Source organism: Sphingobacterium athyrii, from assembly GCF_003071065.1.
GTDB classification, from domain to species: Bacteria; Bacteroidota; Bacteroidia; order Sphingobacteriales; family Sphingobacteriaceae; genus Sphingobacterium; species Sphingobacterium athyrii.
Window position 1 is genome coordinate 615,044 of the sequence record NZ_QCXX01000003.1, and the last position, 57,671, is coordinate 672,714.

Sequence of the window (57,671 nt, forward strand, 5' to 3'; positions counted from 1 at the left end):
GCTTTTATTTACAATGTGATCGGTATTCCGCTCGCAGCAGGCATACTCTTTCCGATCAATGGCTTCCTTTTAAATCCTATGATCGCCGGAGCGGCAATGGCCTTGAGCAGTGTTAGTGTAGTGAGTAATAGCTTACGTTTAAAATGGAAAAAATAGAATTAGTAATATTAAAATTAAATAACATGGAAAGCAAAAACATTCAATTCAAAACAAACCTCAACTGTGGAGGCTGTGTAGCCAAAGTTCGTGCTGATCTGGACAATGCCGAAGGGATCTGCGAATGGAATGTCGACACATCGAACAATGATAAGATTCTCACCGTGAAATCAAACGGTATATCCGAAGAAGAAGTTATGGAGATTATCAAAAAGAAAGGCTTTATTGCAGAACCGCATTCTGCATAATTAACTGCAATCATCAAGGAAAAGTCGCCCGTTTATACTGGACGGCTTTTCTTTGTTAGTTAAATGAGGTAGTTTTTTAAAGCCTATAGTTGGCATTTTGGTCAGGGGGTGCTTGCTATAGCGATTATTTTGAATGCTATAGCAAGCACTTTAAAGTAAATAAAATAGCTTCAGTCACTTGTGTGCTTGCACAATTAAGCTTATTTTAGCCATTGATGGGCTACATTAAATTTGATATTTTCAAAAACTACGGACAATACGTGATGACTTTACTAATGTTGGTCGTCGTATGGTTCACATCCTGCCCAATAAAGAGTGGAATCAAAAGTCTCATCGGGCTAACGATAAATACTTACCTATCTTTCTCCAATACCAGACATTGCGCATTTAGGATTATCTTTTTTTCAAAAGTTTGTGTCTTCTCAACAGAACGGCAGCAACTGTATTCACATTTTTATACAGCTGAAGGTTAGCAAGGTAAAAAAATTAAGGCAATAAATTTCGAATATAAACTATAGTAACTTACACATACAATGATGAATATAAGATTTAACAGTATAACCATGCGTATTGGGCTTTTTATTCTCGCGGCAGGTGTTTTGACTGCCTGCGGAAATCCAACTTCGAGTAACAAACCCGAAACAGAAAAAGAGCAGCCTATCCAGGAGATGCAAAAACCAAAAGTAGCGGACGTTTCTTTTAAAGATAAGTCTGGAAATGTCGTATCATTGAGTGCTTTAAAAGGGAAAGTTGTGTTTATCAACTTCTGGGCTACCTGGTGTCCTCCGTGTATACATGAGATGCCGTCCATAAATACCTTAAGACAAGGATTCAAGGGTAATAAAAATATTGAATTCCTGATGGTGGATGTAGATAATGATATCGATCAATCGGCAGCATTTATGGAAAAGAACAATTATGACTTGCCTTTATACACTCCCGCAGGAGAAATCCCACCTGAGTTTTTAGGTGGATCAATTCCTACCACAGTCATTCTGGACAAAAATGGACAGATAATCGAACGTTTAGAGGGGAGTAGAGACTATGCTGCTCCAGAGATAGTAAAAGCATTGACGGAACTTACAAAGGCAAATTAACACACGAACAAATAGTTCAAGTGAAATGTCTTAAGAGAGCTAAATGGATTTTAATCTATTTAGCTCTTTTTATAATACGATAATATTTTACGATACTACACTTACAGCCTCTTTGATCAATGCTGTAATTTCATTTGGATGGGTAGCCAGGGAAGCATGACTAGCTGCTAAATGAATGATTTTTTTTGCGTTGATCCGCTCAGCCATTTCTATTTGTGTTGCAGGTGGTATCATATGATCATTGTCTGATACCTGGTACCAGCTAGGTTTTGTTTTCCACGCCGGTTCATCAGCCTCAGCGGCGAAAATACTGCCATGAGTTGGTTTTTGAGCCAAAGACATCACGATTGCATCTTTTTCGCTTAAATCATGGGCAAAGCTTTCATGGAATTTATCGTGCTTGATCCAAAGAAATCCTTTTGCATCAGGAACAATACTTGCTGCGCCAGAAGACTTCTCTCTGCGACTGAATATCCCGCCTAAGCTTTCGCCCTTCTCCGGAGCAAAGGCAGCAATAAACACTAAACCCACAACTTTTTCATGATGCCCTGCTGCCGATATAACTGCTCCGCCATAAGAATGCCCAACTAACACAACTTTACCCGTCTGTAAGTCAATCAAATCCTTCGTTTTCTGAATATCATCTTCGATTGACGTCAATGGATTTTGTACGCTTCGAACAGTATATCCTTCCGCATGAAGATTTGCAATAACATGTCGCCAATGGGACCCGTCTCCCCAGGCTCCGTGGACTAAAATAATTGTTACATTTCGATTTCCCATATTCGTTGAAGTTTATAAACAAATATATGTTTAAGTTGCTATTGAACATATTAATTTAAGTTGACCTTTTAAAACCCGTCGACCGATTCTACTCAACCATGGCCGGTTGATCTTGAGATAGTTGGCAATATGTTTTTGGGCCCAAACCCTGGACTTTATTTATCTTGGGCGGGATCATTATCTAGAAAGAAAGCTCTTTTCGAATCGTGATGAAGAAGAGCGGGGAGACCGAAGCCTAATGCTAATTAGCGTGTTCGTATATAAAATAATGCTGTTCGTATAATTTTGTCAATCTGTATTTATTTTTCTTTTAGCTTTATGCCAAATAACAGCTACTTCTCAAAAAATAGTTTTTTTGTAAGCATTCTCCTGCTGTTGATTACGAACTTTGGCTGTATGTCAGCAGGTATTCCGTTGTGTTGAAAGAATTATCAGGAGAAACTCAAATAGTAAATAACATTGTATGCCAGACAACAAAAGGAAGAAAATCGTATTTGCCGTAACAGTAATTTTTGGACTACTGTCCATACACAAAGCTTTAGCACAATTCGGAATGGGCATTCGGGCAGGAGGCAATCTATCAAGTACAGATGGCTCAGCCTTTCGCTCAAATAAGAGAGTCGGTTTTCAGATCGGAGGGGATCTTACTTATCGTTTCAATAAAAACATCGCTTTACAAGCTGAACCAGTCTATAACTTGATACGAATCCGAAATAATGACCAGACAGCACAGCGTGAGCACGGTATTGGAGCCGGTACCAGAAAGTTAGCCTATATGAGTGTACCACTCTATTTAAAACTAAACTTTACCCGTACTATTGCAATTATGGGTGGTCTCGACTTTAATTTTCTACTCAATGATGACCGCTATAAATTGAACAATGGAGACAATGCATTCCGTAGTAGACCAAGAACAGGCTACAGTTTAGGTGCAGAATTGGGTGGAGTTTATTTTCGGTATCGAAAATTTAATAGAACAAATAATATTATTGACAATTGGACTGCGGATATTGAACAATATCAACTGGGATTCAAATTTGAATTATTTTAAATGAATTTCGGTGCAAAACCTGATTGTGGAAGACTTCGCTGAAAAGTTAGTTTTAATGCATAAAAATTGATATTGGCAATATTAACAGGAGGGAGCCATCCCGATGTAATCGGAATGGTTTTTTTATTATATGTTATCCTATGTTTCCGCCGATAACATTTCAATCTGCCACCTGATATGGTCTATTGTAATCGGATATTCAACATCATTAATAAGATTTTCATAGATAGCATTGAATAATAGATTATAATCTCCTTTATGCGGGCGAAGGTAAGATATATGCTTTTGATTTGAGCTATCGATGGTCACAAGTTTTCCTTCGCTGCCTTCCGGCTCCATGCCGTATATCGAATTGTTGGGAAGCATACCATCTATTAATTGTTGTTCCTGTACATCAGCCATCGTTTTAATAAAGCTCCCCTTTGTACCGTTTAAAACAAAAGCGGGTAAAGGTTCAGCAACAGCGAGACTTCCCGTTAAAAATACATTCAAGCCATCCGGATAATGCAAATGATAATGAAAGTAATCCGCGACTTGGGAATCCGGCCGGTTGATTGAAGTTGTTTTACTGAATTTTAATGGTTTACCAAAAAGTGCGATAGCCTGATCTATTATATGAGGCCCTAAGTCGTATGTGAGACCGCTGGAGATGTATTGATTATTTTCCTTGAAATATTTTTGACCCAATTCCAGTTTATAGCGGTCGAAGCGAAAAGATACTTCAACCAGTTTGCCAAGATCACCGCTTTCGACAACTTTCTTTACATCAAGGAAATGACTATCATAACGTCTGTTTTGATAAAAGAAAATCCGCTTCCCGCTTTTCTTGCTGACCTCAATAAGTTCGTCGAATTGAGCAATATTTTCCACTGCTGGCTTCTCGATAAGGACATGTTTTCCTGCTTTTAGCGCGTCGATAGCGAACTCAAAATGGGTATGGTTTGGTGTATTTACAATCACAAGCTCTATTGTATCGTCAGCCAATAATTGAGTTACACTGTCATAACTAATAATTTCTGGATAAAGTTCCTCCGCTGTTTTATTTGACCGCTCTACGACAGCGGTTAAGTTAAAATGTGGACTAATATGGATGAAAGGTGCGTGAAAGACACGCCCAGACATGCCAAAACTTAAAATTCCAGTGTTGATTTTGGTACTTGTCATTTATATCTAATCTTGTTGTAGCGATGTTGTCCGAAATTGAATATTCTTCCGAATATTCATGACATTGTCTAACCTAGGAAAGACCTAAACATAAATATAGAAATATCCCGCTTATTTTAATGAATCCCCTTCATTATTTTGATCGGATTTTCAGGAAATAACACATATGATCCGTGCCAACCTTACTTTATCCGATACATGTGTATCGAAGAATGCAATCAGAAGAAAGGTTTTGATTTATTTTGGAATAAGAAGTATATTTGGTTAATCGACAAAATCGGTTTTGCTTTTTTGTCAAACTATAACCAATTCATTTACGTCAACTAGCAAAATAAATTTGATGTGTATATGGGGATGAGCATTAGAGATCGTTTCGGTCGTAAGAAATTATTGCTGACAGGAGCAGTTGGAATGGTTTTCTTTTTATTGTTATCAGCTTATGGACTAAAGGGTGCCCACGCCGATTATCTCTTATTTTTAATTATCGGTTTTATTGCTGCCTTTGCGTTATCGCAGGGAGCGCTGGAGGAAATAAAATAGGCTTTATGAAGACATTTATTAGACTTTATATTATTATCCAATCTGTTATTTTACATGGATGCAGTACACAGCATGGAAAAAACTGGGTAATGGGTGGATTTGAACGGCCTACTGGCATTAACCCCGTTATTGCACCGGACAGTAGCACCAGCTTCTACGATCCTCTTAGCCAAACGACCATCCGCTGGGAGGATAATGACACGTTTAATCCGGCGGCCGCTGTCATTGGAGACAGTGTCTATGTCATTTATCGCGCCGAAGATAAAACAGGAGTAAAAATCGGGCATAGAACCTCCCGTCTAGGACTTGCCGCGAGCGGGGATGGACTGCATTTTGAACGAAGCAAAACACCAATATTCTTTCCGGATAAGGATAGTCAACAGGCCAACGAATGGCCGGGGGGAACTGAAGATCCACGGATTGCCCAGGCTCAAGACGGAACCTTTGTCATGTTCTACACACAATGGAATCGCAAGGTTCCCCGATTAGGTGTAGCCACCTCCAGCGATCTAAGAAACTGGACAAAGCATGGACCTATTTTCCAAAAATCCAACAAGTTGCCCAACCTTGTTAACATGGCGCATAAGTCCGCATCTATTCTCACAAAATTGGTAGGAGATAGGCAGGTTATCACTCAAGTAAATGGTAAGTACTGGTTATATTGGGGCGAATATGGGGTGTATGGTGCTACATCAGACAATCTGATCGACTGGGAACCTGTAGTGGATAAAGAGGGAAGGTTGCAGGCATTTATTTCGCCACGCGAGGGCTATTTTGATAGCTCTCTCACCGAATGTGGTCCACCCGCGATTTTGACAGCGAAAGGAATTCTACTCCTCTATAACGGCAAAAACCATGCATATAAAGGGGATCCAAGATTCAATAAAAACACCTATTCAGCAGGGCAGGTGCTCTTTGACAGGAAAGATCCCACCAAAGTATTAGCTCGTCTGGATACACCATTTCTACGTCCAATGGAAGCTTTTGAAAAGAGCGGACAATATGTCGATGGGACTGTATTTATCGAGGGCTTGGTATATTTTAAACAAAAATGGTTTCTATATTACGGCTGTGCTGATTCACGCGTCGGTGTAGCGGTTTTTGACCCGCAAAAGCCAGCTGTGCTAGATCCTTTACCTGATTGATGAAAATAGCATTTTTTTACTTCTATTAACATCAACAGACCAAGCCCTATGCATCCCGTTTCCACAAGTTTTGAAACTGATGGCCCGTTTCTCGGATCATACCGAAAGTTTGGGGGTTAAAGATAATTAAGCATACAATTTCATCACCCTATACAAGAAAAAAGTAGTATCTCTTACACCACGGAATACACTGCGAAAAGCCTTTAATTTAGCATTGAAAGACTCAGCTGAAGCATTTGTGCTCCTGTTGTCAAAGTAATGCAGGATTTCAGGGTGGTGTGCTGCAATAGACTTTGCTACACTCTCAAAAGATAGGATGCCCGCATTCTCCACTTGATTATGCCACAGACCCAATTTGGTAAAGGCAAGTGTTTTGTCTTTGCATTTGGTAAAAATAGCACCCAGAGCAATCCCTAAATCATATGCTTGTCTTAGCTTTGGGAAGCGAATAAACAATAACTCTGCACGATGTTTTTGACTTTCTGTCCACCGCCCAGGGTGCTTGAACAACAGATGTCTAGATCTAGCCAATAGTTGCCTGATGGTGTCTCCATTGGATAATACCTCTGGCTCATAAGGAAGACTTTGCTTTCTTGCATCCTTTATTTTTTGGCTTTCTATATCCAATACTTCCCAGCGATACTGGATCCGTAGTTCCTGAACAGCATCGTATGCTAGCTTTTGAACATGAAAACGATCTATTACCCGCCTGGCATTTCTGAAACATCTACGGATAGCCTTAGCCATATTAGGAGCCATATCCATGGTCACCTCTTTAACCTTGTTTCTTGTACCAAGAGGAATTCGCTCTAATACAGCGATAATATCTTCCGCTTTTGTTCCCTTGATTGTCGCTAGAATGGTTCCTTTCCTACCTTTTGCAGATTTACTACTTACAATGGTATAAAGTTCACCATTACTAAAACTGGTCTCATCAATACTTAAGTGTTCAGCTATATTCTGTGGAAATAGTGTCCAATTCTCTGCATGTGATTTTTGATCCCAATCATGGAAATCGCTCAGATGATTCTTATATTGATCTTGTAGCAGCTTGCCATCCATCTGAAAGAACAAACCTACTAACTGGGCACTTACAGGATGGTTATCCAAATATCTTCTTTAAAAAAAGCCCGAATTCTGTTGTCATTCGGGTACCCTCACGTACTAGATTCCAATCTCTTGTGATAATCTCTCCAGTGTCCAAAACAGTCCAACGACGACGACGGATATGCAGGGTAACTTTCTGCCCCCGAATGGGAAAATCGGAAATCTCCGTAGAAGGCATAAAACCTTTTGATTCTAGGTTACTATTTTCATAACCCGCTGGAGTAATATTAAGCTCATCTAAATAGATATGAAGTTGATCTTCTACCTGATCTACTTCTAAAATCTGAAAATATTCTAATAGCCCTTCGGGCATTAACAAGGATAATAATTTACGTTCGGCAGCTTCCAAGTGTTCTCTAGTTTTTAAAAACACTAAACTAAGTATTTTTTCAATTCCCCCAAGAATTATGCTTGATCCCATTTCTCACGCTACGAAATAAGGTGCAGGAATGAAAAAAGGCAAACCATTTTACTGATCTGCCTTTTGGGTAAGTAATCGGGCTCGAACCGACGACCCCTAGAACCACAATCTAGTGCTCTAACCAACTGAGCTATACCTACCGTGATTTTGATGATACAAAAGTACAATTAAACCCTATTCCCTCCAAATAATTAAATGAAAAAAAACAGCGATTAAAGGCAACTAGGTGAAGGATAGTTTATTAAATTTTAACAAAAAACGAATGCAATAGTCAGCGGATGGAGATTTGGTATTTTTACTCACGATAATGTCCGTTTTTTGCTGAATATTTGAATAAAAAAGCGATTACCCGAATAGAGTAATCGCTTTTTTCTATTTAGACTATAGTCTTATTAGATCATCTCAACGCTTCTTTTTACGAAAGACGTCAAGTCTGCACCTGATAAAAGACCTCTTGACAAGAGTGCTAAATCAAAAGCCTGTTTCGCCAATTTCGCACCTTCTTCATCAGAAGCGGATAAAATCCGTTTGATCAAAGGGTGATTACCATTAACCGTTACCTTGTAATTGTCAGGCAGTGAACCATAGAAGTTCATACCACCACCAGTTTTGGCCATATCTTTCATACGACGCATAAACTCATCGATAGTGACGGATACTGGCAAGTCAGCTTCACGGAGCGCATCCACCTCAACCTTCATATCTTGACGAGAAATCGCTTTTTCAAAAACCTCCAATGCTTTTTTGGATTCCTCTTCGGACAACGAAAGTTCTATTTTTTCGTCTTTTTGAATAAGCTTGTCGATTACATCTGCGTCTACACGTTTAAGCTGTACTTTTTCGCCACCCTTTTGCTCTAAATAAGAAGTAAAGTGCGTGTCAAGCGGGCCGTCGAGCACCAATACATCATAACCTTTGTTTAACGCTGTTTGGATAAAGCCATCTTGCTGAGCAGCATCGTGTGTATAGAGGTAAATGATATTACCATCTTTGTCGACTTGAATGTCTTTTACCTTTTCGTAATATTCTTTGATCGTAAAGCTTGCATTGCCTGTATTTTTCAAAAGACAGAAATCACTAGCTTTTTCTGCAAACTTCTCATCGCTTAACATACCGTACTTGATAAAAAGGCCGATATCGTTCCATTTTTCTTCAAAACCTTTGCGGTCAGTTTTGAATATTTCATTTAATTTATCAGCAACTTTTTTGGTGATGTAACTATTGATCTTTTTGACATTACTATCAGCCTGCAAGAATGAGCGGGAGACATTCAATGGGATATCAGGTGAATCAATTACACCGTGCAGTAACATTAGGAATTCTGGTACAATATCTTTCACTTCATCAGTGATGAATACTTGTCGCGAATAAAGCTTGATTTTGTTACGTTGGATTTCAAGCTCATTTTTCACCTTGGGGAAGTAAAGTATACCAGTCAAATTAAATGGATAGTCTACATTAAGGTGGATCCAAAACAATGGCTCGTCCATCGAATAAGGATATAGTTCGCGATAGAAAGCTAAATAATCCTCATCTTTTAATTCAGAAGGAGACTTTGTCCATGCTGGATTTGTATTGTTGATTATATTATCAACTTCTACAGATTTATATTTTGGCTTGCCTTCCTCATCTTCACCATCTGCCTCAGAACTTGTCTTGGTACCGAAACGGATTGGAATAGGAAGGAACTTCGCATATTTGTCCAAGATATCCTGCAGACGTGCTTGGCTCAAAAACTCGGTCGACTCGTCATTGATGTGCAAAATGACATCTGTACCACGTGTTGTTCTAGTCCCTGTTGAAATTTCGTAAGAGGTACTACCGTCACAGGTCCAGTGCGCCGGCTCAGCTCCATCTTGGTAGGATAATGATTGAATTTCTACTGTATCTGCCACCATAAATGCAGAATAGAATCCTAATCCAAAGCGACCAATAATCTCGTTTGCATCGTTCGCTTCTTTGAATTTCTCCATAAATTCCGTTGCTCCCGAAAACGCAATCTGATTAATATATTTTTTGATTTCTTCGGCTGTCATACCGATACCATTATCCGAAATCGTAATGGTCTTGGCCGCTTCATCAAACTTGACGTCTACGATTAACTCACCTGTTTCGCCATTGTATTGCCCCAAAGAAGCCAAACGTTTAATCTTTTGGGAAGCATCAACTGCATTAGATACCAGTTCTCGCAAGAAAATCTCATTATCTGAGTATAAGAATTTTTTGATTACGGGAAATATGTTCTCCGTGTGGATTGAAATACTACCTTTTTCTGGATTCATAATTTTGTATGTTGCTATTTAATGTTATGATTTTGGTGATCCATGCACAATCAATGTTCCAAATACTGATAGTAGGACAGGATGGCAGAAATTCATTCATTTTGTCATAACGTTCAATATGCCCTCGTAATCGAAATTAAAACCTATGTCAAGATAGCGTAGACAGAAGAATAGCTCAATTTAACTCTGGGCTCTGCGGAAAATTGGCAACATGCGCATATTTAGGACCTAACCCAATAATGGCGTCCTTCCAGAGCAACTCGCCGTTTCCTTCAAAAATAATTTGATGATGGTATTTATTTTGAACGGCCCAGCTATTCTCATTGATTTCCTTGTCCAATTGACCGGTCGACCAACCTGAATAGCCGATGAAAAATTTAATTTCATCAGTTTTAATCTCATGCTGTTGAATGGCGCTAATAAGCTTTTCTTCGTCACCGCCAAAGTAAAGATTGGGAGCAACTTCTTCACCGCTTAATAAAAGATCGAATCGGCTATGTACAAAAAACAAGCTTTCTTGTGCTACAGGCCCGCCAAGATAAATTGGAAAAGTGCATGTCGATATCGGCTCCAATAATTGACCAATCTGAACATTTGTCTTATTATTCAAGACAAAGCCCAAACTTCCTTCGCTGTTATGGTCACAGAGTAGTATAACGGACCTTAAGAACCGGGGATCCAGCATAAACGGTTCTGAGATCAATAAACTTCCTTTTTGTGGGTCTAATTCATTAAACATAGGACGTAAGATTAAGTATATGTCGAAATATATCCATTTTTATTTAACATATGCGAGATCTGTGCCAAAAAAAACGTTTTTGGCAATTTCTACTAAGTTTATAGAGAAAAAGCAATGATTTTAGTAAGTTTGTAAGAATATAGAAATAGGTTTATATGTCCATTCAACATAAAGATATTGCAGCGATCAGACAAGATTACGTTTTAGGTAACCTATCTGAATCGGATGTGGATTATGATCCCGTCCTTCAGTTCAAAAAATGGTTTGATGAGGCCATTCATAGTGAAGTCATTGAGCCCAATGCAATGGTACTGTCTACTGTATCATCGCAACATTTACCCTCCTCAAGGATTGTGTTGTTAAAAGATATTGCAGATGGGGGGTTGGTATTCTTCACAAATTACGAAAGCCGAAAAGGGGAAGATATGAAAGCCAATCCGCATGCAGCACTCTTATTTTTCTGGCCCGAACTACAACGACAAATTCGTGTTGAGGGTGTAATTGAATTTGCCAATGAATCCAATTCGGATGAGTATTTTCAATCGCGCCCCAAAGCAAGTCGTATAGGTGCTTTGGCATCGCCGCAGAGCCGCGAAATTCCAAATAGAGATTTTTTGGAAAGTAGAGTAGAAGAGCTTCAGAAGCAATATACCGACGATGTACCCGTACCTCGTCCGGCACATTGGGGCGGCTATATCTTAAAACCCATCTATTTTGAATTTTGGCAGGGGCGCGCAAGCCGTCTTCATGACCGTATTGTCTATAAAAAAGTATCAGATTCTTGGAAAATCACGCGTCTAGCCCCATAATATGACATTTGAAGAAATTAAATCAAAACTAGTTTCCGCATTGGGGGGCTCGATAATACTGAAAGAAGAGGTCACTGGATTACAACCAGCTTTGTTTATCGCCTCGGAAGATCTACTACCTGTCTGTTCTTTTCTACGAGATACGGAAGGACTTTATTTTGACTTTTTGAGCAATATAACGGCGGTAGATTACGAAGAGCACTTTACCATTGTTTACCATCTTAATTCCCTGCCTTATCAACATACACTTGTTTTGAAAGTGGAATTGGAGGCGAACCGGTCTTTGGACGAACTACCGGAGATTGCATCAATAACATCCGTTTGGCGTACAGCAGATTGGCATGAAAGAGAAGCATTTGATCTGATGGGAATTTATTTTTCAGGGCATCCTGACCTGCGACGAATCCTTTTACCCGATGATTGGGAGGGACATCCATTACGCAAAGATTATCAGGACGCTGAAAAATATCATGGTATTAACATTAATTGATCCCTATGGCGAATCCAAAATATAGAGAAGCATTAGCGCGTTATGAAAAACATTTAGCGGAGATCTCGACACAAGAAATGGTGTTGAATATGGGACCGCAACACCCGTCGACACACGGGGTATTACGCTTGCAACTGATTACCGACGGCGAAATTGTGAAAGAGGTCGTTCCACATTTGGGATATCTGCATCGATGTTTCGACAAACATGCTGAATCATTAAACTATGGTAAAACAATTCCTTTCACCGATCGCCTGGATTATCTTGCATCGATGAATAATAGTCATGCGTTCGTCATGGGTGTAGAACGTATGCTGGGTCTGGATAGTAAGATTCCCAAAAGGGTAGAATATATCCGTGTATTGGTATGTGAACTGAACCGCATTGCATCACACCTTATTGCTATCGGTACATACGGCATTGATATCGGTGCAACAACTCCTTTTCTATGGTGTTTTAGAGACCGTGAACATATCATGAACATGTTGGAATGGGTATCCGGTTCCCGCATGTTATATAACTATATATGGGTAGGCGGGCTTTTCTACGATTTACCCGTTGGCTTTGAAGCACGTTGTTCCGAATTTATAAGTTATTTTAAACCAAAACTGGTTGAGCTTGATGAGATATTAACGCAGAATCAGATATTTATATCCCGAACAGCTAATATAGGCGTCTTACCCGCTGACGTTGCGATCAATTATGGTGTTTCTGGCCCTATGCTGCGAGCCTCGGGTATTAAATGGGATTTGAGACGGATTGATGGGTATTCCGTTTATCCGGAAATAGACTTTGAGATCCCGGTGGGACAAGGAGCCATGGGCAGTATCGGAGATTGCTGGGACCGCTATAAGGTTAGGGTAGATGAAGTACGTGAATCTGTACGTATCATTGAACAATGCCTTGAACGGTTACGAAAAGATTTTAAGCGTACCGCAGATTTTGATCCGCGTGCTTTGGTGCCCAAAAAAGTAAATTTGAAAGCACAAGATTACTATGTGCGTGCAGAGAACCCGAAAGGAGAACTTGGTTTTTATTTTGTAACGAAAGAAAAATCCGATATTCCCTTAAGAGTGAAATCAAGAGGACCAAGTTTCAACAATCTTTCTGTCATTTCCGAATTGGGAAAAGGGGTTTTAATTGCCGACCTCATTGCAATACTCGGGTCAATTGATATTGTCCTGGGCGAAGTTGATCGATGAAATTGCAGTATTGTGCATATTATCAAATGTTTTTGACAAAAACTGAGACATTGTATTGAAAATGTTGCATAAAAACGCATTAAAATTTGCATATATAAGCAATATTCGCCATATTTGCAGTCTCATAATTTAAGTTTATAATTGGTTAATGAAAGCTCGTTACTCCCATAGTAACGGGCTTTTCTTTTTATCACTCAGCTATTTTATCGGCCAGATACTTTTATAGTTAAAAGCAGGCGACATCAAGCTACGTTCCTTCGAAATATCCTTTTTGTAAGGATTTCATCGAAATTCTTAGCAGAGAATTTAGCTTAAATTGTTACCTTTACTGGTCTTAAATAAAAGAAAGTGGCGGAGAGTTTAGTTATTATTCCAACATATAATGAAAAGGAAAATATTGAAAAAATCATTCGTAAAGTTTTTTCCTTATCACATGCATTTGATATTCTGATTGTTGATGACGGATCGCCTGATGGAACGGCAGATATCGTAAAGCGTTTACAATTAATTGAATTTCAGGACCGTTTATTTATAGAGGAACGGAAAGGGAAATTAGGTTTGGGAACTGCTTATATCCATGGATTTAAATGGGGGCTCGCAAGGGAACATTATCAGTACATCTTTGAAATGGATGCGGATTTTAGCCACAACCCTGAAGATTTAGTCCGATTGAGACAAGCCTGCGTGGATGGTGCCGATATGAGTATCGGCTCCCGCTATATTAAAGGTGTAAATGTTGTCAACTGGCCTATGAGCAGGGTATTGATGTCATATTTTGCATCAGTATATGTCCGTTTTATTACTGGAATTAAAGTTCAGGATGCTACAGCTGGTTTTGTCTGTTTCACGCGGGAGGTACTGAAGACTATTCCTTTGGACAAGATTAAATTTGTTGGCTATGCTTTCCAAATTGAGATGAAATTTACGGCCATTCAATATGGGTTTAATGTTGTGGAGGTGCCTATCATATTTACCGATAGGACCGAGGGCACATCTAAAATGAGTACAAGTATCTTCAAGGAAGCTTTTTTTGGTGTGATCCAGCTTAAACTGGGAAGTATCGGAAAAAGTTATAAGAGAAATTAATATTATTGGTCAATGAATGAGAATTTAGATCCAAACCCCGAACGTTTGAGCAATACCGATCGCGATATCGAACGGGCATTGCGCCCCCAGGCTTTTGAAGATTTTACGGGACAGGCAAAAATATTGGAGAATCTAAATATTTTTGTGAAAGCTGCGCGACTGCGCGGAGAAGCGTTGGATCATGTATTGTTGCATGGGCCTCCGGGACTAGGTAAAACAACACTATCCCACATCATCGCAAATGAAATGGGTGTAGGTATAAAAATCACCTCCGGCCCAGTCTTGGATAAGCCCGGAGACCTTGCCGGGCTGTTGACAAATCTGGAGGAGGGGGATGTGCTCTTTATCGATGAAATCCATCGTTTAAGCCCCTTGGTTGAGGAGTATCTCTATTCGGCAATGGAGGATTTCAAAATTGACATCATGCTGGAGACGGGACCAAATGCCCGCTCTGTTCAGATTTCATTGAATCCTTTTACCCTAATTGGTGCAACAACCCGTTCAGGCCTCCTGACAGCTCCGCTACGCGCACGGTTTGGCATCAATTCACGGCTTCAATATTATGATGCAAAATTATTGACCACGATCGTACTCCGTTCTGCACACATTCTGAATACGCCGATCTCTGACGAAGGAGCGTACGAAATTGCACGCAGGAGTAGGGGAACCCCACGGATTGCAAATGCTTTGTTGCGCCGGACACGAGACTTTGCCCAGATCAAAGGAAATGGAAGCATTGATCAGGAAATAGCGAAATATGCACTTCATGCGCTTAATGTCGATGAAAATGGTTTAGATGAAATGGACAATAAAATCTTGACCACAATTATTGATAAATTCAAAGGTGGTCCCGTTGGTCTTAAAACTGTTGCCACTGCAGTAGGAGAAGATGAAGGTACAATAGAAGAGGTATATGAACCTTTTCTGATCCAGGAAGGTTACATCATGCGCACCTCCAGAGGACGTGAATGTACAGAAGCTGCATATAAGCACCTCGGCCGCACACATAATCCAAAAGGAAACACGTTATTTTAATTACTAAGCTTAAAAATACCCTTCCAATCAGTTACTTTGAAGGATTCGCTTCGTACGGCTCAGCAATGCCGGGCTTGGTTTTATCTTCTGAAAATAACTGATCTGAGCAAAAAGCTCCTCTTTTATCCAAGTATGTTTCTTGCTCAGATTATTTAAAATATCCAAACAATTGACCAGCACAGCTACGGGACATTGTTGGTCAATCAGCCATTGAAAAGCATATTCAATAAGCGCTTCTTCAGTCTTTTTATCAAGATAGTAGCTTTTATTCTTTTTTGATGTTAAGTACATCAATATTTTACTATAACTCCTAAGGCAACTCCAGTTTTTTTGTTTTTTCAGATTCTCAAAGAATTGTGGCAACAACCCTTGAAGCAGAGCCGTGTCCTTTAAAACAATTGTCTCAAACACCCAGGCAGCACGAAAAGACAGTGTTTTATCCTTCTCCAGCGAAATGTTGAGCAAATCCTGAAGGCTAATACCAGCAAGCATATCCAAAGAAAAATCCGTTACCTCAAACGATCTTAAGGTAACGGACAAAAACTTTATTTTTTCATGATAGGTCATAAACCTGTTATTTTAGCGGCTTCTCTCGATTCATTTCGGTCATATCAACTTCGTTCATTTTGGAATCTCCCAAAAGGTATTGACTAAAATAATCACCCATCTTCCAGAAGAAATACTCTGTCATATCGCCGAATCCATGCCTTTGTCCCGGTAAGAGCAAGAAGTCGAACCGTTTATTTGCTTTGATCAATGCATCGACCATCCGAATTGAGTTTGCCGGATGAACGTTGTTGTCAATATCGCCAGTAGCGATCAAGAGTCGTCCTTTTAGGTTTTTGGCTAATTCCGTGTTCTTGTTGATCTGATATGAAAACGTCGTATCACCTTTTGCCGAAACCTTTTCTGTTACACCATGGTGGCGTTCGCTCCACCAGCGGTTGTAGATCTGATTTTCGTGGTTGCCCGCTCCCGATACGGCAACTTTAAAAAAGTCGGGATAAACAAGCATTGCCGCTGTCGACATAAATCCGCCTCCGGAGTGTCCTGTAATGCCTACACGATTGATGTCAATAAACTTATAACGGTCTGCGAGTTGCTCTGCCGTCGCCTTTTTATCTTCCAATCCATAATCCCGCAGATTGCCATAACCATAGGTATGGTACCATTGTGAACGGGATGGATGTCCGCCGCGATTTCCAACAGTAACCACAATAAAGCCAAATTGGGCTAATCGGTCTATCCGGTCCATGCTCCGTCCAAAAGATTTATTCACAGCTTCTGTCTGCGGTCCCGGATAGACATATTCTACAATAGGGTAGGTTCTTGTACTATCAAAGTCAAAAGGCTTATACATGACACCATAGAGATCTGTGGTACCGTCGCCAGCCTTTACTTTAAACGGCTCAGGGAATTTATAACCTGCAGCAAATAACAGCGACAAATCTGCTTTTTCAAGCGTCATAATCTTCTGTCCGTTGCCATTTAATAATACAGATTCGGGTGTTGTATTTACTCTTGAAGAATTGTTTACAAAATATTTGGACGATTCACTCATCTCGATCTGATGATCAAAATTACCCGGATTCAGCAGTTTAATTCCATTTCCGTTTAGATTGACACTATAATGGTGAAGGTAATAGGGATCCTCATTTTTCTCACGACCAGATGCAGTAAAAAATAAGGTCTGAGTGGTCGGATCTAACCCCGTAATTTCCTCACAGTGAAAGCTTCCCTTAGTAATTTGGTTTATAAATTTACCATTGGTGTCATAGCGATAATAATGACCCCACCCGTCTCTTTCGGACCAATGAACCAATTGTTTTCCATTTTCGAGCAATAGAGGCTTTTGAACATCCAGATATACATTGGAACGTTCCTGAATAATGGGATTTACTGTTCCGTTCACATTTACCTTTAACAGATCTATTCTTTTTAAATCACGGCTGGAACGGGAAATATAGAATTCTTCGTTATTACCCAGCCAGTAATTAATGTAGTAATCTTCTTTGTATGAATTTCTGTCTGGTGTTTTGGTCCAGCTGGAAATGGTCTGATTTTTAAAAGCTGCGATATTTATTCTGCGCGGAGCCTTTGTTGCTGCCTCAAAGATATAGAATTCAGTCTCGGTTGAGTCAACCTCACCCGGCATCTGGTATTTATATGTCTCCAGGGTAGGTCGGGAAGAACCCACATTATTGATCACCCACAAAGGTCGCAACGATCTATTGTCTTTTCTTGTCAGCGTAAAATAGCGACCATCAGGTGACCAGCTTATCCATACACGTTTGCGTTTCGTTTCATTATCTTTATCCTTTTCGTCACCCGTAGTGGTACTATATTCATCGCCGCCCCAAGCATAGTATTGTACCCCGTCTTTTGTAATCTGGTGTTCGACAATAGTGCTATCTTTCTCATTTTTGACTGCTTTCAGATAATTGGCTTTGTCCATCCAATACAGATTAAAGTCTTTGGCAAAATACACCGTATTGGTATCCGGGGAGAAACTTGCCCAGGACAGGGGAGTTTTTACTTTCGTAGAATCACTAATTTCAGATACTATCTTTGATGCGAAATCATATTCCAAATAGAAGAGTTTCTTTTTTGTCGTATCGGATTTATTTTTAAGTTTTTCGATCTCATCTTTGGACTTTACAGTATCTTTCGTGCTTTGAATCTGAAATCTGATTTTTTTTTCATCTTTCGTAAATCTTAAACCCTGTAATTCTAGATGTTGGGCATCAACAGGATTTTTGACAATTTTAGTAATTTGAGCAGCGAGATGCTCACTATCAAAAAGAGTCTCTTTCTTTTTGAGTGCTGGGTTTACGATATACCAATTTTTCCCTTGTGGGCTGGCATAGTCATACCAAAAACGATCCGAAAAATTGATCCAGTTTGGCTTAATGGTCGTAGAGAAAATCATTTTCTTTAATTTCTCCGGCGAAAATTTGGCAGCCAACTGATAATTCGGTTTTACCGGAGGCTTTTCAATCTGTTGTGCAGCACCAAAGTAAGGCAATAGACTAGCTGCAAAGATAAAATAGAACTTATGCATCAAATAAATATAGATAATTGTGTAATCTTGGTTTTGGTCGCTAAAATATTCATTATTACACAGTCAAAAGAATGATTCGTGTAATAATCCTATGATGGATAGAAGTTTTCATTAAAGTTTACCAAAAAAAGTTCCTGCGTAGCCCGGGTAACACCAGTATATAGCCAGCGAAGAAATTCAAGATCCAACATTTCATCATTGAGATATCCCTGATCAACGAAAACAATGGGCCATTGTCCCCCTTGTGCTTTGTGACAAGTGATTGCGAAAGCAAATTTGATCTGCAATGCATTGTAATAAGGATCTTTCTTAATAGCTTCAAGTCGATCCTTTTTATCCAGGATATCCGCATAATCCATCCCGATCTCTTCGTATAGGTTTTTCTGGCTTTCATACGAAAGGTTAGGTCCTTCTGTATAGAGACTGTCTAAAATAACGCGACAGGTGATGGGTTCTATTTCATCAAAATCCATAAATTCCAGCGTAACATCAGCAAACCTGTAACCATGCTGTTCGTGGATATTACTCACTTTCCTGACTTTGGCCATATCGCCGTTTGCAATAAAACCATCGCCCATGTTGTTTTCCTGCAGCCAAAAGTAATTGTTCTTTACCACCATGATATAGTCGCCGCCGGTCAACTCCTCATCCCTAAAAAGGATTCTGTTGCGAATGTTCTGATTATATAGGTTTGCCGAACGGTTTGAACGGCATATGATCATGGTGTTCTCTACACCATATTTATCATATGCATAATTTATACCTTCAATCAATCGTTCACCAGTCATACGATAAAGGTCTTTAAATCCTTTTGTTATGAACTTAGGAAACGGGAAATCAAGCTGTCCTTCCTCAGCGGATATAATCTCATTACGTATTTTAGTCGCATTGTACAATATGCCCGAATCCTGGGACTGCCTAACCACGGTAGTCAATTCATAAGGATAGACACAGAGGTGAAATTCATGTTCGAGATAGCCGGGATTTAATGCCGGACTGTCCAGTAGACCAACAGGCGGCAATTGGGCAGTATCTCCCACAAAAAGCAAGCTACAATTCTTGCCGGATTGCACATAACGAATCAGATCATCCAAAAGACTTTTTGAAAACATATTTACCGCTTCATTGGAGATCATTGAAGCTTCGTCAACAATAAAAAGAGTATCTTCATGTAAATTTTCCGCAAGCGTAAAGTCCATTTGAAAAGAAATGGCAGACTTTTTCCGGTAAATCTTCTTGTGGATGGTTAAAGCTTTTCGTCCCGAATAGTAACTCATCACTTTAGCGGCCCTACCTGTCGGAGCGAGGAGTACGGCCCGTTTCTTCAATGCGGGAAGCACTTTGACCAATGCAGCAATTAGTGTTGTTTTACCAGTACCAGCATAACCTTTGAGAACAAAACAGGACTGCCTGTCAAAAGCGAGCAGAAACTCTTCCAATAACTCGAATGCTTCCAGCTGCTGTGCAGTTGGTTGCCAGGGAAATTGTTGTATTAGCAGATTTTTGATGAACACGCCCAAAGTTATTTAAAAGGTTTGTCTTATCCTCTAGAAAAAGCTATTTTTGCTTTAACAAGTTTTTATTTTTACAATTCAGCGAATGAATTATATTTCAAAACAATTTAACATTCATTACTTACCTGAGTATAACCTTTTGGTAAAAGCTGGCTTCCAGAAAGATGTGTTAGCGGTAGTCGATAAGAAGTCAGTAGCACCGATATTGATCGAGTATCCCTCAGAGGAGCCAATTTTAGATGCAACAAGAATAATGAGTCTACCGTTTCGATTCGTTCGGATTGTGATCCCACACCAGAGTTTTACATTTATACCCAAAGAGGTTTTTCAGAAGGATAATATTGCACAATACCTGCAATTTTTGGGCACTTCAGATCTTGAGAATACATTTATTTACTATTTAGATAACCTTGGTTTAGTAGCTTTATATCAGTTCGATAAACTTCTTTTAAATCGTTGGCGCAGATTATTTCCTGACGCTGTGATCCTTCCTGAATTTGCCGTTGTATTGGACCGTGCTCAGGAGCGTATATCCATCAGAGGAACTGCGTTGGGATTACATTTTGTAGCTGACAACATGGTTGACTTTTATCTATTCAAGAATGGGGGTTTTCAGCTTTATAACAGTTTTGAAATTCATAACCTTGATGATATCAGCTATTACGTCTTGAATATATTGACACAGTTCAGTCTGGGTGATTCCATCGATAAGATTCTTCTTTCCGGTGAAGTTCCAAATGATTCTTATTATAAACGGATTGCATCCTATGCGGGTGACATCGAAGTTTTGGAGCTAAAAACAAAAGTGGTCTTGGCGGATCAAGAGATCGAAAGCAGCTTAACACCTTACAACATACTATTTGATTCAATATTATGCGAATAATAGGAGGTAGAATAGGTGGCTTAAGGCTGAACCCGCCGACCAATTTACCGGTCAGGCCGACCACAGATATTGCTAAGGAAGCATTGTTTAATATTTTGCAGAATCGTCTGGAATTTGATGGGCTCCATTGCCTTGATCTTTTCGCGGGCACTGGAAATATTAGTTTTGAACTAGCCTCGCGCGAAGTGAAACAGGTAGATTCTATTGATCTGCATTTTAAATGTGTACAATATATTACCGAGACTGCAAAAAAAATGAAACTTGAACAGATCAAAGCAAAGAAAGCAGATGTCTTTAAGTTTATTAGCAGCTGTAAAAATACGTATGACCTAATTTTCGCAGATCCACCTTACGATATTCCAAAACTGCCCCAATTGCCAAAATTGATCTTCGATCACAATCTATTGAATGACAACGGGCTTCTTATTGTAGAACATCCTTCTACAAGGCAGATGGAGGAACACCCGAATTTTATAGAAACCAGAAAATACGGTTATTCATCTTTTTCATTTTACACAAATCCTCAATAGTATGAAAATTGCTGTTTTTCCGGGCTCGTTTGACCCCTTTACTTCAGCTCATCAAGATCTGGTTGAAAGAGCCCTGCCACTATTTGATAAAATCATTATTGCAGTAGGTTATAATGCGAACAAAAAAGGCATGTTGGACCATGAGGAGCGTGTCAATTGCATACAGCATCTTTTTAAGGGTGCTCAAGCGATAGAAGTGGTAAAGTATAGTGGTCTGACCGTAGATTTCTGCCAGAAAGTCGGTGCGAAATTTATATTACGCGGTTTACGAAACACGGGAGATTTCGAGTTTGAAAATGCGATAGCTCAAAACAACCTGTTACTAAACCCCACGATCGAAAGCTATTTTTTGATGAGCAGATCCGGGAAGGCCCACATATCGTCAACTATCGTACGGGATATCTGGTTTAACGGGGGAGATGTTAGCGCAATGGTACCAACAGAGGTCCTTAGCCTATTGAACGAGAAGAGACCGGCAAACCTCTGATTGTTCTATTTACAACAATAAAACATAGAAAATATCCTGACAAAATAATATTTTGTCAGGATATTTTTTGCATTGAATTACAGAGGTTTAATACCCTAAATATAAAGAATTAATTCATAAAAAATCCAGTTATCAAACCTTTTACGGCCAAACTGACCAAATAATATTCTGAATAGCACTGAATTTTATTTTAAAAACCTCTATACCAACAAATTAAAACCAAACACGCATTAATTTTCTTCCCATGTGCTAGCTATATTTAGCAAGGACATTTCTTCAGTGGACAACTTTATTTTGGTCGCTTTAGTTAGTTCCTCAAGTTGTTGTAGGGAAGTGGCACTGACAATAGGTGCAGCGACTGAAGGTCGATGAAGAATCCACGCAAGTGCGATTGTTGACATAGCGACCTGTTGATTGTGGGCTACCTGGGCTATGGCGTCCAGAATACGAAGTCCACGGTTATCAAACCGACCTTTTAAGGCATCCGATCTCTTCACATCTTTAATATCCGCCACCGACCTATATTTTCCAGAAAGAAATCCGCTTGCAAGGGAATAGTACGTGATTACACCCAAGTGATTTTCAACCGCGAGTTGCTCATAATCTTTCTCATATTTTGAACGGTCGTATAAATTATATTCGGGCTGGATGGCTACATAGGCAGGGAGACCATTCTTCTCCGCGACAACCAATGACTCCTTTAGGCGCTCAGGACTTAAATTAGACGCTCCGATCCATTTTATCTTACCAGCATGCACCAGTTGCTGATAAGCCTCCAAGGTTTCATCTATGGCCGTTGAAAGGTCATCGTGATGCGACTGATAGAGATCTATTGTATCTACTTTCAATCGCATAAGTGATTCGTCAACAGATTTGATAATATGTTCTTTTTTCAAATTGGGCTTGTCATTACCGGCATGACGTCCGCCCACCTTCGTCGCAATCTGAATTTTATCCCGCACATCCCGTTTACTGATCCATTTACCTATAATGGACTCGGACTCTGATCCAGTGTGGCCTGGTACCCAATGAGAGTAGTTATTGGATGTATCTATAAAACTAAAGCCCATATCGACGAACGCGTCCAAAAGAGCAAACGACTGTTGCTCATCTACAGTCCAGCCAAATACATTCCCGCCGAAAACGATCGGTTTGAATTCAATTTCACTATTTCCTAACTTTACCTTTTCCATGATTTGCCTAATATTTCCAGCTTAAAATTAAGAAAAAAATGCTAGTTAAGCCTTTGAAGCGGTATTACAAATAGTTTTATAAAAAATTTCTAATTCATTTTCAGGCAGTTTAGGAAAAGAAGTAGCAGATCGTTTGGAAAAATAAAAACTTTCCTTACTTTTGCATCATCCCAAACGGATATGCCCGGATGGCGGAATTGGTAGACGCGCTGGTCTCAAACACCAGTGGGAAACCGTGCCGGTTCGACTCCGGCTCCGGGTACAAAAAGGGTCTTAGCATTACACATGATAAGGCCCTTTTTAAGTAAAATGCCCTTTTGGGAACATAGAACCACTCCTTGACATGGGTGATTTAGTAAACAAGCCGAAAAATTTGTAGACATTTTGTAGACAAGAATTTCGGTCATAGATAAACCTATATCATCACCCAGACACATGTTCAAAATTTAGGATGAGTTTCAAAACCTCTGGACTAAGCGAAACAGCAATAACTAAGAAGAATAGGCAAAAAAAAACACCATAAGAGAAACCTTACGGTGTTACATGAATATATAGTTTGATTAGTTTCTCGCTATTACCATTTCTGGTTCTTCCTTGCCGCCATGACAAGTTTTACAGGAAATTGCTTTGGCCGGTGAGTTATCCCAACTACGATTGAAATATTTTTTGTTGATCTTTTGTGTCATCTTGATCATTGCCCGACCAATTTCCTTTTTGTGATTTTCATCACTTGCAAAATCCATCTTTTTGGGATCTTCTTTTGAAGGCGCATGACAAAATCCACATTTTACACCCAACGCGACGTTAAACTCTTTCATTGTCGCGATCAATTCGTCATGTGAGATATTTTTCGGTAAGACTTTTAAATTTGTAGGCTTGGGTTCTTCCTGAGGTTTTTCCTGCTGGAAGTTAAATCCACTCAAGGCGATGACTATGGCAAATACAGAAGCAATTGCTCCAATTTTCTGGATATGTTTCATTTCTCTTTTCCTTATGCTTGGCTAAATATAGCGATAAGGAAATACATTCCCAACGAAAAATGAAGTTATTATGACAATTTAGATTGATTATTATTTACGAATCCCGTCATCCACAATCCAGCGTTGACTATTTAATTGGTAGTTTATTTTAAGAGATTTGCCCTCTATGGTCACCTTTTTTAGTCCTGTTGTATCATTCGAGATCCAGGTGCTGTCGTTATCCTTATTAAAGCGAACTCCCGTAATATTTGGCACCCCTGTAAAGAATTCAATTTTAAACGATTGGTTGCCGCCGTCAGGTAGAATGCGGATCAATCTATTGGATCGATCAACAGACAATGAATTGTCCTGAAATTGAACCCTGCCAATAAAACTTCCAGAAATACCGGTAGCCGCACCAGCATCAGGTGTTTCATTTTTTTTACATGAAACAATGGTAATAAAGCATAAAACGAGCGCGACTAAGAGTTTGAACGACTTCATGTGTATAAATTTTGGACTAAAATACGGTTTTTAGCTTAAAAACTCAATTGATAAAACCGGAAATGATATTGATAGTCAATGCCACCACGAATGTATTCAGTGCAAAGGATAGCAGACCGTGAAACAGCGCAACCCGTCTGATTTTCTTTGATGAGATGCCTACGTCGGATACCTGAAATGTGCAACCCATGACAAATGAAAAATAGGCAAAGTCCATATAATCCGGCTTATCATCGCCCGGAAATTCCAGGCCACTTCCATGAGAATCATTTTCATAATATAAACGCGCATAATGGAATGTATATATAGTATGGACCAAACACCACGATGCAAGCATAGCAAACATACATATAATGATAATAAATGAATTATCAAGCTGTTTTTCCTTAGTCGATATAATGATCATTAGCACAGAGATAAAGCAACTAAGCGTAACCAATATTATAAATAGGGATACAAAAAGTTGGCTACCGTCTTCCTGCTGCGCTTTCTTGGCAATTGTGGTCACCGGCATGGTATAAAACGTATACCAGGAGACCAATATATAGGAAATACAAAAGCCAAGCCAACACAGAACCAAGCTTAACAAGGTCAAAGTTTCAATCGGGGAGAAGAGATATACAAGTGTAAAAACGCAAATTGCAATCAAAGCCCGATGAATGGACTTCATTTGATGCAGAACTGTTTTTATTTTTTTCATGACCGCAAATTAACAATCAAACTGTTCATTTGCCTCGAAAATCAATGGTTTTCCACCATTAGAAAGAAACAAAAGCAGCGCTTCTTCCTCATAGTTCCCCGGATTTGAAAAGATAAAATCCAATTGCCCGTCACGATCTATATCGCCAACAAACTGTGTGGACATAAATACATGTTCATATTGATCCTTTTGAAACAATGTCATTTCATGCGTTCCTCCAAAGACGACATTGAGCTTATAATGAGCTACTTCATGAAATATCTTTTCATGCCCTTTTTCGTCAGTTTGTACTTCGGTCGATTTAATATCTCCCAACCCTTTCAGGATAATATGCTGTTTTCTGAAATTATATTCTACGGATTCCTTAGGCCATATCTCCGAATGTTTTATCTGCATATTCTCCAAGGCCCCCGGCTTCAAGCCCTTTATATTCAGAAACAAAAGCGAGTTTCTTTTAGACTCGACACTTTTAGAAGGGACCTGAGCACATTCGTCGTAACCATCTTTAATTTCATAATCCACTTTCTCTAAATAATATTTTCCCTCGCGCTCAAAGAGATCAAACCAATCCTTATTCAATACAGCGGTGGGATCCTCTTTTTCCCAGATGCGATAACTGCGCACCAAAAAAATCTGCCCTTTTGAGCTATCGGCCGACGCAGATCTCAACAAGTCCGTACTGTCTTTTGACAATAAAGTCGAACTATCTTTCGTGGCAACTGAATCAATCGAGGTATCCTCCCTTTTTGTCATGGGACTATGACAAGCTTGGATGAGTAATAGCCCAAACAGTATGGTAAAAGCAGAATAGCTGTTCATATATTGTGAATTTTTATTTAAATATATAAAAATTCACAATATATAATCCCCTAGGGCGCCTTAAGCAAGCGCTTCCTTAAGCAAGGAAAATGATCGCAGGCATTTTTCGTCGTCAAAAATATAGGAAGTAGCCATAATTTCATCGACTTTATGATCTTTGACAAATTTTTCTATTTCTGGAGCGATCTTGTTTTTATCCCCCACAAAAGCACAGGAGGCCATGCTCTGTACAGCTTGTTCAATAGCTGGAATTCCTTTATAAATTACTTCCTCTGTCGGCGGAGATAAGGGTCTCCTTGTGTTCGTTACAATACCAGCGAATAAATTAAAAAAGCTGGTAGACAAAAACTCGGCTTCTTCGGTAGTTTCTGAAGCGATAACATTGACACAGGAAATAAAATAAGGTTTATCCAACACCTCCGATGGCACAAAATTCTGATGATAGATCATACTTGCCGAGGCAAATTGGGCCGGAGCAAAGTGTGTCGCAAAAGCGTAGGGGAGCCCTAAACTGGCCGCTAAATAAGCGCTATCCGTACTAGATCCCAGAATATAAAGAGGGATTTCCAGCCCTTCACCGGGAAATGCACGCACTTTTGCATCATAATTATCTATGCTGAAATAACGTTGAAGATCTTTGACCTCCTGCGGAAACTGAAATGCAGTATTTAAGTTATTTCTTCGCAAGGCCATTGCAGTCAATTGATCAGTACCCGGTGCCCGACCTAAACCAAGATCAATTCGCCCCGGAAATAACGTTTCCAATGTACCAAATTGTTCCGCGATCACTAGGGGAGCGTGATTAGGCAACATGATACCGCCCGAACCCACTCTGATCCGGTCAGTATTCGAAGCAATATGTTGTATAAGTAGTGAGGTTGCCGAACTTGCGATATATTCCATATTATGGTGTTCGGCAACCCAGATTCTTTTAAAATCCAGTTTTTCGATATGCTGGGCAACCTTTACACTGCGAGCGATGGCACTGGCTGCATTTTCTCCCTTTTTGACAGGAGCTAAATCTAATGCTGATAATACGATTTTATCCATACATTAAAATTACGGAGAAGAAACAGGACAATTGTAATCAAATTGTCTATTCTAGAATTCGCTGCGTATGTATGACAATAAGCTGATCATTCAGCACTGTTGTGAAGAAGCTGAAGGTGTCACCGGCGTCTTTAATCTTAAACTTCTTTTTGATCGCCTCTGTTTTTAACGGAAAATTCTTAGCGATAATATCAGCTATCAGCGGACTTTTCTTTTTCTTAAATTCTGTAAAAGATTCCACCTGCTTAATTACAAATACTTTCCCGGGAAAATCAGAGATTTTCTGATCGGAGGTATACAAATGGGTGCTTTTGTGTAGTTTTTTTAACCCAAAACGACTGGCAATTGTTTTAAACGCTCCAGCTTTGGTCAGGGCCACATCAGGTTCGTAGAGATAGGATAGGGGGCCACTATAATCCACAAGGGTTGCACGTTCTTCTGTATAGGTGAAAGAGACTATCTGCTGTTGCTCTCTCAGCAGTCGGACAGCATGAATGACTGGTTCGCCTTCATAGCCTTTCTCTTGAATAAAAACAAGCTCTTTACAATCATTTTGCAAGGACACCACATATACATCCTTTACATGAACTAGCATACTCAATGCCGAAGAAATATCCAATAATGGCGCGAGCTTGCTGATAATAACATCAGATCGTTCAAAAAAATCGTTTTGCAATGCAACCAAATTGGGCTCACATTCGTCCAATAAAAATACTTTTTTATTTTGAACCCTGCGCGAAGGATCCAGATAGATATAATCAAAATGCTCCTGCGAACGGTTAAGTATGTAATCTACACCATCCGCCGCTACAACGCTGATATTTGTTGCGGACAATATTTTTGCATTATACGAAGAGATTTGCGCAAGATCGGGATTGAGCTCACATGAAATCACCTGCTTTGCCCGCATTGAAAAATAAAAGCTGTCAACACCAAAACCACTGGTTGCATCAATTAAATTTGTACCTTCCTGAATAAGCGAACTTTTAAATAATGCCGTTTTTTCAGAAGAACATTGTTCTAGGTTTAATTTAGCAGGAAAATAGATACCTGGAGTCGCTGCCCATAACGGAATTTTAGTCCTTGCACGTTGTATACCATCGAGCTGTGCAGCCAGTTCAGAAGACGATATTCCTTCAAAAGGAGATTTCTTTAAAGCTATTTTGACAGGAGATTCATCCAGGTTTTTTTCCAAAAACAGCTGCACCTCCTTTTGAAGAATCAATCTATTCATTTATATTTTCTTAACGAGAAGCTGGCAAGTATATCTATCCTTTAATTCACTGATCACTTCCTTGTCGACCAAAACGCGGTCGATCGTTTCCTGGTTATAATAACGTATCGTAATTAATTCAAGACCAGACTCGTGGGTAACTTTAAATCGTTGCTCAAGATCGTTAATTAAATCCACCAGGTTTTTACCGGTATCATCCACTGCGACGGTGAAATTGATCGCCGTATTGTGCATCATATTGATTTTGATACGATGTTCATGAAACAGGTTAAAGATATCCCTGAGGTTATCTTCCACGATGAAAGAAAAATCTCGTGGCGAAATGGAAATAAAAATCTGATTTACTTTAAATATAAACGAAGGAACCGGTAATGTCTGATTTGTACTTCGAATTATCGTTCCTGGAGACTCCGGATCAACAAAAGAACGCACATTTAAGGCGATTTTTTTATTCTGTAATGGTTTGATCGTCTTCGGATGAATGACAGTCGCACCGTAATAGGTAAGTTCGATCGCATCCGTATACGATAGTTCGGGGATCAATTCGGTTTTTTCAAACCATTTGGGATCGGCATTGAGCACCCCCGGAACATCTTTCCAAATTGTTACATTTTCAGCATTTAAACAAGACGCAAATATAGCTGCTGAATAATCGGAACCTTCACGGCCTAAAGTTGTTGTGAAATTCTCCGATGTGGATCCCAGAAAACCCTGCGTGATGACAATATATTCGTCTAATATGGATGGAAGTTCAGCACGGATTTTCTCTTCTGTTTTGCTCCAGTCTACGATAGCCTCGCGGTAGGTATTATCGGTCAATATATAATCACGAGCATCTATCCATTTAACTTTCTCCCCAATAAAGGCAACATAGGCAGCGACAATTTTCGTCGAAATCAATTCGCCCATGGACACAATCTGGTCAAACAGGTAATCGTAGGAGTCCTGCGGATCCTCTTCCAAAACCCACTCGATTTCGACGAAACAGTTGGCAATTTCATCGAATATGGGATGTTCACCTCCAGGAAATAAGTCCTGAAGAATTTGAAAATGAAATGCTTTGGCTTCTTCAAGGGTCTGAAACTGCAAGCCCGTATTATTATAATATTCTCTGGTCAATTTCTCCAGAAGGTTTGTTGTCTTACCCATGGCAGAAATAACGACCAACAAAGCTTCACCTTTGTATTTCGAAATAATCTTTGCTGAATTTCTGACACTTTCCGCATCCTTTACCGATGCACCTCCAAATTTAAAAACCTGCATTTATTTTATTGAGTTTAGTTGATTGCTAATTGATACTATTGATATAATGTAGTCCTTTTTCTGACATCAGATCTTTAAAAGTTGTGTAGGGAATACGCAGCTCTGTACCGCCTTCTGCGTAAGATTTAATTTCGTAGATATTATAATAAAATAATAATTCGTTTTTTTCAAATGTAAAATTATCCGCAAGCGAAAACTTACCATCTTCAAAAAAATATTTTCCATTTAAGGAATCATCCTTATGCAGTCCCTCTTGTTTACGAAAACACTGTTCGGCGATTGTGATAAACTTATCTTTATCTTCTTTGCGAATAATATCGTCAATTGTAATGGGACTATTAGACTGCCTATCAAAGTTTGAATATAAGGTTACATGGTCGCCATGAGCTCCGCCGGTATATTCCTCCTGTTTTGTTCGTATGGCCAGATACATGGGCGTATTTGCAACTACATCAACCTGAAGATCCCGGTTCCAGGTCGCAGTAGATTTACCATTGTTATCATCCACATATTCATTATAAGCATTGATAAAACGATGGGCGGCTTCTTCCATGCTGGTATCTCCTTCAAGATGAACAATAGATGAGACAAGATCATTGATTTTTGCTTCATCGAACACCGGATAGCTCGCCCGGAAATAAGTAGTATCCAATTGATCTTCTCCTTTTAGAAAATAATTACTGTGCTCATCAACCATTTTTTTGTAATAGGAGAGTGTATCCCCAGTCTGAGCTAGGGAAGGTGCTACACTTTTGTTTTGACACGAGTACAACAAACAGCCTAAAAATAAAATTTTCAAAAAAAGATAAAACCGCATTGAATTGATTGTTTCCCTCTAATTTAATAAGTGATCGATACATTGATCCACTCCGGATCAAAATCAGCTTTATACCGCTCGTAGAATTTGATGGCAGATTCGTTCCAGTCCAAAACTTGCCATACCATGCCATGGTAACCACATTCTTTACCATAGGCAAGCGTCCTGTCAAAAAGTTGCTTACCCATTCCCAGTCCGCGCATTTTTTCGGTAACGATTAAATCTTCCAAGTAAAGTCTTCTTCCTTTCCAGGTGGAGTATCTGACGTAATATAATGAAATTCCAACAATTTCTGCACCAACTTCCGCTACAAATGCACCCCAAATAGGATTATCGCCAAACCCCGCTTCTTCAAACTCCGCGAGAGAAACCGTTACTTCATCCGGAGCTTTCTCATAGATCGCCAACTCTTTGATTAACTCAAGCATTTGTGGGCAATCGGACTTAATTGCTGCGCGTATAATTGGTTTAGTCATTGTTTTTATAATGTTTAATTACTCTTTTACCAAAGATTGTGCTTCCGATACGAACCATAGTTGATCCCTCCTCAATCGCCAATTTATAGTCCGATGACATTCCCATCGAAAGTATGTTAAAATAATCATCTTTCCGGTAGAAGCTAGCTTTAATCCCATCAAATAACATCTTTAATTCGTAGAACTCCGCTTTGATCACCTTTTCATTGTCGGTATTGGACGCAATTCCCATCAGGCCACAAATTCGGATATTCTGTAGTTCCAGGAATTCTTCATCACGAAGAAGCTCGATCAACTCCGCATGGTCCAGACCGAATTTGGTATCCTCATCAGCGATATAAACTTGCAATAAACAATCAATAACACGATTGGCTTTTAACGCATGTTTATTAATTTCTTTTAATAGCTTTAAGGAATCTACGGAAGCAATCAAGCTAACGAATGAGGCAATATATTTCACCTTATTCGTCTGTAGATGGCCGATCATATGCCACTGAATATCTTTGGGTAAAAGCTCAGCTTTCTCAATTAATTCTTGAACATGATTTTCGCCAAAAATACGTTGTCCAGCCTCATAGGCTTCCATGATTTCTGAATTGGACTTTGTCTTTGAAACCGCTACAAGTTGAACGCCTTTAGCCTCAGTTTCCAATCTTAAAGCTTCTAAATTACTCGCAATACTCATTTCCGATATAGTTTGATGATGTAAAAAGTGCCAAATGTCGGTCCTTTTTGTAAATTTGTACAAAACTACGAAATGCTACGATTAATACTGAATCTACTTGCGGTGATTTTTTTATTTGGTTCCTGTGTCAGACCAGAAGAGAAGGATATTATCTCACAAAGCAAATTTGTAAATGCTTTGACAGAAATCCAATTGACAGATTCGTATCTCAATATTTTGCCCATTGATAGTGCACGCAAAGTGATGGTGCCTTTGTATCAGGTAACTTTTGACAAATACGGACTGGACTCCGTATCTTTTAAAAAAAACCTGAACTATTATGGTAAAGATGCTGAGATCATGTCGGCCATTTACAAGAAAGTGGAAGAAAATTTGACTAAGCAGAATAAGTTTTATACGGATATCGAACGTAAAAAGCAAGACTCTATCCGCACGCGGGATTCGATTATCAATGCGCGGATTCAGGATAGCACGAGCCGTATCATGCGACAACAGCAACAGTATCAGGAAAATATCGATGCGCTTATCCACTACAAACCAAGTAAGGAAAAATTCAGCTTTAAAGAGGCATCTTCACTGTTTAACAAAAATTTCCAGCAGAAAACAGGCATTAGTTTGGACAGCTATTTGATGAACCAACTTTCTACAGTCAGTTCAAATATTCCAGCCGGTTCAACAACACCTGCATCCTCAGGAAATCCTGCGTCCCCGGCGACAACACCTGGCATTTCAGCTAAGGACACAGCAACGTTACCAAAAAAAATGGAGCAAAGGCTTGAGAAACCTATCCTTACTCCACCACAGGCGTTAAAACCTGTGTCAAAACTTTAACCATCAAAGAATATAATTTTATGGTATATCCATTAAATGCGATAGATAAACTCGGTTTTTACGAGATAAAAGATAAAATAAAACAAAAGTGCCTGAGCGAGTCAGGACGTGAACTGGTTGAGAAAATTCAGCCACAAACTCGCTTTGATCAGATAGATCGTTTTTTGAGGCAGACGAGCGAATTTAAAGATCTCCTTGTCAACGATGGGGCATTTCCGGTCGAGAATTTTTTTCCTTTAAAATCCATTGTTGAAAAGGCTAGGGTCGAAGGTGCTTTTCTACTTGAAGAAGAGTTTTTTCGTGTCTTGTTGTCGTTGAAAACTGTTTACGCCATCATTCGATATTTTAACGAAAGAGAGGGGCTATATCCAAATTTGGAAGTGCTATTTGAGCATTTACCGATAGAGAAGGGAATCATCCGTGATATTGAAACAGTCATCGACGAGCGTGGAAAACTCAAAAATAATGCTTCCCGCCTGTTACTTGAGATCACCCAGCAAATACAACGTGCGGAACAAGATGTGCTCAAACGCATAAATAGTATTTTCAAAAACGCCCAGGACAGCGGGTGGACGGCGGATGGCAATTTGACCGTACGCGATGGGCGTCTATGTATCCCCATCTTGGCGGAGAACAAAAGAAAGCTCAAAGGATTGATCCACGACGAATCAGCAACAGGACAAACAGCTTATATTGAACCAGAAGAGGTATTCCAGCTTAACAATAAGATTAGAGATCTTGAATTTGAGCGCAGGCGGGAGGTTATCCGAATTCTTGTGGAACTCACAGATAAAGTACGTCCACATCTCCCATTATTGCTGTCTTATCATGGTTTATTGACCAAGGTAGATTTTGTTAGAGCCAAAGCATTGTTTGCCCTGGATATTGAGGCCGAGATGCCGGAACTATCCAAAGAAGCGGAGATCAATCTCATCAATGCGCGCCACCCTTTACTCATACTTAACGAACACCACAAAGGCACCGTCGTTCCATTGAATATACAGATCGACCAGTTGCAACGTGTAATTGTTGTCTCCGGACCAAATGCCGGTGGTAAGTCAGTCTGTATGAAGACGGTAGGTTTGCTACAGATCATGGTACAATCGGGTTTATTGATCCCAGCTGAGCCAACGACGAAAGTAGGCGTATTCAAGCAGATATTTGCCGACATCGGTGATGATCAATCAATTGAGAGTGATCTCAGTACATATAGTGCGCACTTGTCGAAAATGAAATATTTTACGGAATTTGCCAATGGACGCACCTTGGTACTCATTGATGAATTCGGTACCGGAACAGATCCTTTATTTGGTGGACCTATTGCCGAAGCCGTGTTGGAATCGTTGAATAAAAAGCAGATTAGAGGTGTGGTGACCACCCACTACTCAAACTTAAAGGTGTTTGCGAGCAATACGACGGGTCTGGAGAACGCCTCCATGTTGTTCGATAACCGCGAGATGCGCCCCATGTATATTCTCCAGATCGGTAAACCCGGTAGTTCTTACGCCTTCGAAATAGCACAGAAAATAGGATTGGGAAAAGATATTCTGGAGGCTGCCAAAGGGAAAATTGGTGTACAACAGAAAAAAGTAGATACCTTATTGATCGACCTCGAACGGGAAAAGAAAGAGGTGTTTGACACGAAAGTTGCCATCAATAAAAGGGAAAAAGAACTTGAATCTCTTAAATCGGAGTACCTGGAATTACAAAGTTATCTTGAGGAAAATAAAAGGGTAATACTGAAAAAGGCCAAAGAAGAGGCTCAGGAAATCATCAAGAACTCCAATAAATTAATCGAAAATACGGTTGCACAGATCAAGTCGGCGAAAGCTGATAAGGAGAAAACCCGTGAACTGCGCAGCAATCTGGATCAGGCTTTGAAAGCCGTTTTGCCAAAAGAACAGGCGGCGAAGCAAGTCATCAAAGAGAAAATAACGGAATCTTCCGAACTGACCGTAGGTGACTGGGTACAGATTATTGACAATGGAGCTGAAGCACAGGTTGTTGAAATAGCAAAAAACAACTTGATCCTTGCCATGGGAGAATTGCGCACAGTACAAAAGCGGAAGAATGTCCTTAAGCTCGAAGGACGGGAAAATAAGAAATCCGCTAAAAGTTTATCTAAATCATTGTCAGCTGGAACGGTAGCGGATTTTAATCCGGAAATAGACCTGAGAGGAATGCGTACCGAAGATGCATTGAATGAATTGGAGAAGGTACTGGATAGGGCTGTTATGGTAGGCTATCCTTCACTAAAAATTATCCACGGTAAAGGAGACGGTATTCTGCGAAAATTCATTCGGGATTACTTACGTAAATACAGTCATGTCAGCCGGTTTGAAGATGAACATCAAGACCGCGGTGGAGACGGAATAACTTATGCTTATTTATAGCAATATAAGAGCACTCGCATATGTACGCATGCGAGTGCTCTTTATTTTTTAGATCGCTTGATCTTTGCCACCAAAGGTGATCATCACCATACCCACAATGATAACAAACATACCGACAACTTGCAGCCAGCTCAGTGGACTTTTAAAGTAAAATGCCATTGCCAACTGAACCGTCAGAAAAGTCCCTCCTGAACATAATGCTATAACTATAGGTTGAGAGACATTCTTAAATAATTGAATGAGAAACCAACTTGCCGAAAGCAAAATAATATTCCCAACAATCAACGCAGCCCATTTATACTTAGGGTGAATACCACCCAGTTTAAATAGGATAGAGGAGACAATTTGGCAAGCCCAAAATGCCGCAAAATAAAGGTAGTTTAACATATTGTCGCTATTCGTATCTACTGTAAGCACCGTTAAAAGATTGACGCATTAAAGAGAACTGATCTATTACACTTTTAAGAAATTCCTCATCAAGCAATTCAAAAACACCATTTACGCCGCCTATGATGTCAACCTCTGCAATTTTATAGGATTGCTCCAGATTTCCTTGTTCAAATTTGATGATGAATTTTTGATTCATTCCAAAGATGGAAATCTTGCAATCAGGATGGGGGAGTTCCGCTATTAATCTCATGTAAATCTCTTTGTTTTAAAAATTACCATAAAAGTATAAAAAAACGCCCAAATGAAATACATTTGAGCGTTCAGGATTATGATATGATTAGAAAAAGGCTGATTATACAACTCCTTGCGCTTTCATAGCATTGGCTACTTTAATAAAGCCGCCAATATTGGCACCTTTTAAGTAGTTAACAAAATCACTTTCTTTGCCGTATTTCAGACAAGTCTCGTGAATGCTTTCCATAATTGTTTTCAGACGGCTATCAACTTCCTCGGTACCCCATTGTGTACGGATCGAGTTTTGGGACATTTCCAAACCACTGACAGCAACTCCACCTGCATTTGCTGCTTTTCCCGGAGCAAAACTAATTTTGGCATCTAAGAAAATCTTAATTGCTTCGGCTGTTGAAGGCATATTAGCACCTTCAGCGACACAAATACATCCATTCGCCACAAGTGTTTTCGCGTCAGACTCATCCAGTTCATTTTGTGTTGCACAGGGTAATGCGATATCACATTTAAACTGCCAAGGTTTTTGTCCCGGCAAAAACTGTGTATTTGGATAACGGGTAGGGTATTGATCTAAATTTCGTCCCAAAGTTGCTCCAAAAGCCATCTTCTCAGTATCAAAGCCATCTGGATCATGCAATGTGCCGAGGCTATTAGAGACAGTAATTACTTTTGCACCTAATTGCATTGCTTTTTCAACTGCATAAAATGCAACGTTACCAGCACCTGAAACTGTTGCGACTTTACCTTTTAAGGATTGTCCCTTATGTTTAAATATGCAGTCAACAAAGTATAAAAGTCCATATCCGGTAGCTTCCGGACGAATATAGGAACCACCCCATAATTCACCTTTACCCGTTAAAACACCTGTAAAGTTATTCTGAAGACGCTTAAATTGTCCGAATAAAAAGCCAATTTCGCGTCCACCAACACCGATATCCCCAGCAGGAACATCTGTATCTGCACCTATATGACGATATAATTCCGTCATAAAGCTCTGGCAAAAACGCATGATTTCATTATCTGATTTACCTTTTGGGTCAAAATCGGAACCGCCTTTACCACCACCGATCGGTAGGCCCGTTAAACTGTTTTTGAAAACTTGTTCAAAAGCAAGGAATTTCAAGATGCTCTGATTCACAGAAGGAGCGAAGCGGAGACCTCCTTTATATGGACCTATAGAACTATTCATTTGTACACGGTATCCACGGTTTACCTGCACCTGATGATTGTCATCTAACCAAGTTACACGAAAAGAAATAATACGTTCAGGTTCGGTCAGACGTTCAAGAATTTTTTGGTCGAAAAACTCAGGATGATTGTTGGTGATATAAGGAAATAAATCCTCTGTAACTTCTTTTACTGCTTGTAAGAATTCTGGTTCATTTGGATTGCGTTTCTCAACGCTCGCAATGAACTCGTTAAAATTTTTTGACATGTTTTAATTAGTAAAATTTCCCTTTGGCTGGCACTAATTTATGTATTTTTTAACAGAAAACCAATTTTTGTTAATTTTTTACAAATTTTGAGCAATTATAATGAAATTTCGAATTCTATACTATATAGGCTTATTTAGGTTGATTATAGCGAATTGTAGCCAAAATCAAATCATCCGTGTATTTTATTCGACATTTTGAATAAAAAGAAGAATCATTTTCGTTTTTATAATAGAACGGGCTAAACGTAATGATTTACGTAATTCTAGTCTTTATAAATTTTGATATTTATAAGGCTGTCGTGGAGTCACGTTGTGCAGAGGGGTGGATTTATAAATTGTTATTTAACATAATATAAATTATAACAATTATATGAATGGATGAAAACAGCGGCTTTTAAAACAATTATTGTAAATAAAAAAGGAATCCGGGCATTACGCCCGGATTCCTCAATAAATATTTAGGTTGAATATTTACAGATAAAATTATTAATCAACAGCTTGAATCATCAGCGCGCCAACTGTTAGATTAGTCCGTGGATCAATCACGATCGCTTGCGAATTCGCGGCATTTTCTGCCTGCAAATCGAATACAAGATTTTCAGCAGATTTGATCGCGATCCGGCCAATATCATTGAGCTTGATCGTTTCGTCAAAGACTTTTTCCTGTGTATTGATGTCAAATTTATAAAGCACATCAACAATTTTTATTTTTGTCAATTTACTATGGCTCTGTAGCAAATAGATCTGTTCGGTATCCAGAGGTTTATTGTCAAACCAACATACATTTGCCTGTATATTGCGCTCAAATTTTGGTTGTTTTTCAACATTAGCAATCGTGTCACCGCGACTAATGTCCACATCGTCTGTTAAATGAAGAATAACTGACTGTCCATTTTCTGCCCGATCAAGCTGCAGACCATTAAATTCTATGGCCTTGACAGTGCTGTATGTTTCTGAGGGATAAATAATTACCTGATCACCTACCGTAAGCCCCTCTCCTAATACTCTACCTGCATATCCCCTATAATCATGGAGATCATCCGTTTGTGGCCTGACAACCCATTGTACCGGGAACCTCCAGTTCGCTGCCTGATTTTCGTGAATTTCAACATTTTCCAGGTAGTCCAACAATGATTCTCCTGAATACCAGAGCATACGCTCAGATTTATGAACAATATTGTCACCTTTTAATGCGGATACAGGGATAAAATCAACGTCCTGAAGCCCTAGATTGGCAGCCAATTGCTGATAGTCATTTTTGATTTGTTCAAAAACAGCGGCGCTATAATCCACCATATCCATTTTATTGACACATACCAATACCTGCTTCATTGCCAGCAATTTAGCAATAAATGAATGCCTTTTCGTTTGTTCAATCACGCCCTTCCTTGCATCTACCAAGATAATAATCAGCTCAGAATTAGACGCGCCTGTAACCATGTTTCGCGTGTATTGGATATGGCCCGGAGCATCAGCGATAATATATTTTCGTCGATCGGTCTGAAAATATTTGTAAGCAACATCGATGGTTATTCCTTGTTCGCGTTCTGCTTTTAATCCATCCGTTAATATCGCTAAATCTACTGTTCCATCATCATTTTTTCGATTGGCACGTTGTATCGCTTCCAATTGATCGTCCAAAATAGAATTGGTATCGTATAGCAATCGACCTATTAACGTACTCTTACCATCATCTACCGAACCAGCTGTTATAAATTTCAATATATTCATTGTTGTCAATATCAAGTATTAGATTTGAGGAATTAAAAATACCCCTGTTTTTTGCGTTCTTCCATTGCTGCCTCGGATACTTTGTCATCCATCCGGGCCCCGCGTTCACTGACTGTTGATGCTTTGATTTCCGCAATGATATCATCCAAAGCAATTGCTGTGGAATCTACTGCTGCTGTACAGGTCATGTCACCCACTGTTCTGAAACGAACAGATTTAGTTTCGATAACATCATCCGCATCCATATTTAAAAATGGTGCGGCTGCCATTAATTGTCCGTTACGCGTAATTACCTCCCGTTCATGGCTAAAATAAATGGATGGCAATGCAATTTGTTCGCGTTTGATATAATTCCAGACATCGAGCTCAGTCCAATTTGAAATCGGAAATACCCGCACATTCTCGCCTTTGTTTATCTTACCGTTGAAAATACTCCACAGCTCAGGTCTTTGTCTTTTTGGGTCCCATTGTCCAAACTCATCCCGCACGGAGAAAATACGTTCTTTTGCCCGTGCCTTCTCCTCATCTCGGCGCGCCCCTCCGATACATGCATCGAAACCGTGTTTCGAGATTGTCTCGAGTAAGGTGACAGTCTGAAGTGCATTACGACTTGCATTTTTTCCTTTTTGCTCAACGACTTTGCCCTGATCTATACTATCTTGCACATAGCCCACAATCAGCTTTTCTCCGATCTCTTCAATAAGGCTGTCACGGAAAGCAATAGTTTCCGGGAAATTGTGCCCGGTATCAATATGAACCAGAGGAAAGGGAAATTTACCCGGCCTAAAAGCTTTTTTTGCCAGATGAACCAATGTGATGGAATCTTTTCCGCCCGAGAATAATAATGCCGGTTTTTCAAACTGTCCGGCGACTTCTCTTAATATATATATTGCTTCCGCTTCTAAATGATCTAAATAGTCCATTCTTTGAAATAATAAATTTGATTTAATGAATTCGGGTTTACGCTTTTTTAGGATTAAGATTTAACAGCATGTAAACCACATTCTTTTTTACTCTGATCTTCCCACCACCATCTTCCGGCCCGAAAATCTTCTCCTTCCTGAATAGCCCTTGTACAAGGTTGGCAACCAATGCTCGGAAATCCCTTATCATGTAAGACATTATAAGGAATATACTGTTCCTTGCAATACACTTTTACCTGTTCAAAGGTCCAGTCAAACAGCGGATGGATTTTTATGATATCATTTACTTCGTCATACTCCACAAAATCCATATCATGTCTATTGACCGATTGTTCAGACCGGATGCCGGTAATCCAAATTTTTTTTCCTTTGATAGCGCGCTGCAATGGTTCAATCTTCCTGATCCGACAACATTCTTTACGATTTTCAACAGATTCATAGAAAGAATTAGGTCCCTTTTTGCTGATAAAATCTTCCAGCAATGCTGTATCCGGTGTATATGTCTTGATATTCAGCTGATAACGTTCCAATGTACGACTCCACAAAGAGTACGTCTCTTTAAACAATCGGCCGGTATCTAAAGTGAAAATCTCGATGCCGATATTATTTTTGCCGATCCATTCGGTGATAATCTGATCTTCTATCCCAAAAGAAGTCGAAAAAACAACTTCTGAAGGATATAGTGATGCAATTGTCTGCAGCATCTCCGCCCCCTTTTTATCGCCGATAATTTCTTTAATTTCCTTAACGCTCATGACGTAATATATTTTTGGTATGTTCGTTCAGCTTCTTTACTTTAAATTCAAAGTCCCCTTTCAACTGTTCACGATATTCGCTCATCAGCGAAAGCGTTTCGTCAATTTCGTCCGGTAAAAGATCGTTGAGCAATTCCTTCACTCTTTTTGCAATCGTTGGTGATTTGCCGTTTGTGGAAATCGCAACTTTTAGATCGCCCTTAGTAACAATAGATCCCAGATAAAAGTCGCATAGATCTGGCTTATCCGCTGCATTGAAAAGTATATTGTGAAGTGATGTTAGCTCACGAAGTTCATCATTCAGTTCCACATTATTCGTTGCCGCAATTACCAGTTGCTTGTTTTCGATATCTTGTGTTTCAAAAGGACGTATATGAAGTCGAATATGAGGATAATTGACGAGCAATTGTTCGAATTCAGGAACAATTTCCCTTGCGACGACAGTTAAGTTCGATCTCTCATCATTTGTTATCAATGCCTGGAATTTTTCCAACGCAACTTTTCCACCGCCGACCAATAAGGTCTCGATCTGATCAAGTTTAACGAATATGGGAAATAACTTATTCATCCTTATAATGCAAGTGCTTTTTCTTTAATCTGTTGAAATGACCTGTGTTTCGCTACCACTTCACCTATGATGATAATAGCAGGTACCCCGACTCTCTTTTCAGTAGATTCATCCAGGATATTGTCTATTGTGCCCAACACAACCTTTTCATTAGGCAATGAACCATTTTGAATCAAAGCGATAGGTAAATGATGAAGATTTTTCTGTTGATAGATGGACACGATCTCCGCTAATTTTCCATATCCCATCAGGATGACCACGGTCGCATTGGATTCCGCAGCTAAGTATAGATCACTAGATAAACTGCCGTCAGATTTTGATCCTGTTATCACCCAAAAACTCTCGCTGATCCCCCTATAAGTCAGAGGAATCTGCTGTAACCCTGTTAGGCCGATTGCGGAGGAAATACCCGGTATGACCGCTGTCTCAATACCATACTGTGCCACATGATCGATCTCCTCGCCACCGCGTCCGAAGACAAATGGATCCCCTCCTTTCAAGCGCACCACATGCCCATAATTCAAGGCATAGTCAACCAATAGGCGATTAATTTCATCTTGAGAGGTTGAAAGCTGTTCGGCACGTTTTCCGACGTAAATTTTTATACAATCTGCTTTCGCATAGTCCAACAATTCATCATTGACAAGCGCGTCATACAAAATAACATCCGCTTTCTGGATTGCTTTGATCCCTTTGAGGCTAATCAAGTCTGGGTCTCCCGGCCCAGCGCCTACTAAAGTTACTTTTGCTTCTATCGACATTCCGTTCCCTCCTAAGCCAATACAGGCGTTAAATTTTTACGTTGATAAACCTCATTGATAAATTTTGTGGCCTCTTGCAGATAGCCGGTTGCAAAGCCCTCAGTAGGTTCATTTTTACTGATTTGTAAGACAAGCTCCGGAAATGACTGATCAAAGTTATATTCCCCGGACTCCACAAAATGTGTCTGGAATTCGTTGATCACTGTATTTTGCGTGCTTGCACTGATACCTTTATCTAATAGCAAGGCTTTCGCCGCCTGAACAAAGGCATTGTATGCATGATAGATAGCGTCTGCGAATTTTGCTTCCCCGAATGTCTCATTTGCCCATTGTAGTTTTTCCTCCGCCTCATAAATCAATGTTGCCACTAAATCAATCACCACCCCGGCACACTCACCCACACCTATCGCTGTTTGGAAAGTCCCCTCATGTCCCCAATCCACAAACTCATCTTCCGCAAGCGTCGTCAGATCCGATAGTGGTTTTAATAGATTGTAAAAATAATTTTTACCCTGTCTGTCGTAATACGCATGGAAATTCTCGGTCTCTTCAGCATTCTTTTTATAATCGTTCAATACGAATTCAACCACATGCAATACCCTTTTGGTCGGTACCTTGATAATTCGTTCGGCTACACGGCCTTCACCGTCGCCGATGGTACCGCCACCAAGCATAACCTGAGCAGCGGGAACTACCTTGCCCTCTGCTTTAACCGAGCTGCCATGGAAGCCAATATGCGCCAGCCCATGTTGACCGCAGGAATTCATACAACCGGATATCTTGATTTTCAAGTCTCTGTTGAAAACAAAATCCTGGTGAAATTCGGCTATATACGATTCGATGACCCGCGCCATTTCGGTGCTGTTTGAAATACCAAGATTACAGGTGTCCGTTCCGGGACATGTGGTCACATCTGCAGTACTGTCAAAACCTACCTGTGCAAGATCCAATGATTTGAGCAATTGATAAATATGAGGTAGCGTCTTTTCGGTTGCATACTTCAGCAACAAACTTTGGTTTTGTGTTATCCGGATATCATCCGCAACAAGATCTTTTAAGCCAGCGACCAAGGACCGCGCTTTATCGGTACCGATATCCCCTGTAGAAACACGAACATAGACACCGTAATAACCTGCCTGCTTTTGTTCAAATGTATTCGTATTCTTCCATACCTGATAGTTTAAGTCTGTATCCAGATCAAGTACGGTAATTTGGCTGTCGTCCGGTGGCAGCGGTTGCTCAATTTTGGTTCGATCAATAGCGAAAGTTTTTACTTTTGTAGCAATCTTTTCCGCTTCGATCAGATTTAACACCTCTTCCAGGCCAAGTTTTTGAATAAGGTATTTAAAACGGGCTTTATTTCGGTTGTTACGCTCGCCATATCGGTCGAACACTCTTAAGGTAGCCTCTATGTAAGGAATAAGCTCATCTTCCGGAAGAAATTCATTTGTTAGCGATGCTAAAAATGGTTGCGACCCCAGTCCGCCGCCTAGCAGCACTTTGAAACCACGTACTTCCACACCATCCACATACTTCAATTTTGGAATAAAACCCAAGTCATGAATATACGAAAAAGCGGTATCCTCTTCACTTGCAGAAAAAGACATCTTGAATTTTCTGCCCATCTCCGCACAGACCGGATTACGTATAAAATATTCAAACGTTGCCTGTGCATACGGTGAGACATCGAAAGGTTCTTTCGGATCAATACCCGAAGTTGGTGAAGCCGTTACATTACGAACAGTATTACCACAGGCCTCCCTTAAGGTAATATCATCCTCTGCTAATTTTGACCAAAGTTCTGGCGTACGATCCAGACTAACGTAATGGATCTGAATGTCCTGACGCGTGGTCAGGTGCAGGTTACGACTTGCATATTCATCAGATATTGCCGCTATTTTGATTAACTGTTTAAAAGTAACTTTTCCAAATGGAAGTTTGATACGAACCATTTGAACCCCTGGTTGTCTCTGTCCATATACTCCCCTGGCTAGACGCAATGACCTAAATTTTTCATCAGCGATCTTACCTTCGTGAAATAATCGAATCTTTTTTTCAAGTCCAATAATCTCCTTTTCCACGACTGGATTTTCTAATTCTGTACGGAAGCTTTGCATAAAACAAATAAAATCTATTGATTTAGTATTCTTTTCTCGAGTCAAATGTAAAAATATTTTTTTAATATTCTATAATATCTACCAAATTAATATATATTTGCCGTATAAAATTTAATATACTAAACCTGTAGACTAATGGGTGTAACGATAAAAAGATATTTTATAATTCTGTTTTTTAGCTTTATAACCGTATTTAAGATCACGTCCTGCGCACCAAAAGTAAAGAATGGATATAGTAAAGAGCGTGGATTTGAAGGCAATATTTCACTTTCAGGGGCCTTTGCACTCTACCCTTTGGCCGTAATCTGGAGTGAAGACTTCAAAAAAATTCATCCACATGTCCGTTTTAATATCTCTGCAGGCGGTGCAGGCAAAGGGATTGCCGACGTGTTAACAGGTATGGTAGACATTGGGCTGGTATCGCGGGATCTGCATCCACAAGAAGTCAAAAAAGGCGCAGTCCCTATTATTGTGGCCAAAGATGCTGTGATATGCACATTGAATCCTGCTAACCCGAATTATAAAGCATTACTGAAACGCGGCTTAACCCGGGAGGAACTTGCGGAGATTTTTGCCAGTCGAAAATTTAAGACATGGAATCAAATTGATCCACAATTTACTGCAGATCCGATTAATGTTTATGTACGTTCGGATGCCGCCGGAGCAGCAGAAACCTGGGCCAAATTTTTTGGACGTAAACAGGAAGACCTGCAAGGTGTTGGAATCTTTGGTGATCCTGGTATTGCCCAAGCTATTAAAGATGATAAGTTTGGCATTGGCTTCAACAATATCAACTACGTATATAATTTAAAGACAAACAAAGTGTTTGACCATATCGATGTACTGCCATTGGATTTAAATAAAAATGGACAGATTGAAGCCGACGAGCAATTCTATGGATCGCTGTCAGACCTGACCGGAGCTGTTGCAGCAGGCAAATATCCCGCGCCTCCCTCCCGCGATCTGACATTTGTCACACGCAATAAGACAGAGTCCCTGCTCCTGAAGGAATTCATCTCCTTTGTGCTGCAGAAACAGGCGCAGTCACAGTTGCTTGAAAATGGTTATGTACCATTGAGTGAAACACTGATCAATGACGAACTAAATAAGTTATAGCATGCTAAATACACGTCTAGTTAAAGATACCTTAGTAAAACGGTCCACATTTTTGTTACTGCTGATTTCCCTATCAGTTGTCGTTATTATTGCGGTCGGTTTAACTGTAAAATCCATTCCGCTATTTGAATACAGCAACATATTTCAGCTATTGACAGATAAAGTATGGGCACCTATGAAGGGCTCGTTCGGATTTCTGCCTTTTATTGCCGGCACACTCGCTGTTACATTGATATCGCTTGCCATCGCAATACCCCTGTGTATATTGACGGCAGTTTATCTGACTGAATACGCTTCCGATGCGCTAAAAAACATGATGCTTCCTCTTGTCAATATCTTGGCGGCCATACCACCGGTGTTATACGGTGTTTGGGGTGTATTATTTATCGTCCCGCTGATCCAGCTTTATATTGCTCCGATTTTTGGTGTGGTGACATCCGGTTATTCAGTATTAGCCGGTGGAATTGTATTGGCGGTCATGATTTTTCCGATCATGATTTCCATTATGGTGGAAGTGCTTCAAACGATTCCGTATGAATTAAAAGCCGCTTCTTTGTCTTTGGGAGCAACAAAATGGGACACCATAAAACATGTTATTCTCAAAAAGGCAAAACCCGGCATTATCGCCGCCATTGTCTTATCGACCTCACGGGCATTTGGAGAAACGATTGCAGTACTAATGGTTTGCGGGAATGTACCGAAGGTGCCTACATCCATATTTGATGCCGGTTACCCCATCCCCGCTTTAATCGCCAACAATTTTGGTGAGATGATGTCCATCCCTCTTTATGAGTCTGCTTTGATGTTTTCAGCGCTATTGCTATTTGTCATCATATTTATTTTCAATTTAATATCACGTCTGATATTGAGACGACTTGAAGGAGGTTTAGATGGATAACACCAAAAGAAGATTAATAAGTGAAAAGATCGCGAAGGGTTTCATGCATCTATCCGGAATCACGGTAACCGCTTCCCTGTTTTTTATTGTAGGTACGATTCTCTATAAGGGGCTTCCCTATCTCAATTGGGAAATGGTCAGTCAGTTGCCCAAAGGCGGATTTTACATCGGCAAAGAAGGTGGAATCTTAAACGCCATATTAGGTTCACTCTATCTAGCAGGGGTAGCGACTGCCCTATCGGCTTTTATTGGTATTCCGATATCACTTTACCTGAATATTTATTTGGGTACAAAATCCAAAGTAACACAGTTTTCGAAGTTGTTGTTTGATGTGCTTTACGGGGTACCATCGATTGTGTATGGCGCTGTCGGCTTTGGTATTATGGTCTATTTTGGCATTAGAGCATCACTACTGGGCGGCATCCTAACAGTCACGTTATTGACGATCCCTATTGTGGTACGTACAGTAGACGAGCTGATCAAAACGATTCCTGAAGATCTGAAAAATGTCACCCTTTCCTTGGGTACCACACGCTGGGAGCTTGCGAAAGTCATGTTGCGGAGTATTCGTGCCGGGTTATTGACTGCCATTCTATTAGCATTCGGAAGAGCAATAGGTGATGTCGCCGGCGTATTGTTAACAACGGGGTTCAGTGACAATTTGCCTAAATATATTGACGAACCAGCAGCAACACTTCCCTTGGCTATATTTTTTCAGTTAAGCAGTCCAATTCCTGAGGTACAAGGACGAGCATATGCTTCGGCCCTGGTTTTAACTATCATCATTTTAATTATCGTAGTATGCACGCATATCCTTCAATCGAAACAAAAGAATCGTCGTTAAACAGTCCTTTGACTGATCCTCACATTCAGATCAAGGATCTCAATGTATATATCGATGGGAGACATATTTTAAAGAATATTAATCTTGCCTTGCCGAACAATAGCGTAACCTCCATTATCGGACCTTCAGGCTGTGGCAAGACCACATTGCTGAAAACCCTGAATCGCCTGGTCGACGACACAAAAGGTGTTGAAATAACGGGATCTGTGCTTGTAAACGGTGAGGACATTTATGGCAAAAATGCCGAAGTAACGCATATCCGTAAAAAAATGGGGCTTTTATCCCAAAAACCTTACCCATTGCCGATGTCCATCTACGACAACGTAGCTTATGGGCCGCGTATACATGGCACGAAAAATAAAAAAGAACTGGACAAGATTGTTGAGACACAATTGCGCAATGTAGCCCTATGGGATGAGGTTAAGGACCGTTTGGGGCATTCCGCCGCCGGCCTTTCGATTGGACAGCAACAACGGCTCTGCTTAGCGCGGGGACTTGCTGTAGAACCCGAAATTATACTTGGTGATGAATCAACTTCCGCATTGGACCCGCTATCCACAGCAAAAATTGAAGAATTACTCATCGAACTAAAGCAGGATTACACCATTGTTCTGGTGACACACATTCTACGACAAGCCCGAAGAGTGTCTGATTATATCATTTTTGTTTATGGTGGTGAAATCCTTGAATTTGGTCCCACTGAACAAGTGCTGTTAAATCCACAGCATGAAATCACAAAACAATATGTAAAAGGTTTTATCTCCTGATAGATTACCTGCCGTTTATAAAAAAGCCGAAGATTCTATGTCTCATAAAATCCTCGGCTTTTATCTTTTATTGCAACTTCGCTATCTTAGATCAAATAAATCATCAACACCCAATATTTTTTTAGATGTAAATCCTTCAGCATACTTAGCCTGGATGTAACGGCCAAATTCCCTTGCTCTGGCGGCGGTAGATTCCATAAAATCCGGATTGGAAATATACGTTTGTGGCTCGTCAGGATTGATATTTTCGCCTGTATAGAACTGTGTTTTATAGGCCAGGATTGATTTTTCCTTCAAAGCATAGTAGTCCGTAATATCAATGACTACATCGGGTTTGATGTAATAATCCTGCACAAATTGCAACACTAGACGTGGACGGAAGGCTTCCTGGATATGATTATTTTGGTCTCTGGTTTCCACCTTTCTTAACCCCGAAAGGAAGCAGGCTTCATTCACAAGCTGCCCTGCTCTGCCATGATCCGGATGACGGTCAGTAATCGCGTTGGTAATAACGATTTCAGGCTGGTATTTCCTTACGGCACTTATAATGGCCATTTTTTCCTCGATGGCATTTTCAAAAAAACCGTCTCTCAAACCGAGATTTTCACGCGCTGCCAGTCCGAGAATCGCAGCTGCATCTTTTGCCTCTTGTGCTCTGGTTTCCGCAGTACCTCGTGTACCGAGTTCACCCCGAGTTAAGTCTACAATTCCTACTTTTTTTCCTTCGGCAACATATTTTGCCATTACTCCGCCTGCACCCAATTCTGCGTCATCGGGATGCACGGCAATGACAAGTAAATCTAGTTTTAGCATATTTATATCTTCTTTTTCGTTTATGGCTTCCAATATCAGCAAAATCGGTAAAATCAGCATGTTACAATTCACCACTCCATATTGCCGGCTTATGTTGAAGACAGCCGGCACATACAGGTCTTACTGGTATGAAACCGAGGCCAAAGGTAGGAAGTTTGTAGGTTACTCCTCCAAAAGTCGTTCGATATTACGACAAATTTTACCTGACAATGGCGAAGTCGTAGGATAATAGAAATCCACAACTTCCCCCTGCCTGTTGATCAAGTATTTATGAAAATTCCAGGAGGGCTTGCTATTTATATGTCCGTTTTCTGCCTTATTTGACAGGAAACTATACAATGCCGTCGTGTAGGTGCCGATGACATGGCTACGTTTGAAAACCGGAAAACTGACCTGCTGGTTTATTCTACAGAATGTCTCCAATGTACTGCCGGTCAGTGGTTCTTGATTCCGAAAGTTATTGGACGGAAAGGCCAGTACCTCAAATCCTCTTTCTTTATACTTTTGGTAGAGTTTTTCAAGCGATTTAAACTGTCTTGTGAATAGACACTGACTCGCTGTATTGACGACCAACAAAACCTTTCCTTCAAAATCTCCCAGAGATTTCATGGTTCCATTGAATTGCAAAGCATCAAAGTCATATATCGTTTTCATATTGTCTTAATTTAGGTATTACATAACGAACCCGATCCTAGTTAAAGTATCTTCGTGCCTTATATATACAAGTATATATGGGGTCCTACATCACCGGTTTGGGCCTCGACCGTTCAAATTCACGGATGATATTTTCGATTTCGAAGTCCTCTTTTGGATCGTATGCTGATTTCAAATTATGCCCAAAAATTTTGGCGACCCCCTGATAAAAAAATGCGGAGATCCCACCTTTCATTTCCTTCACCATTTCATAGCTCGTGTGTCCGGTATAGCGATCGATCAGCTTTATTAGGATTTTACCCTGGGAAATGGTCATATTTTTAATTTCCCTATTAAACATTTGCTTCACATCGTTTTCACATCTTTCCACCAGCGCTTCATGTTCTTTTTTATTGGATGTCATAGCCAGATCCCGATCCAGTTGATCGTATCTTTTTTGAGCATATATGGCATAAGGGAGCACTTTCAGCACATTTCTTCTGAAACGTAAATATTCCCTTCGTGCTTCCTCGCTTGACCAGACTCTTTTCCTGACAATAACCACTTCAGGAATGGGAAACCAAGGCAAAATCTCACCCGAAGGCAGCGTTGTTGTCATATAATCAGTCACTGTCTCCTGGGCCCCTTCACCGTATAAAGGAAGAACCAGAGACTGAGCCTTTGCCACGCCTGACAAAGTCCCAAGAAGAAAAAACAAAACACATACTGTTGTCTTCATCTGAACGACTATATAACTCTTTTAATTTGTCAATGCTATTATATTTTGGTAAATTTATTACAAAATAAGTTAGCTTGATAATTGTATTCAAAATACATTAACTAAATTAAACAAAAATACTCAAAAAAACATCATTTACCTGCAACGTTTATGAAAGATTATGTGATTGATATTGAAGCAGAAAACAAAGAGATAAGAAAACGTTACCGTGCATTATTGCGTGCCTGTAAGCCTACTTTGCAGCGCGGGGACAAACAAGAGATTCGTAAAGCTTTTGATTTGGCCCTGGATAGCCACAAGGAGATGCGCCGCAAATCAGGAGAACCCTATATTTATCATCCGATTGCGGTAGCGCAGATTGCCGCCGAGGAAATTGGTTTAGGGACAACCTCCATTGTATGCGCTTTGCTCCATGATGTTGTTGAGGACACTAATGTAACCTTGGACGAAATTGAGGAAATGTTTGGAAAAAAAGTTCGTCGTATTATCGACGGATTGACAAAAATTTCCGGAATATTTGACCCCAATAGCTCGATGCAGGCTGAGAACTTTCGTAAAATGTTGCTCACGCTTGCCGATGACGTACGCGTTATCCTTATCAAATTGGCGGATAGGCTGCATAATATGCGGACGATGGAATTCATGGCAAGAGATAAGCAGTTGAAGATTGCCTCAGAGACCAGTTATCTTTATGCCCCCTTGGCGCATCGTTTGGGTTTGTATGCGATCAAATCCGAATTGGAAGACTTGTCCATGAAATTTACTGATCCGGATACCTATAAATTTATTGCGCGAAAACTGAACGAAAAGAAGGCAGAGCGGGAGAAATTCATAGGTGATTTTATCGGTCCTATTAAAGAAATTTTAGAAGAACAGGGAGTTAAAGCCGCCGTATTTGGAAGACCCAAGTCGATTCATTCGATTTGGAACAAAATGCGCAAAAAGTCAATTCCATTTGAAGAAGTTTACGACCTATTTGCTATTCGTATCGTTATTGACGCGGTGGATGAAAAGGAAAAAACCGAATGTTGGAAAGTATATTCCATCGTAACCGATCTATATCGTCCCAACCCGGACCGTTTACGCGATTGGATCTCTTCGCCCAAAGGAAATGGCTACGAATCGTTGCATACAACGGTAATGGGCCCCAAGGGGCAATGGGTGGAAGTACAGATTCGGACCAGGCGGATGAATGAAATTGCGGAAAAAGGATTTGCAGCACACTGGAAATACAAAGAATCCAATTCCGATTCAGGATTGGATCAATGGATCAAAAAGGTACGTGATGTACTCAGCAGTCCTGATCAGAATGCCATGGATTTTGTGGATGATTTCAAGATGAATCTGTTCTCGGATGAAATTTTTATTTTCACACCCAAAGGCACCTTAATCCAATTACCCAACAATGCAACTGCATTGGATTTTGCTTTTGAGATCCACTCCGATATCGGCGCAAGTTGTATCGGGGCCAAAGTAAACCATAAATTGGTTCCACTTAGCCACGTTCTACAAAATGGTGATCAAGTCGAGATTATCACCTCCAGCAAACAGTCGCCAAAAGAAGACTGGCTCAATTTTGTGGTTACCGCAAAAGCGAAATCAAAAATCAGATCTTCCCTCAAAGAAGAAAAACGACGGGTCGCAGAGGATGGAAAAGAGATTCTCGAGCGTAAATTGAAGTCTTTGAAAGTCACCTACAATACCGATAATATCAACAAAATTGCTAATTATCTGAAGTATCCAAGTTCCCAGGATCTCTTTTTTAACGTGGCCAAAGGCATCGTTGATATCAAGCAATTGCGGGAGTACGTCGCCCATGAAAAAGCGGTTGAAATCAATGCAGGATCTTCTTCGGGCAATCAGTTCAACAGTCATATTGGCGGTTTGGTTGAAAAAATCAATAAAAAGGAGTTTGACACCATCCTGATCGGTGATGATATGCAAAAAGTTGACTATACCCTAGCGCCTTGTTGCAATCCAATTCCCGGTGATGACATTTTCGGTTTTCTGACGGTCAATGATGGCATCAAGATTCATCGCACCAGCTGCCCCAATGCCTCCAAATTGATGGCGAATTACGGGTACCGTATTTTGAAGGCACGCTGGGCATCGACGAAAGACTCCGCGTTCCTGACCGGCCTGCATATTGTGGGTATCGATGACGTCGGATTGGTCAATAAGCTTACTACGGTTATTTCCCAAGAGTTTGCGGTCAACATACGCTCCCTATCCATATCGAGTAACGATGGTATTTTTGACGGGAATATTATGGTATATGTCAATGATACACAACAATTGGAGAGCTTGATGAAAAACCTTAAACAAGTCCGGGGAATAACAGGAGTAAATCGGTATGAGTCCGAAAATTAATCAAATGAATATCACAATTTAGAAATACTATCAAATGTCAATCTAAATTGGTAAATTTGTACAAGAATATTTTTACTATGAATCAAGCTGAAAATTTTGCAACTGTAAAAAAAATCTTTGAAGCATACTTAGAAAATAAAAATCTAAGAAAAACTCCGGAGCGTTATGCTATCTTGGAAGAGATTTATTCACGTACTGATCACTTTGATGTTGAGTCTTTGTATATCCATATGAAGAACAAAAAATACCGTGTCAGCCGTGCTACAGTTTATAATACCCTCGAACTTTTGGTTTCTTGTGACTTGGTTACCAAACACCAGTTTGGCCGCAATATGGCTCAATTTGAAAAATCCTATGGCTTCAAGCAGCACGACCACGTGATTTGTATTGAATGCAATAAGGTTGTTGAATTTTGCGACCCACGTATCAACCAGATCCAAAGCCTCATGGGGGATTTATTGAAGTTTGACATCAAGCACCATTCTTTAAATTTATACGGTGTATGTCAAGATTGTCAAGAAAAAAATAAAAAAGAAGAAACCGTAGCTCAGGAAGCTATTTCAAATTAATCTTATATTTTTGTTAAATATAATAGTACATTTGTTCAGGAATGTTCAGGAGAAAAATTCCTGAACATTTTTATTTTTTTAATGAGTCTATTTTTATTAATAACATTTTAATTACTATACTTTAAAAGCTATGCAAGTTGATGTGCTTTTGGGCTTACAATGGGGTGACGAGGGTAAAGGTAAAATCGTAGACGTATTTTGTCCAAAATACGATTTAATCGCTCGTTTCCAAGGCGGCCCTAACGCCGGACACACGTTGGAATTTGATAACAAAAAATTCGTGCTCAACACAATTCCATCTGGTATCTTCAATGAAGGTACACTAAATCTTATTGGTAATGGTGTCGTTATCGATCCGATTATCCTAAAAAGAGAATTAGACAACCTTAAGACAGCTGGTTTTGATCCGGTGGGTAAAGGCAATTTGGTATTAGCACGCAAAGCACACCTTATTTTGCCGACACACCAATTATTGGATGCTGCTTCGGAATCGAAAATGGGCGCCGGCAAGATCGGATCTACATTGAAGGGTATCGGTCCGACCTATATGGACAAAACTGGTAGAAATGGCTTACGTGTAGGTGATACGACCCTTCCCGACTTTCAGGAGCGTTACCAAAAGTTGAAAGAAAAGCACTTGAACATTCTTTCTCACTATGGTGAAATTCCTGATTTCAGTGAAAAAGAGCAAGCATTCCTGGCTGCGATTGAATTCATTAAAACCATTCCGCATGTCGATTCAGAGCATTTGGTCAATCAATATCTGAAAGAAGGCAAACGCGTATTGGCTGAAGGTGCCCAAGGTACTCTTTTGGATGTCGATTTCGGTTCTTACCCTTTTGTGACTTCATCCAACACGACAACTGCTGGAGCTTGTACAGGTCTTGGTATCGCACCGAACAAAATCGGTAAAGTATACGGCATTTTTAAAGCCTATGCAACACGTGTGGGTGGAGGCCCCTTCCCTACTGAACTTCATGATGAGACAGGAGAAAAACTACGTCAATTGGGTCATGAATTCGGTGCTACAACGGGACGTGCACGCCGTACAGGATGGATTGATATTCCGGCACTGAAATATGCAATCATGCTCAATGGTGTAACGGACCTTATCATGATGAAAGCTGATGTATTGGATACTTTTGACAAGATCTACGCATGTACACATTATAACTACAATGGTGAAGTGATTGATTATATGCCGTACGAGATTATCACACATCAGGCAGAGCCAATCTTGGAAGAAATCCAAGGGTGGAAACAAGATTTGACAGGTATCACATCTGAGGCTGAGATTCCTGAGGCATTAAGTAACTATATTTCTTATTTGGAGAAAGCGCTCGAAGTTCCGATCACGATTTTATCAGTAGGTCCGGATCGTAAACAAACATTGGCTTTATCAAAGTAAAATATGCGGATCGAAAGTTTTGATCTTCTCGATTCTAAAGATAAATTTCATCAGAAAGCCCTGCACTGGTCGGGGCAATTTGATGAAATTTCTTTCTTTAATAGCAATGGGTCGCCAGACCAATGGGGAAGATTTGAGAGCATGCTGGCGGTGAAGGCCTTACATTCTTTTTGTGCAGATGAAAATGTACTGGATCAATTACAGCAATTCTTATTGCAACATCCGTGCGATGTTATTCCGGGATTTCTATCCTATGACCTCAAGAATGAGATTGAAGAATTACAGACCAGCACAACGGATAAGCTTGGCTTTCCATCAGCCTATTTTTTTGTCCCGGCGATTACGATAAGCATCAGCGGTATGCAAGTGCACATCCAAGCCGACGATCCAGTTGCTGTGTATCAATCCATCTGTGAGACGACAGCTCCGCAAGCTAAAGCTGCACTAGATCTGCACGTACGCTCACGGTGGACAAAAGGAGAATACTTTGATGCCTTTGATAAAGTGCAGCAACATATCCAACGTGGTGACATATACGAGGTAAATCTCTGTCAGGAGTTCTTCGCAGAAAATGCAGATATTTCTCCGATTGAGGTCTATCTAAAATTGAATGCAGTTTCACCTACCCCATTCAGTAATTTTTTTAAAGTTGGACCTCATTTTATTATGAGCGCTTCTCCAGAGCGTTTTTTGACCAAGAGAAAAGGCCGTTTAATCTCTCAACCCATCAAAGGCACAGCTAAAAGAGGCATCACTGAGCACGAAGACCGGGATATTATCAATCGTATGCTCCAGTCGCAGAAGGAGATCGCCGAAAATGTAATGATCGTAGATCTTGTTCGTAATGATTTAACACGGAGCGCGCTTCCCGGAACAGTTGAAGCCACACGTCTGTTTGAAATCCAGTCTTTTAAACAAGTACATCAGATGATATCTACAATCAGCTGCATACAGGATCCCAACGTGTCCAATATAGACGTCTTTAGACATACATTTCCTGCTGGCTCAATGACGGGTGCACCCAAAATTGCTGCCATGCGCATTTGTGATCAGATTGAAGGCTCCAAAAGAGGGATTTACGCAGGTTCGGTAGGCTATTTTGATACTATTCGTGATGAATTTGATTTTAACGTCGTCATCCGTTCCCTCCTGTACAATCAACGCGAAAAATACCTGTCCTTTCATACCGGCGGAGCCCTTACCAACCAAGCATTGGCGGAGCAAGAATATCAGGAATGTCTTTTAAAGGCTTCCGCAATCTTGCAGGCACTCAACAGCAAGTTGGAGCAATAAAACTATACTAAATTTATAGAGAATATTTTTTGCTTCAACTATTTTTTCGACCTTTGTCCTTTGACAATGCAGGTTCCCTATATCGACATACATACACATCGGCTTGATATGATACAGGACGGTTTCAACCGATCTGTTATAAATATAGCATTGAACCATAATGAGACTGTCGTTGACGGAGACTGCTCTATCGGCTTACATCCATGGTACATCAACAGCAATACGGAAAAAGTGTTAGAATTGATGCAAACAATGATACAAAGAACGAATGTCGTGGCAATAGGCGAATGCGGCCTGGACAAAAATAGCGCTATTCCTTTCGAAAAACAGCAACAGGTTTTTGAGCAACAGATTCTCTTGGCCATTACTTTTCAGAAGCCGCTGATTATTCACTGTGTTCGTGCCTTTCAGGAAGTTTTGGCATCTTTGGTAAAAGCTAAATTTCATTTACCGGTTATCTTCCATGGCTATCGCAAGAATTGGACTTTAGCCAAACAGCTTATGGATAAAGGTTATTACCTTTCGATCGGTGTCCATTGTTTGGATGGCAGCCAGGACGAAGTCGTAAGAAATATCCCCCTTACACATTTATTTTTAGAAACAGATACCTATACAGCAACAGAAGTTGCCACCCTATATCAATATGTCGCCCGAGTCCGATCTATTCCAGTAGAGATGTTAAAGCAGGCATTATATCATAATTATAAGATTGTATTAAAAAAATGAAAGATTTAAGTTGGCTGTCACGCACCGAGGCACTGGTCGGTAGGACAGCTTTGGAAAAATTAGCGAATTCACACGTGATGGTTCTGGGCCTGGGCGGTGTGGGTTCCTTTGCGGCTGAATTTATCTGCCGTGCGGGGGTCGGTAAAATGACCATAATAGATGGTGATACTGTAGACCCCTCCAACAGAAATAGGCAGCTACCGGCTCTTGCAACGAACCATGGTGAAGCGAAAGCTGAAATCATGAGACAGCGCCTTTTAGCCATTAATCCAGAATTGGAATTGACCGTGATCCAAGACTTTATTATCCCTGAAAAAATTCCGGCTTTATTGGAAATGGCGCCCGACTATTGTGTGGAAGCCATCGATAGTATTACACCGAAGTTATTCTTCATCAGGCTGGCACTGGATGCAAAAATGCCATTTGTAAGTTCAATGGGTGCAGGTGGCAAAGTTGACCCGACAAAAATTGAGATCGCAGATATTAGCAAGTCTTATAATTGCAAACTGGCTCAACATATTCGTAAGAAGTTGCGTAAACATGGTATCCGTGAAGGTGTTAAAGTTGCCTTTTCAACTGAGCTTCCGGATAAAAGCTCCTTGCTATATACCGATGGGAGTAATTTTAAAAAGTCAGCCTATGGAACAATGTCCTATCTACCCGCTGCATTTGGAGGTGCCATTGCCTCAGTCGCTATTCGGGATTTGATGGAAAATGTTTAAATTAGGGGTAAATAAACATATGCACAATAGTAAAAGCTACCCATCTGTTGATGCGTAGCTTTTATATTTCCATTGAAATACGAAAACTAACGACTGGTAACTCCCTTCATATCAATACCTTTAGGCTTAATATGTTCCAATCTTTTCTTTAGGGAATCCATTCGTGTTTTTTCAATATTACCTGTTACAATAATAATTCCTTCCTTTACCTGTGCTGTAATAGTCGGAAAATCTTCCAGTACCCGATTGACATCTCTAGTGATCGTGGAATCGACCGCTCCCTCAACTATTTCATGATATTTTTCACGCGCATCTTCAGGTTCAGGAAGATTGACCATGATATTATTGTGGATTGATTTAACATCTTCACCTCCCGCGGCCTTTGTTTTCTCTTCAACCACTTGCTTTAATGAATCCGATCCTAATTGCCCGTTCAATGTAACATTACCCTCTTCTACATCCACTGCTATGCCCTGGTTATCTATTAAAGCTTCTTCAATTTTTGACTTTAGCTTATCATCGGATTCTGGTGACCGGCAAGAGTGAACAAAAGGTAAAACACCGAATGAAAATATCAAAAGTAATCTGTTTAATTTCATCGTATCGTTTTATTTTCGTTCATAGTGAAAACAATTATGAAGGCATATTGTTTAGCTTTCTTCTTTTTCGGCAATTAATAAAGCTCCAATATGGTCTGATTTAATCTGTTAAACAGAAAACTCTCTCCTATTTTTCTACCAAGGAGCAACTGCCCTATAGGCGATGCCGCTGAAATGACAAAAACATTATTATCTCCAATTTTTATTGCCCCAATACTTGTGGCGATAAAATAAAGTCCCACATTTGTTTTGACAAGGCTTCCCAATTTAACAAAATCAGTTTTATCACCCACCGCTGACGTAATATTCGTGAGCTGTAATAAATCTTTATTCGCCTCAACAAGCTGCCCTTGATACCGATTGATATCTTGCTGGATCATTTCCCTTGAGGTTTCATACTTATCTCCGGCGCTACTTTTCGTATCATCATTACTCGAATCCCTGGCTGTTTCCAATGCCGATTCGATCATTGCGATCCGGTCATTTGTTCG

60 protein-coding genes and 2 tRNA genes (2 of these 62 running past the window's edge) are annotated in these 57,671 nt (G+C 40.0%); 27 read left to right on the forward strand and 35 right to left on the reverse strand.

Annotated features, from left to right (window positions below; translation table 11 throughout):
* The 3 genes from DCO56_RS13300 to DCO56_RS13310 form a co-directional block, all read left to right on the forward strand.
* Positions 1-156, forward strand: partial view of a heavy metal translocating P-type ATPase gene (locus DCO56_RS13300; protein ID WP_108634248.1) — the 3' portion only. Its footprint begins 2,262 nt before the window's first position; only the last 156 of its 2,418 coding nucleotides appear in the window; its start codon lies off the left edge, out of view; its stop codon occupies positions 154-156.
* Between the two features lie 26 nt (positions 157-182).
* Positions 183-404, forward strand: coding sequence for a heavy-metal-associated domain-containing protein (locus DCO56_RS13305; protein ID WP_108634550.1), 222 nt, complete (start codon positions 183-185; stop codon positions 402-404).
* A 533-nt stretch (positions 405-937) separates the two neighbouring features.
* Positions 938-1,501, forward strand: coding sequence for a TlpA family protein disulfide reductase (locus DCO56_RS13310; protein ID WP_245935837.1), 564 nt, complete (start codon positions 938-940; stop codon positions 1,499-1,501).
* A gap of 87 nt (positions 1,502-1,588) precedes the next feature.
* On the opposite strand, the gene DCO56_RS13315 is transcribed toward DCO56_RS13310, so the two are convergent.
* Positions 1,589-2,284 (reverse strand): alpha/beta fold hydrolase, encoded by a 696-nt coding sequence (locus DCO56_RS13315; RefSeq protein WP_108634250.1) that lies wholly within the window; start codon positions 2,282-2,284, stop codon positions 1,589-1,591.
* A 463-nt stretch (positions 2,285-2,747) separates the two neighbouring features.
* Here DCO56_RS13315 and DCO56_RS13320 point away from each other — a divergent pair, with 463 nt between their 5' ends.
* Positions 2,748-3,335 (forward strand): outer membrane beta-barrel protein, encoded by a 588-nt coding sequence (locus DCO56_RS13320; RefSeq protein ID WP_108634251.1) that lies wholly within the window; start codon positions 2,748-2,750, stop codon positions 3,333-3,335.
* Between the two features lie 138 nt (positions 3,336-3,473).
* Here the strand turns inward: DCO56_RS13320 and DCO56_RS13325 are convergent, their stop codons facing one another.
* Positions 3,474-4,499, reverse strand: a complete 1,026-nt coding sequence (locus tag DCO56_RS13325) for a Gfo/Idh/MocA family oxidoreductase (protein WP_108634252.1) — start codon at positions 4,497-4,499, stop codon at positions 3,474-3,476.
* Positions 4,500-4,847: 348 nt separating this feature from the next.
* Between DCO56_RS13325 and DCO56_RS13330 the strand changes: the two genes are divergently transcribed.
* Together DCO56_RS13330 and DCO56_RS13335 are read left to right on the forward strand one after the other, a co-directional pair.
* Positions 4,848-5,039: an MFS transporter gene (locus DCO56_RS13330; protein WP_108634253.1), complete on the forward strand. Its 192-nt coding sequence runs from the start codon at positions 4,848-4,850 to the stop codon at positions 5,037-5,039.
* Between the two features lie 5 nt (positions 5,040-5,044).
* The gene (locus DCO56_RS13335; RefSeq protein WP_108634254.1) at positions 5,045-6,184 is read left to right on the forward strand and encodes a glycoside hydrolase family 130 protein; all 1,140 of its coding nucleotides are present in this window, start codon (positions 5,045-5,047) and stop codon (positions 6,182-6,184) included.
* A 126-nt stretch (positions 6,185-6,310) separates the two neighbouring features.
* On the opposite strand, the gene DCO56_RS13340 is transcribed toward DCO56_RS13335, so the two are convergent.
* The 5 genes from DCO56_RS13340 to DCO56_RS13360 form a co-directional block, all read right to left on the reverse strand.
* Positions 6,311-7,294, reverse strand: a complete 984-nt coding sequence (locus tag DCO56_RS13340) for an ISAon1 family transposase (protein ID WP_245935752.1) — start codon at positions 7,292-7,294, stop codon at positions 6,311-6,313.
* Complete coding sequence (locus DCO56_RS13345) at positions 7,287-7,664, reverse strand: ISAon1 family transposase N-terminal region protein (RefSeq protein ID WP_245935753.1); 378 nt, start codon at positions 7,662-7,664, stop codon at positions 7,287-7,289. Before DCO56_RS13345 ends, DCO56_RS13340 begins: the two co-directional genes overlap by 8 nt.
* Before the next feature lie 114 nt (positions 7,665-7,778).
* Positions 7,779-7,852, reverse strand: a tRNA-His gene (locus DCO56_RS13350).
* Between the two features lie 252 nt (positions 7,853-8,104).
* Positions 8,105-9,994 (reverse strand): molecular chaperone HtpG, encoded by a 1,890-nt coding sequence (gene htpG / locus DCO56_RS13355; RefSeq protein ID WP_108634255.1) that lies wholly within the window; start codon positions 9,992-9,994, stop codon positions 8,105-8,107.
* Positions 9,995-10,169: 175 nt separating this feature from the next.
* Positions 10,170-10,733, reverse strand: coding sequence for a YqgE/AlgH family protein (locus tag DCO56_RS13360; RefSeq protein WP_108634256.1), 564 nt, complete (start codon positions 10,731-10,733; stop codon positions 10,170-10,172).
* A gap of 155 nt (positions 10,734-10,888) precedes the next feature.
* Here DCO56_RS13360 and pdxH point away from each other — a divergent pair, with 155 nt between their 5' ends.
* The 5 genes from pdxH to ruvB all read left to right on the forward strand — a co-directional run bounded on the left by pdxH (position 10,889) and on the right by ruvB (position 15,355).
* A complete protein-coding gene (gene pdxH, locus DCO56_RS13365) occupies positions 10,889-11,542 on the forward strand; it encodes a pyridoxamine 5'-phosphate oxidase (RefSeq protein WP_108634257.1) in 654 nt (217 codons plus the stop codon).
* A gap of 1 nt (position 11,543) precedes the next feature.
* Complete coding sequence (locus DCO56_RS13370; RefSeq protein WP_108634258.1) at positions 11,544-12,032, forward strand: NADH-quinone oxidoreductase subunit C; 489 nt, start codon at positions 11,544-11,546, stop codon at positions 12,030-12,032.
* Positions 12,033-12,037: 5 nt separating this feature from the next.
* Entirely contained in the window at positions 12,038-13,234 is a 1,197-nt protein-coding gene (locus DCO56_RS13375) for an NADH-quinone oxidoreductase subunit D (RefSeq protein ID WP_108634259.1), read from the forward strand.
* Positions 13,235-13,582: 348 nt separating this feature from the next.
* A complete protein-coding gene (locus DCO56_RS13380; RefSeq protein WP_108634260.1) occupies positions 13,583-14,320 on the forward strand; it encodes a polyprenol monophosphomannose synthase in 738 nt (245 codons plus the stop codon).
* Between the two features lie 12 nt (positions 14,321-14,332).
* Positions 14,333-15,355, forward strand: a complete 1,023-nt coding sequence (gene ruvB / locus DCO56_RS13385; RefSeq protein WP_108634261.1) for a Holliday junction branch migration DNA helicase RuvB — start codon at positions 14,333-14,335, stop codon at positions 15,353-15,355.
* 27 nt (positions 15,356-15,382) lie between these two features.
* Here ruvB and DCO56_RS13390 read toward each other — a convergent pair whose 3' ends face one another.
* The 3 genes from DCO56_RS13390 to DCO56_RS13400 all read right to left on the reverse strand — a co-directional run bounded on the left by DCO56_RS13390 (position 15,383) and on the right by DCO56_RS13400 (position 19,930).
* Positions 15,383-15,922 carry a hypothetical protein gene (locus tag DCO56_RS13390; RefSeq protein ID WP_108634262.1) on the reverse strand — a complete coding sequence of 180 codons (540 nt, stop codon included), beginning with the start codon at positions 15,920-15,922 and terminating at the stop codon, positions 15,383-15,385.
* 7 nt (positions 15,923-15,929) lie between these two features.
* The gene (locus DCO56_RS13395) at positions 15,930-18,416 is read right to left on the reverse strand and encodes a S9 family peptidase (RefSeq protein WP_108634263.1); all 2,487 of its coding nucleotides are present in this window, start codon (positions 18,414-18,416) and stop codon (positions 15,930-15,932) included.
* A gap of 89 nt (positions 18,417-18,505) precedes the next feature.
* Entirely contained in the window at positions 18,506-19,930 is a 1,425-nt protein-coding gene (locus tag DCO56_RS13400) for an ATP-dependent DNA helicase (RefSeq protein ID WP_108634551.1), read from the reverse strand.
* Between the two features lie 85 nt (positions 19,931-20,015).
* Between DCO56_RS13400 and DCO56_RS13405 the strand changes: the two genes are divergently transcribed.
* From DCO56_RS13405 to coaD, 3 genes are read left to right on the forward strand one after another with little or no spacing between them, the layout of a single operon-like run.
* Positions 20,016-20,813 carry a DUF3822 family protein gene (locus DCO56_RS13405; RefSeq protein WP_108634264.1) on the forward strand — a complete coding sequence of 266 codons (798 nt, stop codon included), beginning with the start codon at positions 20,016-20,018 and terminating at the stop codon, positions 20,811-20,813.
* Positions 20,804-21,343, forward strand: coding sequence for a 16S rRNA (guanine(966)-N(2))-methyltransferase RsmD (rsmD, locus tag DCO56_RS13410; protein WP_108634265.1), 540 nt, complete (start codon positions 20,804-20,806; stop codon positions 21,341-21,343). Before DCO56_RS13405 ends, rsmD begins: the two co-directional genes overlap by 10 nt.
* Before the next feature lies 1 nt (position 21,344).
* Entirely contained in the window at positions 21,345-21,830 is a 486-nt protein-coding gene (gene coaD, locus DCO56_RS13415; protein ID WP_108634266.1) for a pantetheine-phosphate adenylyltransferase, read from the forward strand.
* A gap of 230 nt (positions 21,831-22,060) precedes the next feature.
* On the opposite strand, the gene DCO56_RS13420 is transcribed toward coaD, so the two are convergent.
* Entirely contained in the window at positions 22,061-23,023 is a 963-nt protein-coding gene (locus DCO56_RS13420; protein WP_108634267.1) for an aldo/keto reductase, read from the reverse strand.
* A 182-nt stretch (positions 23,024-23,205) separates the two neighbouring features.
* On the opposite strand from DCO56_RS13420, the gene DCO56_RS13425 reads away from it, so the two are divergent.
* A tRNA-Leu gene (locus tag DCO56_RS13425) sits at positions 23,206-23,285 on the forward strand.
* A 298-nt stretch (positions 23,286-23,583) separates the two neighbouring features.
* Here the strand turns inward: DCO56_RS13425 and DCO56_RS13430 are convergent.
* The 10 genes from DCO56_RS13430 to DCO56_RS13475 form a co-directional block, all read right to left on the reverse strand.
* On the reverse strand, positions 23,584-24,003 hold the full coding sequence (locus DCO56_RS13430) for a c-type cytochrome (RefSeq protein WP_108634268.1): 420 nt from the start codon (positions 24,001-24,003) through the stop codon (positions 23,584-23,586).
* 90 nt (positions 24,004-24,093) lie between these two features.
* A complete protein-coding gene (locus DCO56_RS13435) occupies positions 24,094-24,486 on the reverse strand; it encodes a hypothetical protein (RefSeq protein WP_108634269.1) in 393 nt (130 codons plus the stop codon).
* A 43-nt stretch (positions 24,487-24,529) separates the two neighbouring features.
* Positions 24,530-25,186 carry a DUF1345 domain-containing protein gene (locus tag DCO56_RS13440; RefSeq protein ID WP_108634270.1) on the reverse strand — a complete coding sequence of 219 codons (657 nt, stop codon included), beginning with the start codon at positions 25,184-25,186 and terminating at the stop codon, positions 24,530-24,532.
* 9 nt (positions 25,187-25,195) lie between these two features.
* Entirely contained in the window at positions 25,196-26,005 is an 810-nt protein-coding gene (locus DCO56_RS13445) for a hypothetical protein (RefSeq protein WP_108634271.1), read from the reverse strand.
* A gap of 60 nt (positions 26,006-26,065) precedes the next feature.
* Positions 26,066-27,055, reverse strand: coding sequence for an LLM class flavin-dependent oxidoreductase (locus DCO56_RS13450; RefSeq protein ID WP_108634272.1), 990 nt, complete (start codon positions 27,053-27,055; stop codon positions 26,066-26,068).
* A gap of 46 nt (positions 27,056-27,101) precedes the next feature.
* Positions 27,102-28,289 (reverse strand): THUMP-like domain-containing protein, encoded by a 1,188-nt coding sequence (locus tag DCO56_RS13455; RefSeq protein ID WP_108634273.1) that lies wholly within the window; start codon positions 28,287-28,289, stop codon positions 27,102-27,104.
* The gene (locus tag DCO56_RS13460; protein ID WP_108634274.1) at positions 28,290-29,552 is read right to left on the reverse strand and encodes an aspartate kinase; all 1,263 of its coding nucleotides are present in this window, start codon (positions 29,550-29,552) and stop codon (positions 28,290-28,292) included.
* Positions 29,553-29,577: 25 nt separating this feature from the next.
* Positions 29,578-30,249 carry a DUF3298 and DUF4163 domain-containing protein gene (locus tag DCO56_RS13465; protein ID WP_165306813.1) on the reverse strand — a complete coding sequence of 224 codons (672 nt, stop codon included), beginning with the start codon at positions 30,247-30,249 and terminating at the stop codon, positions 29,578-29,580.
* Positions 30,250-30,392: 143 nt separating this feature from the next.
* On the reverse strand, positions 30,393-30,845 hold the full coding sequence (locus DCO56_RS13470; RefSeq protein ID WP_108634276.1) for a GNAT family N-acetyltransferase: 453 nt from the start codon (positions 30,843-30,845) through the stop codon (positions 30,393-30,395).
* Positions 30,838-31,530: a YggS family pyridoxal phosphate-dependent enzyme gene (locus DCO56_RS13475; protein WP_108634277.1), complete on the reverse strand. Its 693-nt coding sequence runs from the start codon at positions 31,528-31,530 to the stop codon at positions 30,838-30,840. The genes DCO56_RS13470 and DCO56_RS13475 overlap by 8 nt, the downstream gene beginning before the upstream one ends.
* A 72-nt stretch (positions 31,531-31,602) precedes the next feature.
* Here DCO56_RS13475 and DCO56_RS13480 point away from each other — a divergent pair, with 72 nt between their 5' ends.
* On the forward strand, positions 31,603-32,361 hold the full coding sequence (locus tag DCO56_RS13480; protein WP_108634278.1) for a DUF4296 domain-containing protein: 759 nt from the start codon (positions 31,603-31,605) through the stop codon (positions 32,359-32,361).
* 20 nt (positions 32,362-32,381) lie between these two features.
* Positions 32,382-34,754 (forward strand): endonuclease MutS2, encoded by a 2,373-nt coding sequence (locus DCO56_RS13485; RefSeq protein WP_108634279.1) that lies wholly within the window; start codon positions 32,382-32,384, stop codon positions 34,752-34,754.
* 48 nt (positions 34,755-34,802) lie between these two features.
* Here the strand turns inward: DCO56_RS13485 and DCO56_RS13490 are convergent, their stop codons facing one another.
* From DCO56_RS13490 to DCO56_RS13530, 9 genes are all read right to left on the reverse strand, one after another.
* Positions 34,803-35,141, reverse strand: a complete 339-nt coding sequence (locus DCO56_RS13490) for a hypothetical protein (RefSeq protein WP_108634280.1) — start codon at positions 35,139-35,141, stop codon at positions 34,803-34,805.
* A 7-nt stretch (positions 35,142-35,148) separates the two neighbouring features.
* Positions 35,149-35,394 (reverse strand): hypothetical protein, encoded by a 246-nt coding sequence (locus tag DCO56_RS13495; RefSeq protein WP_108634281.1) that lies wholly within the window; start codon positions 35,392-35,394, stop codon positions 35,149-35,151.
* Between the two features lie 102 nt (positions 35,395-35,496).
* On the reverse strand, positions 35,497-36,828 hold the full coding sequence (gene gdhA / locus DCO56_RS13500) for an NADP-specific glutamate dehydrogenase (RefSeq protein WP_108634282.1): 1,332 nt from the start codon (positions 36,826-36,828) through the stop codon (positions 35,497-35,499).
* A gap of 486 nt (positions 36,829-37,314) precedes the next feature.
* Positions 37,315-38,559 carry a sulfate adenylyltransferase subunit 1 gene (locus tag DCO56_RS13505; protein ID WP_108634283.1) on the reverse strand — a complete coding sequence of 415 codons (1,245 nt, stop codon included), beginning with the start codon at positions 38,557-38,559 and terminating at the stop codon, positions 37,315-37,317.
* Positions 38,560-38,591: 32 nt separating this feature from the next.
* Positions 38,592-39,482, reverse strand: a complete 891-nt coding sequence (cysD, locus tag DCO56_RS13510; RefSeq protein WP_108634284.1) for a sulfate adenylyltransferase subunit CysD — start codon at positions 39,480-39,482, stop codon at positions 38,592-38,594.
* Positions 39,483-39,535: 53 nt separating this feature from the next.
* On the reverse strand, positions 39,536-40,237 hold the full coding sequence (locus tag DCO56_RS13515) for a phosphoadenylyl-sulfate reductase (protein WP_108634285.1): 702 nt from the start codon (positions 40,235-40,237) through the stop codon (positions 39,536-39,538).
* Positions 40,227-40,805, reverse strand: coding sequence for a precorrin-2 dehydrogenase/sirohydrochlorin ferrochelatase family protein (locus DCO56_RS13520; RefSeq protein ID WP_108634286.1), 579 nt, complete (start codon positions 40,803-40,805; stop codon positions 40,227-40,229). The genes DCO56_RS13515 and DCO56_RS13520 overlap by 11 nt, the downstream gene beginning before the upstream one ends.
* Positions 40,806-40,807: 2 nt before the next feature.
* Complete coding sequence (gene cobA / locus DCO56_RS13525) at positions 40,808-41,566, reverse strand: uroporphyrinogen-III C-methyltransferase (protein ID WP_108634287.1); 759 nt, start codon at positions 41,564-41,566, stop codon at positions 40,808-40,810.
* Between the two features lie 11 nt (positions 41,567-41,577).
* Positions 41,578-43,683 carry a HEPN domain-containing protein gene (locus DCO56_RS13530; RefSeq protein ID WP_108634288.1) on the reverse strand — a complete coding sequence of 702 codons (2,106 nt, stop codon included), beginning with the start codon at positions 43,681-43,683 and terminating at the stop codon, positions 41,578-41,580.
* Between the two features lie 135 nt (positions 43,684-43,818).
* Between DCO56_RS13530 and DCO56_RS13535 the strand changes: the two genes are divergently transcribed.
* Genes DCO56_RS13535 through DCO56_RS13550 form a run of 4 tightly spaced genes read left to right on the forward strand, consistent with a single transcriptional unit; the run spans position 43,819 to position 47,308 of the window.
* The gene (locus DCO56_RS13535; RefSeq protein ID WP_108634289.1) at positions 43,819-44,799 is read left to right on the forward strand and encodes a PstS family phosphate ABC transporter substrate-binding protein; all 981 of its coding nucleotides are present in this window, start codon (positions 43,819-43,821) and stop codon (positions 44,797-44,799) included.
* Position 44,800: 1 nt separating this feature from the next.
* On the forward strand, positions 44,801-45,697 hold the full coding sequence (gene pstC, locus DCO56_RS13540) for a phosphate ABC transporter permease subunit PstC (protein WP_108634290.1): 897 nt from the start codon (positions 44,801-44,803) through the stop codon (positions 45,695-45,697).
* Entirely contained in the window at positions 45,690-46,541 is an 852-nt protein-coding gene (locus tag DCO56_RS13545; protein WP_108634291.1) for a PstA family ABC transporter permease, read from the forward strand. Before pstC ends, DCO56_RS13545 begins: the two co-directional genes overlap by 8 nt.
* Complete coding sequence (locus DCO56_RS13550) at positions 46,499-47,308, forward strand: phosphate ABC transporter ATP-binding protein (RefSeq protein WP_108634292.1); 810 nt, start codon at positions 46,499-46,501, stop codon at positions 47,306-47,308. Before DCO56_RS13545 ends, DCO56_RS13550 begins: the two co-directional genes overlap by 43 nt.
* A gap of 81 nt (positions 47,309-47,389) precedes the next feature.
* Here DCO56_RS13550 and bshB1 read toward each other — a convergent pair whose 3' ends face one another.
* The 3 genes from bshB1 to DCO56_RS13565 all read right to left on the reverse strand — a co-directional run bounded on the left by bshB1 (position 47,390) and on the right by DCO56_RS13565 (position 49,493).
* A complete protein-coding gene (gene bshB1 / locus DCO56_RS13555) occupies positions 47,390-48,121 on the reverse strand; it encodes a bacillithiol biosynthesis deacetylase BshB1 (protein WP_108634552.1) in 732 nt (243 codons plus the stop codon).
* A gap of 162 nt (positions 48,122-48,283) precedes the next feature.
* Complete coding sequence (locus tag DCO56_RS13560; RefSeq protein ID WP_108634293.1) at positions 48,284-48,775, reverse strand: glutathione peroxidase; 492 nt, start codon at positions 48,773-48,775, stop codon at positions 48,284-48,286.
* Between the two features lie 85 nt (positions 48,776-48,860).
* On the reverse strand, positions 48,861-49,493 hold the full coding sequence (locus tag DCO56_RS13565; RefSeq protein ID WP_108634294.1) for a DUF4294 domain-containing protein: 633 nt from the start codon (positions 49,491-49,493) through the stop codon (positions 48,861-48,863).
* 150 nt (positions 49,494-49,643) lie between these two features.
* Here DCO56_RS13565 and DCO56_RS13570 point away from each other — a divergent pair, with 150 nt between their 5' ends.
* From DCO56_RS13570 to DCO56_RS13595, 6 genes are all read left to right on the forward strand, one after another.
* Positions 49,644-51,863, forward strand: a complete 2,220-nt coding sequence (locus DCO56_RS13570) for a RelA/SpoT family protein (RefSeq protein WP_108634295.1) — start codon at positions 49,644-49,646, stop codon at positions 51,861-51,863.
* A gap of 77 nt (positions 51,864-51,940) precedes the next feature.
* Positions 51,941-52,432 carry a Fur family transcriptional regulator gene (locus tag DCO56_RS13575; protein WP_104381932.1) on the forward strand — a complete coding sequence of 164 codons (492 nt, stop codon included), beginning with the start codon at positions 51,941-51,943 and terminating at the stop codon, positions 52,430-52,432.
* A 130-nt stretch (positions 52,433-52,562) separates the two neighbouring features.
* The gene (locus DCO56_RS13580) at positions 52,563-53,840 is read left to right on the forward strand and encodes an adenylosuccinate synthase (protein WP_104381933.1); all 1,278 of its coding nucleotides are present in this window, start codon (positions 52,563-52,565) and stop codon (positions 53,838-53,840) included.
* 3 nt (positions 53,841-53,843) lie between these two features.
* Positions 53,844-55,133, forward strand: coding sequence for an anthranilate synthase component I family protein (locus DCO56_RS13585; protein ID WP_108634296.1), 1,290 nt, complete (start codon positions 53,844-53,846; stop codon positions 55,131-55,133).
* A gap of 108 nt (positions 55,134-55,241) precedes the next feature.
* Complete coding sequence (locus tag DCO56_RS13590; RefSeq protein ID WP_181390545.1) at positions 55,242-55,859, forward strand: TatD family hydrolase; 618 nt, start codon at positions 55,242-55,244, stop codon at positions 55,857-55,859.
* The gene (locus DCO56_RS13595; protein WP_108634298.1) at positions 55,856-56,581 is read left to right on the forward strand and encodes a tRNA threonylcarbamoyladenosine dehydratase; all 726 of its coding nucleotides are present in this window, start codon (positions 55,856-55,858) and stop codon (positions 56,579-56,581) included. The genes DCO56_RS13590 and DCO56_RS13595 overlap by 4 nt, the downstream gene beginning before the upstream one ends.
* A gap of 86 nt (positions 56,582-56,667) precedes the next feature.
* Here the strand turns inward: DCO56_RS13595 and DCO56_RS13600 are convergent, their stop codons facing one another.
* Positions 56,668-57,180 (reverse strand): BON domain-containing protein, encoded by a 513-nt coding sequence (locus DCO56_RS13600; protein ID WP_108634299.1) that lies wholly within the window; start codon positions 57,178-57,180, stop codon positions 56,668-56,670.
* Between the two features lie 74 nt (positions 57,181-57,254).
* Positions 57,255-57,671 carry the 3' portion of a hypothetical protein gene (locus DCO56_RS13605; RefSeq protein ID WP_108634300.1) on the reverse strand. 54 nt of this gene lie beyond the right edge of the window, so 417 of the gene's 471 nt are visible here — the last part of the coding sequence; its start codon lies off the right edge, out of view; it ends in the stop codon at positions 57,255-57,257.

Bases quoted from the DNA above. Each gene is read 5' to 3' on its own strand.
- DCO56_RS13305 (WP_108634550.1), top strand. From the start codon at position 183: ATGGAAAGCAAAAACATTCAATTCAAAACAAACCTCAACTGTGGAGGC.
- DCO56_RS13310 (WP_245935837.1), top strand. From the start codon at position 938: ATGATGAATATAAGATTTAACAGTATAACCATGCGTATTGGGCTTTTT.
- DCO56_RS13315 (WP_108634250.1), bottom strand. From the start codon at position 2,284: ATGGGAAATCGAAATGTAACAATTATTTTAGTCCACGGAGCCTGGGGA.
- DCO56_RS13320 (WP_108634251.1), top strand. From the start codon at position 2,748: ATGCCAGACAACAAAAGGAAGAAAATCGTATTTGCCGTAACAGTAATT.
- DCO56_RS13325 (WP_108634252.1), bottom strand. From the start codon at position 4,499: ATGACAAGTACCAAAATCAACACTGGAATTTTAAGTTTTGGCATGTCT.
- DCO56_RS13330 (WP_108634253.1), top strand. From the start codon at position 4,848: ATGGGGATGAGCATTAGAGATCGTTTCGGTCGTAAGAAATTATTGCTG.
- DCO56_RS13335 (WP_108634254.1), top strand. From the start codon at position 5,045: ATGAAGACATTTATTAGACTTTATATTATTATCCAATCTGTTATTTTA.
- htpG (WP_108634255.1), bottom strand. From the start codon at position 9,994: ATGAATCCAGAAAAAGGTAGTATTTCAATCCACACGGAGAACATATTT.
- DCO56_RS13360 (WP_108634256.1), bottom strand. From the start codon at position 10,733: ATGTTTAATGAATTAGACCCACAAAAAGGAAGTTTATTGATCTCAGAA.
- pdxH (WP_108634257.1), top strand. From the start codon at position 10,889: ATGTCCATTCAACATAAAGATATTGCAGCGATCAGACAAGATTACGTT.
- DCO56_RS13370 (WP_108634258.1), top strand. From the start codon at position 11,544: ATGACATTTGAAGAAATTAAATCAAAACTAGTTTCCGCATTGGGGGGC.
- DCO56_RS13375 (WP_108634259.1), top strand. From the start codon at position 12,038: ATGGCGAATCCAAAATATAGAGAAGCATTAGCGCGTTATGAAAAACAT.
- ruvB (WP_108634261.1), top strand. From the start codon at position 14,333: ATGAATGAGAATTTAGATCCAAACCCCGAACGTTTGAGCAATACCGAT.
- DCO56_RS13390 (WP_108634262.1), bottom strand. From the start codon at position 15,922: ATGACCTATCATGAAAAAATAAAGTTTTTGTCCGTTACCTTAAGATCG.
- DCO56_RS13395 (WP_108634263.1), bottom strand. From the start codon at position 18,416: ATGCATAAGTTCTATTTTATCTTTGCAGCTAGTCTATTGCCTTACTTT.
- DCO56_RS13405 (WP_108634264.1), top strand. From the start codon at position 20,016: ATGAATTATATTTCAAAACAATTTAACATTCATTACTTACCTGAGTAT.
- rsmD (WP_108634265.1), top strand. From the start codon at position 20,804: ATGCGAATAATAGGAGGTAGAATAGGTGGCTTAAGGCTGAACCCGCCG.
- coaD (WP_108634266.1), top strand. From the start codon at position 21,345: ATGAAAATTGCTGTTTTTCCGGGCTCGTTTGACCCCTTTACTTCAGCT.
- DCO56_RS13420 (WP_108634267.1), bottom strand. From the start codon at position 23,023: ATGGAAAAGGTAAAGTTAGGAAATAGTGAAATTGAATTCAAACCGATC.
- DCO56_RS13430 (WP_108634268.1), bottom strand. From the start codon at position 24,003: ATGAAACATATCCAGAAAATTGGAGCAATTGCTTCTGTATTTGCCATA.
- DCO56_RS13435 (WP_108634269.1), bottom strand. From the start codon at position 24,486: ATGAAGTCGTTCAAACTCTTAGTCGCGCTCGTTTTATGCTTTATTACC.
- DCO56_RS13440 (WP_108634270.1), bottom strand. From the start codon at position 25,186: ATGAAAAAAATAAAAACAGTTCTGCATCAAATGAAGTCCATTCATCGG.
- DCO56_RS13445 (WP_108634271.1), bottom strand. From the start codon at position 26,005: ATGAACAGCTATTCTGCTTTTACCATACTGTTTGGGCTATTACTCATC.
- DCO56_RS13450 (WP_108634272.1), bottom strand. From the start codon at position 27,055: ATGGATAAAATCGTATTATCAGCATTAGATTTAGCTCCTGTCAAAAAG.
- DCO56_RS13455 (WP_108634273.1), bottom strand. From the start codon at position 28,289: ATGAATAGATTGATTCTTCAAAAGGAGGTGCAGCTGTTTTTGGAAAAA.
- DCO56_RS13460 (WP_108634274.1), bottom strand. From the start codon at position 29,552: ATGCAGGTTTTTAAATTTGGAGGTGCATCGGTAAAGGATGCGGAAAGT.
- DCO56_RS13465 (WP_165306813.1), bottom strand. From the start codon at position 30,249: ATGGTTGATGAGCACAGTAATTATTTTCTAAAAGGAGAAGATCAATTG.
- DCO56_RS13470 (WP_108634276.1), bottom strand. From the start codon at position 30,845: ATGACTAAACCAATTATACGCGCAGCAATTAAGTCCGATTGCCCACAA.
- DCO56_RS13475 (WP_108634277.1), bottom strand. From the start codon at position 31,530: ATGAGTATTGCGAGTAATTTAGAAGCTTTAAGATTGGAAACTGAGGCT.
- DCO56_RS13480 (WP_108634278.1), top strand. From the start codon at position 31,603: ATGCTACGATTAATACTGAATCTACTTGCGGTGATTTTTTTATTTGGT.
- DCO56_RS13485 (WP_108634279.1), top strand. From the start codon at position 32,382: ATGGTATATCCATTAAATGCGATAGATAAACTCGGTTTTTACGAGATA.
- DCO56_RS13490 (WP_108634280.1), bottom strand. From the start codon at position 35,141: ATGTTAAACTACCTTTATTTTGCGGCATTTTGGGCTTGCCAAATTGTC.
- DCO56_RS13495 (WP_108634281.1), bottom strand. From the start codon at position 35,394: ATGAGATTAATAGCGGAACTCCCCCATCCTGATTGCAAGATTTCCATC.
- gdhA (WP_108634282.1), bottom strand. From the start codon at position 36,828: ATGTCAAAAAATTTTAACGAGTTCATTGCGAGCGTTGAGAAACGCAAT.
- DCO56_RS13505 (WP_108634283.1), bottom strand. From the start codon at position 38,559: ATGAATATATTGAAATTTATAACAGCTGGTTCGGTAGATGATGGTAAG.
- cysD (WP_108634284.1), bottom strand. From the start codon at position 39,482: ATGGACTATTTAGATCATTTAGAAGCGGAAGCAATATATATATTAAGA.
- DCO56_RS13515 (WP_108634285.1), bottom strand. From the start codon at position 40,237: ATGAGCGTTAAGGAAATTAAAGAAATTATCGGCGATAAAAAGGGGGCG.
- DCO56_RS13520 (WP_108634286.1), bottom strand. From the start codon at position 40,805: ATGAATAAGTTATTTCCCATATTCGTTAAACTTGATCAGATCGAGACC.
- cobA (WP_108634287.1), bottom strand. From the start codon at position 41,566: ATGTCGATAGAAGCAAAAGTAACTTTAGTAGGCGCTGGGCCGGGAGAC.
- DCO56_RS13530 (WP_108634288.1), bottom strand. From the start codon at position 43,683: ATGCAAAGCTTCCGTACAGAATTAGAAAATCCAGTCGTGGAAAAGGAG.
- DCO56_RS13535 (WP_108634289.1), top strand. From the start codon at position 43,819: ATGGGTGTAACGATAAAAAGATATTTTATAATTCTGTTTTTTAGCTTT.
- pstC (WP_108634290.1), top strand. From the start codon at position 44,801: ATGCTAAATACACGTCTAGTTAAAGATACCTTAGTAAAACGGTCCACA.
- DCO56_RS13545 (WP_108634291.1), top strand. From the start codon at position 45,690: ATGGATAACACCAAAAGAAGATTAATAAGTGAAAAGATCGCGAAGGGT.
- DCO56_RS13550 (WP_108634292.1), top strand. From the start codon at position 46,499: ATGCACGCATATCCTTCAATCGAAACAAAAGAATCGTCGTTAAACAGT.
- bshB1 (WP_108634552.1), bottom strand. From the start codon at position 48,121: ATGCTAAAACTAGATTTACTTGTCATTGCCGTGCATCCCGATGACGCA.
- DCO56_RS13560 (WP_108634293.1), bottom strand. From the start codon at position 48,775: ATGAAAACGATATATGACTTTGATGCTTTGCAATTCAATGGAACCATG.
- DCO56_RS13565 (WP_108634294.1), bottom strand. From the start codon at position 49,493: ATGAAGACAACAGTATGTGTTTTGTTTTTTCTTCTTGGGACTTTGTCA.
- DCO56_RS13570 (WP_108634295.1), top strand. From the start codon at position 49,644: ATGAAAGATTATGTGATTGATATTGAAGCAGAAAACAAAGAGATAAGA.
- DCO56_RS13575 (WP_104381932.1), top strand. From the start codon at position 51,941: ATGAATCAAGCTGAAAATTTTGCAACTGTAAAAAAAATCTTTGAAGCA.
- DCO56_RS13580 (WP_104381933.1), top strand. From the start codon at position 52,563: ATGCAAGTTGATGTGCTTTTGGGCTTACAATGGGGTGACGAGGGTAAA.
- DCO56_RS13585 (WP_108634296.1), top strand. From the start codon at position 53,844: ATGCGGATCGAAAGTTTTGATCTTCTCGATTCTAAAGATAAATTTCAT.
- DCO56_RS13590 (WP_181390545.1), top strand. From the start codon at position 55,242: ATGATACAGGACGGTTTCAACCGATCTGTTATAAATATAGCATTGAAC.
- DCO56_RS13595 (WP_108634298.1), top strand. From the start codon at position 55,856: ATGAAAGATTTAAGTTGGCTGTCACGCACCGAGGCACTGGTCGGTAGG.
- DCO56_RS13600 (WP_108634299.1), bottom strand. From the start codon at position 57,180: ATGAAATTAAACAGATTACTTTTGATATTTTCATTCGGTGTTTTACCT.